Annotated in this window: 45 protein-coding genes (2 of these 45 running past the window's edge); 36 read left to right on the forward strand and 9 right to left on the reverse strand. The window is 50.5% G+C overall.

The features are described 5' to 3' along the window. The 4 genes from ppdK to HW447_RS05115 all read left to right on the forward strand — a co-directional run. Positions 1 to 455 carry the end of a pyruvate, phosphate dikinase gene (gene ppdK, locus HW447_RS05100; protein ID WP_176254243.1) on the forward strand. The gene continues 2,173 nt to the left of window position 1, outside the view, so 455 of the gene's 2,628 nt are visible here — the last part of the coding sequence; its start codon lies off the left edge, out of view; its stop codon occupies positions 453 to 455. A 267-nt stretch (positions 456 to 722) separates the two neighbouring features. Further along, positions 723 to 1,514, forward strand: coding sequence for a bifunctional hydroxymethylpyrimidine kinase/phosphomethylpyrimidine kinase (thiD, locus tag HW447_RS05105; RefSeq protein WP_176254244.1), 792 nt, complete (start codon positions 723 to 725; stop codon positions 1,512 to 1,514). Between the two features lie 164 nt (positions 1,515 to 1,678). After that, the gene (locus tag HW447_RS05110) at positions 1,679 to 2,416 is read left to right on the forward strand and encodes a peptidylprolyl isomerase (protein ID WP_176254245.1); all 738 of its coding nucleotides are present in this window, start codon (positions 1,679 to 1,681) and stop codon (positions 2,414 to 2,416) included. A gap of 219 nt (positions 2,417 to 2,635) precedes the next feature. After that, positions 2,636 to 4,057, forward strand: a complete 1,422-nt coding sequence (locus HW447_RS05115; protein ID WP_176254246.1) for a L,D-transpeptidase family protein — start codon at positions 2,636 to 2,638, stop codon at positions 4,055 to 4,057. 93 nt (positions 4,058 to 4,150) lie between these two features. On the opposite strand, the gene HW447_RS05120 is transcribed toward HW447_RS05115, so the two are convergent. Next, positions 4,151 to 5,377, reverse strand: a complete 1,227-nt coding sequence (locus tag HW447_RS05120) for an AfsR/SARP family transcriptional regulator (protein ID WP_330589037.1) — start codon at positions 5,375 to 5,377, stop codon at positions 4,151 to 4,153. 185 nt (positions 5,378 to 5,562) lie between these two features. Between HW447_RS05120 and HW447_RS05125 the strand changes: the two genes are divergently transcribed. The 5 genes from HW447_RS05125 (at position 5,563) to HW447_RS05145 (ending at position 10,176) form a co-directional block, all read left to right on the forward strand. Then, complete coding sequence (locus HW447_RS05125) at positions 5,563 to 6,441, forward strand: hypothetical protein (RefSeq protein WP_176254247.1); 879 nt, start codon at positions 5,563 to 5,565, stop codon at positions 6,439 to 6,441. Positions 6,442 to 6,477: 36 nt separating this feature from the next. After that, positions 6,478 to 7,374: a class B sortase gene (gene srtB, locus HW447_RS05130; RefSeq protein ID WP_243176215.1), complete on the forward strand. Its 897-nt coding sequence runs from the start codon at positions 6,478 to 6,480 to the stop codon at positions 7,372 to 7,374. A 304-nt stretch (positions 7,375 to 7,678) separates the two neighbouring features. Beyond that, a complete protein-coding gene (locus HW447_RS05135) occupies positions 7,679 to 8,584 on the forward strand; it encodes a transporter substrate-binding domain-containing protein (RefSeq protein WP_176254248.1) in 906 nt (301 codons plus the stop codon). Positions 8,585 to 8,632: 48 nt separating this feature from the next. Then, the gene (locus tag HW447_RS05140; protein WP_176254249.1) at positions 8,633 to 9,430 is read left to right on the forward strand and encodes an amino acid ABC transporter permease; all 798 of its coding nucleotides are present in this window, start codon (positions 8,633 to 8,635) and stop codon (positions 9,428 to 9,430) included. Further along, positions 9,430 to 10,176 carry an amino acid ABC transporter ATP-binding protein gene (locus tag HW447_RS05145; protein WP_176254250.1) on the forward strand — a complete coding sequence of 249 codons (747 nt, stop codon included), beginning with the start codon at positions 9,430 to 9,432 and terminating at the stop codon, positions 10,174 to 10,176. Before HW447_RS05140 ends, HW447_RS05145 begins: the two co-directional genes overlap by 1 nt. A 106-nt stretch (positions 10,177 to 10,282) precedes the next feature. Here HW447_RS05145 and HW447_RS05150 read toward each other — a convergent pair whose 3' ends face one another. Beyond that, positions 10,283 to 10,495, reverse strand: coding sequence for a hypothetical protein (locus tag HW447_RS05150; protein WP_176254059.1), 213 nt, complete (start codon positions 10,493 to 10,495; stop codon positions 10,283 to 10,285). Positions 10,496 to 10,753: 258 nt separating this feature from the next. After that, positions 10,754 to 12,361 (reverse strand): CTP synthase, encoded by a 1,608-nt coding sequence (locus HW447_RS05155; protein WP_176254251.1) that lies wholly within the window; start codon positions 12,359 to 12,361, stop codon positions 10,754 to 10,756. Between the two features lie 267 nt (positions 12,362 to 12,628). On the opposite strand from HW447_RS05155, the gene ftsH reads away from it, so the two are divergent. Further along, a complete protein-coding gene (gene ftsH, locus HW447_RS05160; RefSeq protein ID WP_176254252.1) occupies positions 12,629 to 14,632 on the forward strand; it encodes an ATP-dependent zinc metalloprotease FtsH in 2,004 nt (667 codons plus the stop codon). Between the two features lie 209 nt (positions 14,633 to 14,841). Further along, the gene (locus HW447_RS05165; protein ID WP_176254253.1) at positions 14,842 to 16,695 is read left to right on the forward strand and encodes a sensor domain-containing diguanylate cyclase; all 1,854 of its coding nucleotides are present in this window, start codon (positions 14,842 to 14,844) and stop codon (positions 16,693 to 16,695) included. A gap of 17 nt (positions 16,696 to 16,712) precedes the next feature. Here the strand turns inward: HW447_RS05165 and HW447_RS05170 are convergent, their stop codons facing one another. Further along, the gene (locus HW447_RS05170; protein WP_176254254.1) at positions 16,713 to 17,585 is read right to left on the reverse strand and encodes an AraC family transcriptional regulator; all 873 of its coding nucleotides are present in this window, start codon (positions 17,583 to 17,585) and stop codon (positions 16,713 to 16,715) included. 167 nt (positions 17,586 to 17,752) lie between these two features. Between HW447_RS05170 and dapF (HW447_RS05175) the strand changes: the two genes are divergently transcribed. From dapF (HW447_RS05175) to HW447_RS05215, 9 genes are all read left to right on the forward strand, one after another. Next, positions 17,753 to 18,616 (forward strand): diaminopimelate epimerase, encoded by an 864-nt coding sequence (gene dapF / locus HW447_RS05175; protein ID WP_176254255.1) that lies wholly within the window; start codon positions 17,753 to 17,755, stop codon positions 18,614 to 18,616. A 177-nt stretch (positions 18,617 to 18,793) separates the two neighbouring features. Next, positions 18,794 to 20,131 (forward strand): type I glutamate--ammonia ligase, encoded by a 1,338-nt coding sequence (gene glnA / locus HW447_RS05180; protein WP_176254337.1) that lies wholly within the window; start codon positions 18,794 to 18,796, stop codon positions 20,129 to 20,131. Positions 20,132 to 20,163: 32 nt separating this feature from the next. Then, a complete protein-coding gene (locus HW447_RS05185) occupies positions 20,164 to 20,706 on the forward strand; it encodes an ANTAR domain-containing response regulator (RefSeq protein WP_176254256.1) in 543 nt (180 codons plus the stop codon). 23 nt (positions 20,707 to 20,729) lie between these two features. Then, positions 20,730 to 21,560: a diaminopimelate epimerase gene (gene dapF / locus HW447_RS05190; protein ID WP_176254257.1), complete on the forward strand. Its 831-nt coding sequence runs from the start codon at positions 20,730 to 20,732 to the stop codon at positions 21,558 to 21,560. Between the two features lie 126 nt (positions 21,561 to 21,686). Beyond that, on the forward strand, positions 21,687 to 22,919 hold the full coding sequence (locus HW447_RS05195) for an LL-diaminopimelate aminotransferase (RefSeq protein ID WP_176254258.1): 1,233 nt from the start codon (positions 21,687 to 21,689) through the stop codon (positions 22,917 to 22,919). 2 nt (positions 22,920 to 22,921) lie between these two features. Further along, positions 22,922 to 23,362 (forward strand): Lrp/AsnC family transcriptional regulator, encoded by a 441-nt coding sequence (locus tag HW447_RS05200; protein WP_176254338.1) that lies wholly within the window; start codon positions 22,922 to 22,924, stop codon positions 23,360 to 23,362. Between the two features lie 122 nt (positions 23,363 to 23,484). Further along, positions 23,485 to 24,279: an N-acetylmuramoyl-L-alanine amidase gene (locus HW447_RS05205; protein WP_176254259.1), complete on the forward strand. Its 795-nt coding sequence runs from the start codon at positions 23,485 to 23,487 to the stop codon at positions 24,277 to 24,279. Positions 24,280 to 24,487: 208 nt separating this feature from the next. Further along, positions 24,488 to 26,305 (forward strand): beta-glucuronidase, encoded by a 1,818-nt coding sequence (uidA, locus tag HW447_RS05210; protein ID WP_176254260.1) that lies wholly within the window; start codon positions 24,488 to 24,490, stop codon positions 26,303 to 26,305. Further along, a complete protein-coding gene (locus HW447_RS05215; RefSeq protein WP_176254261.1) occupies positions 26,295 to 29,366 on the forward strand; it encodes a glycoside hydrolase family 2 TIM barrel-domain containing protein in 3,072 nt (1,023 codons plus the stop codon). The genes uidA and HW447_RS05215 overlap by 11 nt, the downstream gene beginning before the upstream one ends. Positions 29,367 to 29,450: 84 nt before the next feature. Here the strand turns inward: HW447_RS05215 and HW447_RS05220 are convergent, their stop codons facing one another. Genes HW447_RS05220 through HW447_RS05230 form a run of 3 tightly spaced genes read right to left on the reverse strand, consistent with a single transcriptional unit; the run spans position 29,451 to position 34,774 of the window. Continuing rightward, the gene (locus HW447_RS05220; RefSeq protein ID WP_176254262.1) at positions 29,451 to 31,286 is read right to left on the reverse strand and encodes a heparinase II/III domain-containing protein; all 1,836 of its coding nucleotides are present in this window, start codon (positions 31,284 to 31,286) and stop codon (positions 29,451 to 29,453) included. A gap of 15 nt (positions 31,287 to 31,301) precedes the next feature. Further along, the gene (locus HW447_RS05225; protein WP_176254263.1) at positions 31,302 to 32,918 is read right to left on the reverse strand and encodes a response regulator; all 1,617 of its coding nucleotides are present in this window, start codon (positions 32,916 to 32,918) and stop codon (positions 31,302 to 31,304) included. After that, positions 32,915 to 34,774 carry a sensor histidine kinase gene (locus HW447_RS05230; protein WP_176254264.1) on the reverse strand — a complete coding sequence of 620 codons (1,860 nt, stop codon included), beginning with the start codon at positions 34,772 to 34,774 and terminating at the stop codon, positions 32,915 to 32,917. Before HW447_RS05230 ends, HW447_RS05225 begins: the two co-directional genes overlap by 4 nt. A gap of 252 nt (positions 34,775 to 35,026) precedes the next feature. Between HW447_RS05230 and HW447_RS05235 the strand changes: the two genes are divergently transcribed. The 11 genes from HW447_RS05235 (at position 35,027) to HW447_RS05285 (ending at position 50,231) form a co-directional block, all read left to right on the forward strand. After that, positions 35,027 to 36,376, forward strand: coding sequence for an ABC transporter substrate-binding protein (locus HW447_RS05235; protein ID WP_308464080.1), 1,350 nt, complete (start codon positions 35,027 to 35,029; stop codon positions 36,374 to 36,376). A gap of 83 nt (positions 36,377 to 36,459) precedes the next feature. After that, complete coding sequence (locus HW447_RS05240) at positions 36,460 to 37,533, forward strand: carbohydrate ABC transporter permease (protein ID WP_243176216.1); 1,074 nt, start codon at positions 36,460 to 36,462, stop codon at positions 37,531 to 37,533. Positions 37,534 to 37,547: 14 nt separating this feature from the next. Then, positions 37,548 to 38,384, forward strand: coding sequence for a carbohydrate ABC transporter permease (locus HW447_RS05245; protein WP_176254265.1), 837 nt, complete (start codon positions 37,548 to 37,550; stop codon positions 38,382 to 38,384). A gap of 70 nt (positions 38,385 to 38,454) precedes the next feature. Next, positions 38,455 to 39,636, forward strand: coding sequence for a glycoside hydrolase family 88 protein (locus tag HW447_RS05250; protein WP_176254266.1), 1,182 nt, complete (start codon positions 38,455 to 38,457; stop codon positions 39,634 to 39,636). A gap of 65 nt (positions 39,637 to 39,701) precedes the next feature. After that, the gene (locus tag HW447_RS05255; RefSeq protein WP_176254267.1) at positions 39,702 to 41,717 is read left to right on the forward strand and encodes an alginate lyase family protein; all 2,016 of its coding nucleotides are present in this window, start codon (positions 39,702 to 39,704) and stop codon (positions 41,715 to 41,717) included. Positions 41,718 to 41,819: 102 nt separating this feature from the next. Next, positions 41,820 to 42,563 carry a 5-formyltetrahydrofolate cyclo-ligase gene (locus tag HW447_RS05260; RefSeq protein ID WP_176254268.1) on the forward strand — a complete coding sequence of 248 codons (744 nt, stop codon included), beginning with the start codon at positions 41,820 to 41,822 and terminating at the stop codon, positions 42,561 to 42,563. A gap of 125 nt (positions 42,564 to 42,688) precedes the next feature. Further along, positions 42,689 to 43,939 carry a peptidoglycan-binding domain-containing protein gene (locus HW447_RS05265; RefSeq protein ID WP_176254269.1) on the forward strand — a complete coding sequence of 417 codons (1,251 nt, stop codon included), beginning with the start codon at positions 42,689 to 42,691 and terminating at the stop codon, positions 43,937 to 43,939. 291 nt (positions 43,940 to 44,230) lie between these two features. Further along, a complete protein-coding gene (locus HW447_RS05270; RefSeq protein ID WP_176254270.1) occupies positions 44,231 to 44,701 on the forward strand; it encodes a PTS sugar transporter subunit IIA in 471 nt (156 codons plus the stop codon). A 280-nt stretch (positions 44,702 to 44,981) separates the two neighbouring features. Next, positions 44,982 to 46,055, forward strand: coding sequence for a carbamoyl phosphate synthase small subunit (locus tag HW447_RS05275; RefSeq protein ID WP_176254271.1), 1,074 nt, complete (start codon positions 44,982 to 44,984; stop codon positions 46,053 to 46,055). After that, the gene (gene carB / locus HW447_RS05280; protein WP_176254272.1) at positions 46,055 to 49,273 is read left to right on the forward strand and encodes a carbamoyl-phosphate synthase large subunit; all 3,219 of its coding nucleotides are present in this window, start codon (positions 46,055 to 46,057) and stop codon (positions 49,271 to 49,273) included. The genes HW447_RS05275 and carB overlap by 1 nt, the downstream gene beginning before the upstream one ends. 451 nt (positions 49,274 to 49,724) lie before the next feature. Beyond that, a complete protein-coding gene (locus HW447_RS05285; RefSeq protein ID WP_176254273.1) occupies positions 49,725 to 50,231 on the forward strand; it encodes a CarD family transcriptional regulator in 507 nt (168 codons plus the stop codon). Positions 50,232 to 50,286: 55 nt separating this feature from the next. Here HW447_RS05285 and arcC read toward each other — a convergent pair whose 3' ends face one another. Beyond that, on the reverse strand, positions 50,287 to 51,216 hold the full coding sequence (arcC, locus tag HW447_RS05290; protein WP_176254274.1) for a carbamate kinase: 930 nt from the start codon (positions 51,214 to 51,216) through the stop codon (positions 50,287 to 50,289). Between the two features lie 427 nt (positions 51,217 to 51,643). On the opposite strand from arcC, the gene HW447_RS05295 reads away from it, so the two are divergent. Together HW447_RS05295 and HW447_RS05300 are read left to right on the forward strand one after the other, a co-directional pair. Next, positions 51,644 to 52,102 (forward strand): CPBP family intramembrane glutamic endopeptidase, encoded by a 459-nt coding sequence (locus HW447_RS05295; RefSeq protein WP_176254275.1) that lies wholly within the window; start codon positions 51,644 to 51,646, stop codon positions 52,100 to 52,102. A gap of 80 nt (positions 52,103 to 52,182) precedes the next feature. Next, positions 52,183 to 53,202, forward strand: a complete 1,020-nt coding sequence (locus tag HW447_RS05300) for a glycosyltransferase family 2 protein (RefSeq protein ID WP_176254276.1) — start codon at positions 52,183 to 52,185, stop codon at positions 53,200 to 53,202. Between the two features lie 97 nt (positions 53,203 to 53,299). Here HW447_RS05300 and HW447_RS05305 read toward each other — a convergent pair whose 3' ends face one another. Further along, on the reverse strand, positions 53,300 to 53,965 hold the full coding sequence (locus HW447_RS05305; RefSeq protein ID WP_176254277.1) for a phosphatase PAP2 family protein: 666 nt from the start codon (positions 53,963 to 53,965) through the stop codon (positions 53,300 to 53,302). Between the two features lie 247 nt (positions 53,966 to 54,212). On the opposite strand from HW447_RS05305, the gene HW447_RS05310 reads away from it, so the two are divergent. From HW447_RS05310 to HW447_RS05320, 3 genes are all read left to right on the forward strand, one after another. Then, a complete protein-coding gene (locus tag HW447_RS05310; protein ID WP_176254278.1) occupies positions 54,213 to 55,070 on the forward strand; it encodes a MurR/RpiR family transcriptional regulator in 858 nt (285 codons plus the stop codon). Between the two features lie 185 nt (positions 55,071 to 55,255). Further along, positions 55,256 to 56,176 carry a 1-phosphofructokinase gene (pfkB, locus tag HW447_RS05315; protein WP_176254279.1) on the forward strand — a complete coding sequence of 307 codons (921 nt, stop codon included), beginning with the start codon at positions 55,256 to 55,258 and terminating at the stop codon, positions 56,174 to 56,176. Between the two features lie 3 nt (positions 56,177 to 56,179). Further along, positions 56,180 to 57,671: the 5' portion of a PTS fructose transporter subunit IIABC gene (locus tag HW447_RS05320; RefSeq protein ID WP_176254280.1), read on the forward strand. The gene runs 455 nt beyond the window's last position; 1,492 of the gene's 1,947 nt are visible here — the first part of the coding sequence; its start codon is at positions 56,180 to 56,182; its stop codon lies beyond the right edge, outside the window.

Raw genomic sequence — 57,671 nt, forward strand, 5'->3', positions numbered from 1 at the left:
CCGCTGACGCTGAGATCGCAGCCTCCGGTATTGACTTAAAATATGAAGTAGGCACCATGATTGAGATCCCAAGAGCTGCCCTGACTGCAGACGAGATCGCAAAAGAGGCTGAGTTTTTCTGTTTCGGTACAAATGACCTGACCCAGATGACCTACGGTTTCTCCCGTGATGATGCCGGCAAGTTCTTAAATGCTTACTATGACACAAAAATCTTTGAGAACGATCCGTTTGCAAGGCTGGATCAGACCGGCGTAGGCAAGCTGATGGAGATGGCAATCAAGTTAGGCAAGAGCACCCGTCCCGATATGCACGTTGGCATCTGCGGCGAGCACGGCGGCGATCCTACATCTGTAGAGTTCTGCCACAGAATTGGCTTAGACTATGTATCCTGCTCACCATTCCGCGTTCCCATCGCAAGACTGGCAGCAGCACAGGCCGCTTTAAGCGACAACTAATACAGACATTCAGAGACAGCATATGGCTGGATTTGATGTGATATGATGAAAGAGGGATAACTGGCAAATACCGGTTATCCCCCTTGCGTTTTCCGGCAGGAGGTTTATAATAAAGAATTGTAAAAAAGGGGAGCTCGCGTAAAGCGGGCTGAGAGTAAGCTGACAGCGCTTAGACCCGGAAACCTGATTTGGGTAATGCCAACGTAGGGAGCGGACGAAAACAGACGGTGTACCTCATCCCCGGATCACAGAGAGGAGATACAGAACATGAAAACAGCGTTAACCATAGCCGGAAGCGACAGCAGCGGAGGTGCAGGCATCCAGGCGGATCTTAAGACCATGCTGGCAAACGGAGTCTACGGTATGAGCGCCATCACGGCTCTGACGGCCCAGAACACCACGGGAGTAACAGATATTATGGAGGTGACGCCGGAGTTTCTGCAGAAACAGCTGGATGCAGTGTTTACGGATATCCGGCCGGACGCTGTGAAAACAGGGATGGTGGCATCGGGGAAACTGATCCGAATGATTGCGGATCGTCTTACCTTTTACCGGGCACAGAATATTGTGGTGGATCCTGTGATGGTGTCTACCAGCGGGGCAAAACTCATCGGAGAGGATGCCATTGAGGTGCTTAAGGCAGAGCTTTTTCCCCTTGCTGCTCTCTTGACTCCCAATATACCTGAGGCGGAGGTTCTGTCCGGCCGTCCGATCCGGTCTGAAAAAGAGATGGAAGAAGCGGCAGCGATCATTTCCGAAACGTATGACTGCGGGGTGCTTTTAAAGGGGGGGCATCGGGTGAATGATGCAAACGACCTTCTGGTAAAAGACACAGCTGTAAAATGGTTCGCTGGACGCCGGATCAGCAACCCAAATACCCACGGCACCGGCTGTACCCTTTCCAGCGCCATCGCATCTAATTTGGCAAAGGGCATGGCACTGGAACAGGCAGTAGACCATGCCAAACGCTATATTTCCGGCGCTCTTGCGGCAGGGCTTGATCTGGGAAAAGGCAGCGGCCCCATGGATCACGGCTTTGCAGTGAGAGGTGAGTATTAGTAATGTAATGGCTGCGCATATATCTTCGTACAAATTGCCCCATGGCTGATTCGTTACATTAGAATTGTGATATTTTTATAAAGTCCTTTACTTGACGGTATTTTGGATGGTACAATGGTGTGGTTGTCTCTGATGGATGATCAAGAGAAGGAAAGGAAGATATTATGAAAAAATGGATGGCAGTCTGCCTGGCGGCAGTGACAGCGGCGGCCCTTATGACCGGATGCTCAGGTACAAAAGAAACAAAGGATACAGCAGCTCAGACCACAGCATCTGCGGCTGAGACGAAGGAAACAGGAAAAACAGATACAGATACGAAAGCAGAGAGCAAAGAGAGCAGTGCACAGACAGACGCCCTGGAGAGCGGGGCGGATGCAGGGGATGGCCTGGATCTGGAAGCGGCGGCCGGAAAGCATCATGTAGAGATCAACGTAAAGGATTACGGCACGATTTCAGTGGAGTTAGACGGTGACAGCGCGCCTATTACGGTGGCCAATTTCCTTGATCTGGCAAACAGCGGTTTTTATGACGGGCTGACTTTCCACCGGATCATCAGCGGTTTTATGATACAGGGCGGCGATCCATTAGGAAATGGAATGGGCGGTTCTGACCGTGAGATTAAGGGAGAATTTTCCTCAAACGGTGTGGAGAATCCCTTATCCCACACCAGAGGCGCTATTTCCATGGCACGTTCCCAGATGAAGGACAGCGCCAGCTCCCAGTTTTTCATTGTACATGAGGACAGCCCCTTCCTGGACGGCGAGTATGCCTGCTTCGGTTATGTAACGGACGGTATGGATGTAGTGGATGCGATCTGCGAGAATACGCAGGTAGAGGATAATAATGGTACGGTTGCAAAGGAGAATCAGCCGGTGATTGACAGCGTTAAGGTCATTGACTGACAGGAAACAAAAGAGATCTGCAGACGAAGCGGGTCTCTTTTGTTCTTTACAGGGACAATGAGCGTGGCCGGTACAGGGGAATATCATTTTGCTTGAGATGTATTTCCCTCTTTACGAAATTGTAAAGATTCGTAAGATGTATTTCTGAAAAAATATGATAGAATCAAGATACAGGGTGCTAAATATTATGTGTTTTGATATTGATAGAAAGGAATTTTTATGCGCAGAAAAAAATCCGTTATTTTCCTGGCCGCTCTCTCGTTGTCGGCTCTTTTTGTATTTTCCTCCCTGGGAGCCCAGGATGACTCGGCACGGTTTGTGTCGGGTACGAAAATCAACAGCGTAGGCGTAGGCGGCCTGACGCCGGAAGAGGCAAAAGAGCGGATTCAGGGCTTTTATGCAGGCGAATATAAGCTGTCAATCCGAAAAAAGGATGGTACAGAGGATGTGATCCAGGGAAAGGACATTGATTATCTGGTATCTGTTTCAGAGGATATCCATGAGATTTTGAATGCTCAGAATGAAAGCGGAAGACAGACCGGCCCTTCCGTGGACAATTCCCACACAGTAACCCTGGCGCCCTCCTACAGTCAGGAAAAGCTGGATGGGGTAATTGGGGCGCTTTCTGTGTTAAATGACAGCGGTGTTACGGTTACAAGAGACGCTTCGATTTCTGCCTACGAGGAGGGAAAACCATTTTCCATTATTCCTGCAGTTCAGGGAAATGACGTAGACCGTGAGAAAACGATTTCCGTTATAAATGAAGCTGTGAAGGCGGGAAAGACGGAGATTGACCTGGAGGCAGAGGGCTGCTACCGGACCGTGGGCGTGTGGGAGACGGATGAGAGTCTGAAGGCTCTCTGCGACGGGATGAACAGCCGCAGGGAAAAGAGCCTGCGGTATGTGTTCGGGGAAACAGGCGAGACTTTAAGCGGCGAGACCATAGCCAGCTGGATCACCGGAGCATCCGATGGGAAAATAACCCTGGATCAGGAGAAGGCGGCTGCCTTTGTAAGGGGGCTGGCCGAAAAATACGATACCGCCGGTACCGCAAGGACGGTTAATAAGATAGCTGGAGGGCAGGCGCAGATCACCGGACCTTACGGATGGAAGATCGATCAGGCAAAGGAGACGGCGGCTCTGATTGAACTGATTCAGTCGGGTTCTCCCTGGCAGGATGGTGCAGCTGCTGCGGACAGGGAACCGATCTACAGCCAGACAGCCGCTTCCAGGACGGGAGCCGACTGGGGAAGCACCTATGTAGAAGTAGATCTGGGAAATCAGTATGTATATATGGTGAAGGATGGACAGGTTGTATGGGAGGCTCCCTGTGTCACGGGAAATGTTTCAAAGGATTATACTACTCCCGCAGGCATTTACAGCCTGACGTATAAGGAAAAAGACCGGATCCTCAGGGGAAAGAAACAGGCTGACGGTACCTACGAGTATGAGAGCCATGTGGATTACTGGATGCCGTTTAATGGAGGAATCGGCCTTCACGATGCGTCCTGGAGAGGAAAGTTCGGGGGAACTATCTATCGGACAAACGGCAGCCATGGCTGCGTCAATCTGCCTCCGGCTAAGGCGGCAGCCCTGTATGAACTGGTATATAAGGGAATCCCTGTGCTGTGTACGCCGTAATGTCTCAGAACGGATTCAGATGAAAAATATCCCGCCGGGAGAGTGTTTTGTGTCTCCAGGCGGGATATTTTTATGGAAAACAGGGGGCCGGTCTTAAAATTGCTCCGGCCGTACCCTCGGCAGCAGGGGCTGCAGGCGGAAATCCACCATCAGGTCCTTGCGGTTATAGATCTTACGGAAATTGGAAATGATCCGTTTCAAAACCATCTCGCCCATCTCGGAGGTGATGGTGGGAAGAAGGATCAAATACTGGCTGATGCTGTACCGTGTGAACACATCACTGCACCGCAGAGAACTGCGGATGGATTCTTCCAGATGATCCATGGCTTTATTTAAAATCGGAGTCTTTGGAACCTGACCGTTCAGGCCGGTTACTGTAAGCATACACAGATAGATGGAATCTCCGGTACGCTCAATAGCTCTCCGCTCCAGCTGAAACAGATCGCGGAACACCGGATATTCACAGTAAAAGGCGCCTTTTGCGCTTTCTTCGTCCAGAGAGCGCTGAATGTGTTCAAGGCTGAGGCTGATACCCTGCTCCTCGTCGCGGATCACCTTATAAAGATCCTTGAAATGCTCCGATGGGGAGATGGAAAACTCACTGTAAAAAAGATCAAGAGTATTGTTATATTCTTCCAGAGCCTGTCTTGTATGGCCGTCCCGGTACAGCGAGTAGACCAGATGGTAGCGCAGTTCCTCGTCAAAGGGCTCAATACGGATCGCAGTCTGGCAGAGTGCGGTGATCCGGGAAAAATCCTCTCTGGCTGACAGGATCTTAACGGTATGATACATCAGTTTCTGATACAGAGAGTGATAATAGGTACTGACAGGAATCACCCAGGATTCGTACTCCGCCCTGGGGAGAAAGTCGCCCTTATACAGATCGAGTCCGGCAAGACATAAAGGCAGAGCTTCCTCATCGGACAGCTTCTGGTTTAGAACTTTTGCACAGATCGCTTCAAACTCGTCGATATCCAGAATGGTGGTATATTCTTTTGTCCAGGAATAGGTACCGCGCTGTTGGACTAACAGTTTCTGGGGCGGGAGATCCAAAGGCTCTAACAGCTTGCGGGAGCGGAACATCAGAGTCTTTAAGGCGCCGGCCGGATTGACGCCGGGGTCGTCGGGCCAGATCACCTGGATGAGTTCGGCCGGGCTGATCTCTTTTTTACGGAAAACAACAAGGTATTCCAGCAGAGACCAGGGCTTTTTGGATTGGTTGCTGCTGTCATTGATCTCTTTATCTCCGGCTTTGACGGAGAATCCTCCCAGAGTATGTACATAAATCGTTGGACTTAGGTCAAATTCAGACGGCATCATTTGTAAAACTCCTTCATACTGATATAGCTCAAGTATAACCATTTATCAGAAAAATGTCTATATTCTTCTGACACAAAAGGAAAGAAAAGGAAGAAAAATCAAGCCCAATCCCGTTTTGTAACCGAATTGTAACCAGTCACTGATATACTGGAGAAAAATGACAATAACAAAGAAAGGGTGAGACGATGCTGACTACAGGACCAGGCTTACTGCCCAACGCATATCGAGTTGTCCATATTGCGGCAGATGGATTTGAAAACCGTATTTTAAGAGGAAGGATTTACCATGACAGCAGAGAAGAGGGAACCGCATTTACCGGTCTGTCGGAGATGATCCTGATCCTGGAGAAGCTGTTTGATGAAATACATTATCCAATGAAGAGCGTTGACCACAGAAATTTTACAGGAAAAAAACGCTGGGATTTCAAAGCGGAGACTAAAGAGGCAGGAAATTCTTCCCTTTCACCGGAGCACAGAGGAAAGCAGGCAGATTTTATGCTTCATGTAAAATACAGATACCATGCCACCTGGCAGGGCGTCATTGTTCAGTCCGGGACAGAAAAAAGTGCATCATTTCTCAGTCTGATGGAACTGATGGATTTTTTTGCGGAAGCTCTGGGAAGCGGGGTACGCCTTTTAGGCAGCGGCCTTGGAAAGAAGATGTGCGAGATAACGGTGCGCAGCTGCGAGGGCTGCCAGATGGGAGGCGACGTATCTCATCCGGCTCTGCCAAAGCGCCGGACCTTTATCAATGAATTTGACTTGAAAGAGGAAATATCATGGATGCTTGATCCGATGCCTGAAGGGGAGATGCAAAAACGGATTATTCTTCCCAGAAGCTTTCAGGTGGCGGTAGGAAACGGCAGTCGGGCGACCTTTGTGGTTCGGGTGCTTTTCAGGGAAAATGCTACCTGGCAGGGAACGGTCACCTGGAAGGAAAAACGGCGTCAGGTGAATTTCAGAAGCTTTATGGAGCTGCTTCTTCTGATGTACGAAGCGGTAGGACATATGGGTGAATGGCAGGAAAAAGACGGGGGAGAGGAACCGGACGCCTGTACGGCGTAACCAGCGCAGGAAACCGGCAGAAAGGAGCCATTCAGAGTGAAAGATAAGGAACATAAAAATAAAGGAAGAGTTAAAATCGGACTGCTGTGCATCCTTCTTGCGGTATTTCTGGTAAGCGGCGCCATGACGATCCGGCAGTATCTGGAAAATAAACGGACAGAAGATGAGTATAGGCAGCTGGCAGAACAGGCGGCCAGACAGACCACGGAAGCTCCCGCAGAATCCGCCCCGGAGACAGAAACGCAGCCTCAGGAAGAGCCATACGTTTCACCCGTTGATTTTGCTGCCCTTACAGCGTCAAATCCCGATACCATAGGCTGGATCCGCATTCCCGATACGAACGTGGATTATCCGATTGTCCAGGGAACGGATAATGACTTTTATTTAAAGCATGACTTTTACGGGAAAGAAAGCGCAGCCGGAACTATCTATCTGGACTTTGAGAGTGAAAAGGATTTTGAGGGACGCAATCAGATCCTTTACGGCCATAACATGAAGAACGGAAGTATGTTCAAAGACATTAACCGCTATAAGGATCCCGAGTATTTTAAAACCCATCAGTATTTCAGTATCTATACGCCCAGTCGTGAGATCCATCTGAAGGCTGTCTCCTGTTACTATGGCCCTGCAGAGCCCATTGTGCGCAAGACGGCGTTTAAGTCTCAGGAGTCCTTTGACGCCTTTGTAAAGGAGATGGCAGCTCCCTGCTCTTATAAGGAAGAAATAGCCTATCCCGCAAGAAACATTTTCACACTGGTAACCTGCAGCTATGAGATCAATGATGCAAGAACCTTCCTTTTTGCCGTAGAGGTGGATGAGGAAGGAAACCAGATTCCCATGGATGATGCGTATGGGGAGAAGATGCAGGCGCTGCTGGAGCGGAAAATGGAGGCGGCTAAAAAAACGGAGACCGCAGAGAAAAACGGAGAATAAAGGAAAAATAAACCGCCATAAGGGAAAACGGGCAAAAATGCCGGCTGAAAATGTGAAATAAGGTCTTGGAAAACAAACAGACTTATGCTATACTAGGCAGGAAAAGCTGTCGGTACAGCATAAGTCTGTATCAGCGCATAGACGTGAACGTATAAGAATTCCGCGACAATGAAGTCATACCTGCAGGGATAGGTGTGGCTTTTTTCGTGAAACGGCGGTATTCTCCCGACGGCTGTGAGCCCAGTTCAGGTCAAAAAAGCCGGGTGTGTGCGGCAGGAAAAGATGATAAAGAGGAGAGAACATTATGAAGAAGAATGTAAAGAAAGTGATGAGCCTTGCGGCGGCAGGTATTTTGGCAGCCGGAGTGCTGACCGGATGCGGCAGTGCAAATACAGCAGATACATCTAAAACAGAGGCGGCAGGAGATGGGGCAAAGGCGCAGGATGGAGCTTCCGGTGAAAAAAAGACCTTAAAGGTAGCCATGGAGTGTGCCTACGCACCTTATAACTGGACACAGCCGGATGATTCCAACGGTGCGGTTCCCATCGCTGACAGCAATGAATATGCGTATGGATATGACGTAATGATGGCTAAGAAGATCTGTGAGGAGTTAGGCTACAACCTTGAGATCGTCCGTCTGGACTGGGACTCTCTGATTCCGGCGGTTACCACCGGCCAGGTAGACTGTGTCATCGCAGGCCAGTCCATTACTCAGGACCGTCTGCAGGCAGTAGACTTTACAGAGCCTTATTATTATGCAACCATCGTTACCCTGGTAAAGAAAGGCAGCAAGTATGAGAACGCAAAGAGTGTGGCTGATCTTGCAGGAGCGACCTGCACCTCTCAGCAGAGCACTATCTGGTATAATACCTGCCTGCCTCAGATCAAGGATGCAAACATCCTGGCGGCAACGGCCAGCGCGCCTGATATGCTGATGTCCTTAAACGCAGATAAGTGTGATCTTGTGGTGACGGATCAGCCTACCGGCAAGGGCGCCCTGATCGCTTATCCTAATTTCAGGCTTCTTGAATTTGGCGGCGGTGAGAATGATTTCCAGGTAACAGATGAGGATATCAATATCGGCATCTCTTTAAAGAAGGGCAACACTGAGCTTAAGGAGGCCATCGACGGCGTTCTGTCCAAGATGACAAAAGATGATTTTTCCAGGATGATGGACGAGGCCATTTCCGCACAGCCTCTCGCAAACTAAGGATCCGGACCGGGGGCTCCCGGCGGCTATATCAGTAAGGAGAACATTATGCCAACAGATTTTTTCGGCCGTGTGATGGCCGTATTTAACCGTTATGGTGTGTCTATGCTCCAGGGTGCAGGCGTCAGCTTAAAGATAGCCCTGGTAGGTACCATCGCGGGCTGCATCATCGGCTTCGCAGTGGGTATTATTCAGACCATACCCTCCGGCCGGAGGGATAACCCCGTAAAACGGGGCGTACTGTGGGCAGTTAAGTTTATTTTAAATGCCTATGTGGAATTTTTCAGGGGTACGCCCATGATGGCTCAGGCCATGTTTATTTACTATGGACTGATGCCTCTGTTAAATATCAACAGCTCCATTATCCAGGCGGCGTATTTCATCCTGTCCATCAATACAGGCGCCTATATGGCGGAGACGGTGCGCGGCGGTATCCTTTCCATTGACAAGGGACAGACCGAGGGTGCCATGTCCATCGGCATGACCCATGTACAGACCATGCTGTATGTGATCCTGCCCCAGGCGCTGCGCAATCTGATGCCTCAGATCGGCAATAACCTGATTATCAACATAAAGGACAGCTGCGTTCTGTCAGTGATCGGCGTGGCAGAGCTGCTTTATAAGACAAAGGCAGCCGCAGGGGCACTTTATATGAACTTTGAGACCTATACCATCACCATGATCATGTACTTTATCATGACCTTTACCTGTTCAAGACTGCTGCGCCTGTGGGAAAAGAAGATGGACGGAGCGGATAATTTTGACCTGGCTACCACGGATACCCTGGCATATACCAGCGGTATGTACCGTTATCCCGACGACAAAGATAAGAAGGAGGATGCGTAATGAGCGAGAAGATACTGGAGATCCGCCATTTGAGCAAGACCTTTGGAACGAATCTGGTCTTAAAGGATATTGATTTTACGGTAAATACAGGGGATGTGACCTGCATCATCGGAGCATCCGGCTCTGGAAAGTCCACCCTGCTGCGCTGTTTAAACCTGCTGGAAACGCCTACCACCGGGGAGATCGTGTATCACGGCAATAATATTGCGGGTGCAAAGGTAAATGCCGCAAAGTACCGCTCCAAGGTAGGAATGGTATTTCAGAGCTTTAACCTTTTTAACAACATGACAGTGCTGCAGAACTGTGTTGTAGGGCAGACCAGAGTTCTTAAGAAGGAGAAAGAGGAAGCGAAAAAAAATGCTCTCTATTATCTGGAAAAAGTTGGGATGGCCCCTTATATCAATGCCAAGCCGAAGCAGCTCTCCGGCGGCCAGAAACAGAGAGTAGCCATTGCAAGGGCGCTGGCTATGGAACCGGAGCTTCTGCTGTTTGACGAGCCAACCTCCGCGCTGGATCCTCAGATGGTAGGCGAGGTACTGGAGGTTATGAGAAAGCTGGCCTCTGAGGGACTGACCATGATTATCGTTACCCATGAGATGGCTTTTGCCAGAGACGTTTCAAACCATGTTGTATTTATGGCCGGAGGCGTTATCGTGGAAGAGGGAGCGCCGGATCAGATTTTCGGCGCGCCCAGGGAGCACCAGACCAGGGAGTTTTTGGGACGGTTTATGCGTGAAAGCGTGTAGGAGACAAAAGATATTCTAAAAGCGCCGGAGGACGGAGCTGACTGACAGCATTTGCTGGAAGCAGATCCGTTTTCCGGCGCTTTTGCGCGGGGAAAACACACGGGAATCAACGGGCCTTTGTAAGATAGGGATACAAAGCTTCGTAGGCCTCACATTCTGCCTCATCCTGGGGAAGAGAGGGGATCAGTCCGGTGCAGTCCATGGAAGAACAGGCCTGGATGTCGATGTCATAGTTGTTTTTATGAGCCGGGAAGAAAAGCTCCTGTCCGGAAACGTCGGGGGAAACATCTTTATCGGGGTGGTGACTGGTGCGGTTCATAAAGCGGCCTCCTTTTTGTGAGTGAGATGTTGGATACTCCGAAAATGCTGTGTGGGAGTACGGTAGATAGTGTGGGAAAAATACGGATTTTTATGTAAAACTGCAGCTTAAAAATTATGGAAAAAATGGAGAATTGTGAAAAACTGTATGAAAAACGGAACGATGAGAGGAAAAGAAGAAATACCCGGATGGAGCCGCTAACCATATCCATGCCGGGTATTTGTTATAGAAGGCGCAGATATCTGCGGCCGGTGATTTTTATTGATCCTGTTGTTTTAAGGCGGCCCCAATAAAGCCCTGGAACAGAGGATGGGGGCGGTTTGGGCGGGATTTTAGCTCAGGATGCGCCTGGGTGCCGATGAACCAGGGGTGATCCGGCAGTTCCACCATTTCCACGATTCGGTTGTCCGGTGAGAGACCGGAGAGCAGCATTCCGTTTTCGGTGAGAAGGCGGCGGTAATCATTGTTGACTTCGTAGCGGTGTCTGTGACGCTCGTGGATGGTCTTTTCACCATAGAGGGCATAGGAACGGGAGGTCTGATCCAGGATACAGGGGTATGAGCCAAGGCGCAGGGTTCCGCCGATATCCTCGATACCGTCCTGATCGGGCATAAGATGGATCACTGGATGAGAGGTAGACGGATCCAGCTCTGCACTGTGTGCGTCCTTTAAGCCAAGGACGTTTCTGGCAAACTCTACAATAGAAAGCTGCATTCCCAGGCAGAGGCCAAGGAAGGGGATCTGGTGTTCCCTTGCATACCGGATAGCGTTGATCTTGCCTTCAATGCCGCGGTCGCCGAAACCGCCGGGAACCAGGATACCGGATACGCCGCCCAGGAGCTGAGCCGCGTTTTCGGGAGTAACGGTCTCAGAATCCACCCATTTGATATGGACCTGGGCGTGGTTGGCTACTGCACCGTGCTTTAAGGCTTCAACAACAGAGATATAGGCGTCGTGAAGCTGGATATATTTTCCAACCAATGCCACGGTTACCTCTTTTTCAGGATGCTTCCAGTTATTGATCATGGAGCGCCATTCTGTGAGATCCGGCTCAGGGCAGGGCAGATCCAGACATTCGCAGGCAACCTGGGCCAGATGTTCCTCCTCCATCACAAGGGGTACTTCATAGAGGACGTCCACATCCAGATTCTGCAGCACATGAGTAGGGGGAACGTTGCAGAACAGGGCAATCTTGTTCTTGATTGCATCATCCAGGGGATGTTCCGAGCGGCACACCAGAATGTCCGGCTGGATTCCCATGGACTGGAGATCCTTTACGCTGGCCTGGGTGGGCTTTGTCTTAAGCTCCTCGGATGCTTTCAGATAGGGGATCAGGGTCACATGGATCAGACAGGTGTTTTTGGGGCCTACATCATGCTGAAACTGGCGGATCGCTTCCAGGAAAGGCTGGCTTTCGATATCGCCTACTGTGCCTCCCACCTCGATAATGGCGATCTCTGTCTCATTATCATTGTAGTTGCGGTGGAAACGGCTCTTGATCTCATTGGTGATGTGGGGGATCACCTGGACAGTGCCTCCGCCGAAGTCTCCCCGACGTTCCTTCTGCAGGACGGTCCAGTAGACCTTTCCTGTGGTTACGTTGGAGTTTTTTGTAAGGCTTTCGTCAATGAAACGTTCATAATGACCCAGGTCAAGATCGGTCTCCGCACCGTCATCGGTGACAAAGACTTCGCCGTGCTGAACCGGATTCATGGTGCCGGGGTCAATGTTGATGTAGGGGTCGAATTTCTGCATGGTCACTTTGTAGCCTCTGGCCTTCAGCAGACGGCCAAGGGAAGCTGCCGTAATTCCTTTTCCCAGTCCGGAAACAACACCGCCCGTAACAAAAACGTATTTTACTGGCATAATGGGGAACCTCCTTTTTATGTTTCTTTTCTTATAGTGTGGGGATAAAAATAACTGATCCATTATACATCTCATTAAATGAGAAATCCAGAACCTTTTGCTAAAGTGAGAAAAAAACTAATAATATAAAGTGTGTCCGTCTTAAGGGAAATTTTATACTTCTGCGCCTTGATTTATGGCAGGACTGCCACTATAATAGAAAAGAATGAGTTTTGGCACGCTTTTTGCGTGTTAGGGTGGCTCATTCAGAGGGAGAAATAACAACGTATGGATAATAACAACAAGCAAAACCAGAATATGAACAGCAACTGGCAGACCATCGCCATGCTGGTGGTGGCCGCTCTGCTGACCTTCCTTATCGTGGGCTGGATGAACTCTGCCGTAGAGTCCCGCCAGCGTCAGGAACTCTCCTATAATGAGTTCGTGGAGATGGTGGAAGCCGGAAAGGTAGAATCCATTAAGGTAGGAAATTCTGTCATTGACGTAAAGCCAAAGCCGGAGGCCACAGAGTATTCCCAGCAGATGAAATACTATGTAGTCCGGCTGGAAGGAGATTACCAGTTTGTAGACCGTATATTGCAGAATCATGTGGTAACGAACCGGGAGAACGGCAATCCTAACGCGCTGCTGATCGCAGTGCTGAATTATGCGGTTCCCTTCCTGTTCCTCTTATTCCTTATGAACTTCACCATGAAGCGTATGGGCGGAGGCGGCATCATGGGGGTAGGCAAGAGCAACGCCAAGATGTATGTCCAGAAGGAGACGGGCATTACTTTCAAGGATGTGGCCGGCGAGGACGAGGCCAAGGAGTCTCTGACTGAGATCGTAGACTTCCTTCACAATCCCGGCAAATATACAAAGATCGGTGCTAAGCTTCCAAAGGGCGCTCTTTTAGTAGGCCCTCCGGGAACCGGTAAGACACTCCTTGCAAAGGCAGTGGCAGGCGAGGCCCATGTGCCGTTTTATTCCCTGTCCGGTTCTGACTTTGTGGAAATGTTCGTCGGCGTGGGCGCTTCACGTGTCCGTGATCTGTTTAAGAACGCTACGGAAAATGCACCCTGTATTATTTTTATCGATGAGATCGACGCTATCGGCCGCAGCCGCGACAGCCGTATGGGCGGAAACGATGAGAGGGAGCAGACCTTAAACCAGCTTCTGTCCGAGATGGATGGCTTTGATTCTACCAAGGGCCTTCTGGTATTAGGCGCTACCAACCGGCCTGAGATCCTGGATCCCGCCCTGCTTCGTCCCGGACGTTTTGACCGCCGGGTGGTAGTGGACAAGCCGGATTTGAATGGACGTATCAACATTTTAAAGGTACATTCCAAGGAAGTGCTGTTAGACGAGACAGTGGATTTTAAGGAGATTGCTCTGGCTACCTCAGGCGCTGTGGGCGCAGATCTGGCAAATATGATGAACGAGGCAGCCATCAATGCTGTTAAAAATGGAAGAAGCGCCGTTTCTCAGAAGGATCTGTTTGAGGCGGTAGAGGTGGTTCTGGTCGGTAAAGAGAAGAAGGACCGGATTATGAGCAAGGAAGAGCGCCGAATCGTATCTTACCATGAGGTGGGGCACGCTCTGGTAAGCGCTTTGCAGAAGCACTCTGAGCCTGTTCAGAAGATTACCATTGTTCCGCGAACAATGGGAGCCCTGGGGTATGTAATGAACGTGCCTGAGGAGGAGAAATTCTTAAATACCAAGAAGGAGCTGGAGGCACGCCTGGTAGAACTGATGGGCGGCCGTGCGGCAGAGGAGATTGTTTTTGAGACAGTTACCACCGGAGCGTCCAACGATATCCAGCAGGCCACTAAACTGGCAAGAGCCATGGTGACTCAGTATGGTATGTCAAAGAAATTTGGTCTGATGGCCCTGGAAAGCCAGGAGAATCAGTATCTGAGCGGCCGGAGCGTGTTAAACTGCGGAGACGCTACAGCGGCTGAGATTGATAATGAGGTCATGAAGGTATTAAAAGATGCCTATGAGGCCGCCAAGCACCTGCTGAGTGAGAATCGCGATGCCATGGATCAGATCGCCGCTTTCCTGATCGAGAAGGAAACAATCACGGGCAAGGAATTTATGAAGATCTTCCGCGAAGTGAAGGGAATCCCGGAGCCGGAGGAGAAAAAGGAAGAGGAGAACGGACTGCCGGATACGGAGCATTTGGAAGGACAGTCAGAAGCAGAAGAAGGCACCGGGGACATACAGGTCGCCGCCCAGCCGGAGGATACGGCTGAAAATGCGGTCCTGGAGGAAACGGATCTTCCAGAATAAGTACAAATGTGAAACAGGACAGGAGCCTGTGCAAACACATAAGCTGCTGCAAAATCATACGCTGGAACGGCGGAGGTTTTGTAGCGGCTTATTTTGTAACAGAAAAATCCCCGTTAAAATTTCGTTACACCATTTTCAACACGGATAAACTATGCTAGAATACCATCCGTAGACAAGGTGTAGAAAGATCCAAACATCCGGAGCGAGATATGAAAAACAACAGTGATAAAATTTGGAAACGGTGGTGCCTGTATTTTGCAGCGGCATTTTTTGCGGGGGGATGCTTTCTGACAGGAGCGTTTTTCTGGTACCATGACAGCATTTATGATCAGATACTGCAAAAGGATATGGAACAGATCGATGAAACCTCCAATTATATTGCAAACGGCGTTTATGAGGAACTGATGCAGGGGATTCATGTGCTGGAGAATATAAATGAGGGGCTGGAACTGAAGGGGAAGGCATCGCCGGAGGAGACGCAGAATTTTTTGAATGAGGTGGGAGCGAATGAGAAGTTTGATAAAATTGGTCTTGCGTATTTTGACGAGTTTTCACCCGGAGATACCTGTGACAGGATTGATAATGAAGCGTTTGGAGAAATTATAAGGAACCAGGAGTATTATATTTCAAATATTCAGATTGACGGAGAAGAGATAAACGAACGGGAGATTATTATGGCTGTGCCCTTTTACCAGGGTGAGCAGCTGGTCGGCGCTGTCTGGGGCAGGTATCCGGTGGCGGAGCTGGCGCGCGGGGTGAATATAGACAACACGACCTACCGGTATTTTCATATTATAGATACCAATGGGAACTATATTACCCATTCCTCGAATCAGTATGTACTTTCACAGGATTGTTCATTGTGGGATGAGCTGGACCAGTACGATCTGTACGGAAATACAACCGTGGAAGAGATACGCAGTAATATGGATCACTGCAAGAGTGGAAATTTCTGGTTTGAGGTAGATGGAAAAGCAAGATATGTCAATTATGCGCCTCTGGGAATCAATCACTGGTACATCTTTTCCGTTCTGGCAGAGGAGGAATTATCCGGCTATGTTCAATCCATAGAAAGAGCGTCGGCGGTGCTGATGGCCTGCCTGGGTGTGTTTATGGTGTTCGTGATCGCAGTGATCGTGGCGGCAGCCCGCCTGGTGTATCTGAATATCAGAGAAAAGAACCGGGAGCTTGAGATGAAAAACAGGATCTTTTCTGTGATCCAGATGAATATCAAAGCGCTTGTCTTTATATATGATAAGGGGAAAAATACATTTATCATCTATCATAATGATGAGGAGCACCAGGAAGAGGAGATTGAGGCGGAACTTTTTAGTCCCAAGCATATGCTGGACTTAGATATGATTAAGGAAACAGATCTGGATACATATAAGCATTTGTATGAATCGATCAAGGCAGGCAAAAAGCACGATCCGGTGGAAATTCGGATGAGACTTGGAAGAACGTGGGGATGGAAACGAATCTATCTGTGGGAGGCCTACTCTGGAGATACGATCGGATTTATTGAAGATTTTAACCAGTGGTGGGAGGAGATGGAGCACATACGCCAGAAGGCGGGCCGGGATGCCCTGACGGGGCTTTATAACCGACGGGGCTTTGAGCAGGCGGTGAATGCGCATATGCAGGACAGGAGAATCCCAGGGGCAAAGGTTGCGTTTATGTGCCTGGATCTGGATCATTTTAAGGAGGTCAACGATCAGCTGGGCCATCCGGCCGGAGACAGGGTGCTTTTTGAAGCGGCTGCAGTTATGAATACGGTGATACGCAGTGAAGATCTGGCCTGTCGGATGGGCGGAGACGAGTTTGTCCTGTTTTTTGCGGATATTAAGGATGCAGAGGCAGCCCGTACGATTGGAGAGAAGCTGACAGAGGTTTTGGAAAAGACCTATGAAAAGGACGGCGTGCGTGTAACGGTCAGCGCTTCGATTGGAATCGTTGTTACGGATAAGGGGGCCAGCCTGGAAAAATTGTACGAAACTGCGGATAAGGCTCTTTATGAGGTGAAAAAGGCGCAGAGAAACGGTTATAAGATTGTAGAGGAATAGGGCCGGCAAAAGCAGGGCTATCCTGGCCAGCCGTTTTTGGGCAGGCTTTTATAGCGGCGTTTGTAGGCCCGCAGAAAGGTGGAGTAGTTCTGAAAGCCGCACTGGTAGCAGGCGGTTGTGGCATTTACGCCCAAGGACAGAAGCTCCCTGGCCTTTGCCAGCCGCTTTTGGGTAATATAGTTACCGATTGTGAAGCCGGTGGCCTCCTTAAATACCCGCATCATATGGTAGGGACTCAGGCTGCATACGGCAGACAGGTGCGAGATCGAGAGCGGCTCATCCAGATGATCGCTGATATAGGATAAGAGGCCGGAAATCCGGTAATCCAGAGCGCCGGTGGTGAGATAGCTGGCAGCGGGAGTGAGGCAGGCACGGTTTAAACGGATAAGAAATTCCAGACAGAGCAGGCGCGACAAAAGAGAGGAGGCAAAGGCCTCCTTTTCGGTTGTTTGGGTCTGCTCCAGCTGATTGATAAGGGAGATGAGGGGAAGCCGCTCCTTTTCATGAAAACGGAGTGCCTGGGAGTGGCGGTACTGGGCGGTGCGAAAACACAGGGAGAGGTCGTTTTCCTCCCCCTTTGAAGGGGAGAGAAAAACAGGGGACAGGTAAAGCAGGATACGTTCGTAGGGAATCCGGGGATCCGGATCAGGCCGGTGGATCTGTCCCCGGTCTACCAGGACAATATCCCAGGGAGCCAGATCGTAGGAGCGCCCCTCGATGGTGTAGCGAACCTTTCCTTCTATCAGAATCATGATCTTTAAAAAGTCATGGTAATGGTATTCATAAGGGCCTTTTCCAAGATCTTTTAAGTGAAAGAGACGGAAATCCTCATGAAGATAGCCGCGAACAGGGGCTGCGCCGGGGGCTGGAGCGGTTTGGCTGGGGTTCATGGCAGTATTCCTCCTGTTGTTTCATGTATTTCTTATAATATAGCATTATTTGCAATATAATACAGCATAAATTTAATATAATTATAAAATAATGCCTGGTAAAATAGAATCAGCAAAAAACGGTAAAGGTTCGCAGGGATTGCTGCGGAGAAAGCGAGTGCAGGACAATGAGACTGACGATTGAGAAATATCACGGATTGGGAAATGATTATCTGGTATATGATCCTAACAAGAATAAGCTGAAACTGACTCCGGAGAGAGTGCAGTTTCTGTGCAACCGGAATTTTGGCGTAGGGGCAGACGGAGTGCTGGAAGGCCCGGTGCTGGAGGGGGATCGGATTTCCATGATCATCTGGAATTCAGATGGAAGCCAGACACAAAACAGCGGCAACGGCGTGCGTATTTTCGGCGCATATTTAAAGGATGCAGGCTATGTACAGAAGAAGGATTTTTCCATCCATTCTCAGGGAGGGGACATTGATATCCATTATCTCAACGAGGAGGGAACCCGTCTAAAGGCATCTATGGGAAAGGCGTCCTTCTGGAGCGATGAGGTGCCGGTGGCCGGGCCAAGAAGAGAGATCATCAACGAGACGATGGTATTTGGCCGCATCCCCTATCCTGTGACCTGTCTGTCGGTGGGGAATCCCCATCTGGTGATCCTGATGGATGAGATATCAAAGGAACTGGTATGCCGCATTGGAAAGTATTCTGAGAGCGCAAGGCAGTTCCCGGAAAAGATAAATACACAGATCATGAAGGTTCTGGATCGAACCCATATCCAGACCGAGGTTTATGAGCGGGGAGCCGGATATACCCTGGCTTCTGGAAGCGGCTGCTGTGCGGCTGCAGCTGCGGCTTACCGTCTGGGCCTGACGGATCCGAAGATGATCGTGCAGATGCCGGGAGGCACGCTGGAACTTGAGATCCGGGAGGACGCAACGGTTCTTATGACCGGAGATGTGGGCTATGTAGGCAGCATAAAACTGGGAAATCATTTTACAGAGCAGCTCAGGGCGCTTGACAAATAAAAAAACTGCGTTTATATTTTTTTATAGATACAGGCAGAGGCAGAGCGGGGTATCAGGACAGATCCCCGCTCTGATGCATTTACGGCGGCGCACCCGCCGCACAGAGCGGGTTTGCTGCATAAAAGGATCCGGCGGGTTTTATTTTGGCCGGATTGTTCAGGAGAGGACGGTTGAATGATGAGCAAATACAGCAGAGATGACATTATCCGTATAGTGGAAGAGGAGGATGTGGAGTTTATACGTCTTCAGTTTACGGATATTTTCGGGATGCTTAAAAATGTGGCGGTCACGGCCGGACAGCTGGCCAAGGCCCTGGATAACCGGTGTATGTTTGATGGTTCCGCCATTGAGGGCTTTGTGCGGATCGATGAGTCGGATATGTACCTTCATCCGGATCTGAACACCTTTGAGATCTTTCCATGGAGACCTCAGCAGGGCAGAGTGGCAAGGCTGATCTGCGACGTGTACAATCCTGACGGCACACCATTTAAGGGGGATCCCCGCTATGTGCTGAAGCGGGCTGTCAAACGGGCGGCGGATATGGGGTATGTGTTCCAGGTGGGGCCGGAGTGTGAGTTTTTCCTTTTTCACGCCGATGAAGAGGGGTGCCCTACAACAGAGACCCACGAGCGGGCCGGATATTTTGACGTATCTCCCATTGATCTGGGAGAAAATGTACGCAGGGATATTGTGCTGACCCTGGAGGAGATGGGATTTGAGGTGGAAGCCAGCCATCATGAGATCGCTCCGGGCCAGCATGAGATTGATCTGCAGTATACAGATGCCCTGAAGGCAGCGGATCACATTATGACCTTTAAGATGGCGGCCAAGACCATTGCAAAGCGCCACGGACTTCACGCCACTTTTATGCCCAAGCCCAAGGAGGGGGTCAATGGATCTGGTATGCATATCAATATGTCTCTGTGCGACGCTCTTGGAAAGAACCTGTTTGCAGATGAGAAGGATCCCCTGGGACTGAGTGGTCTGGCGTACCGTTTTATGGCGGGAATCCTGGCTCATATGAAGGAGATGACTATTTTAACTAACCCCATTGTCAATTCCTATAAGAGACTGATTCCCGGATATGACGCACCGATCTATATTGCCTGGTCTTCGACCTCCAACCGAAGCTCCCTGATACGGATCCCGTCTCCCAGAGGGCAGAGTACGCGGATAGAACTGCGCTGCCCGGATTCGGCCATGAATCCGTATCTGGCATTGGCGGCCTGTTTGCAGGCGGGACTGGACGGCATTGAAAAGAACCTCACGCTGCCTCCCTGCGTGGAGGGGAATCTCTTTGGCATGGAGCCGGAGGAGCTTAAAAACCGCGGTGTAGAGCGGATCCCGGAGACGCTGGGGGACGCCATGGAGGCTTATGCGGGCAATCTTTTTATCAAGGATGTGCTGGGCGAGCATATTTATGTGAAGTATCTGGAGGCAAAGGAGCAGGAATGGAGAGATTTCCGCTCTCAGGTCACAAACTGGGAGATAGGACAGTATCTGTATAAATATTAGTATACGGTCTAAAGGGTCAGGAGGTGCAGAGGATGGCAAACATAATCACCGCGTTTTCAAAACCGGAGGATGCGAAAAGCATTAAAGGGATCCTGGCGCGCAACGGCTATGAATCCGCCTTCATCTGCACCTCCGGCGCCCAGGTGCTGTCTGCGGCGGAGGATCTGGACAGCGGGATCGTTGTCTGCGGCTTTCGATTCGAGGACATGATCTATGAGGAACTGCGCCAGATGCTGCCCTCCGCCTTTGATATGCTTATGATTGCCTCTCCGGCAAAGTGGAGCGGTCAGAAACGGGAGGGGATCGTATATCTTCCCATGCCATTAAAAGTCCACGATCTTTTATGTACCATGGAGATGATGGTCCAGGCCCGCAGGCGGCTGCGCCGCAGGGAACGCAGCCAGCCCAGACAGCGAAGCTCAAAAGAGCAGGCCCAGATCGATCAGGCAAAGGCTCTTTTAATGGAACGAAACGGCATGACAGAGGCAGAGGCGCACCGTTATATCCAAAAATGCAGCATGGATAACGGAACCAGCCTTACAGAGACGGCGCAGATGATCATAAGCCTGATGTAGCGGGCAAAACGGGAGGTAGGAACATGGATTTTACAAAGATGCAGGGCATTGGAAATGATTATGTATACGTGGACTGCTTTAAGGAGCAGGTAAAGGAGCCGGGAGCCGTGGCCCGGTTTATCAGCGACCGGCGGTTTGGGATCGGTTCAGACGGCCTGATCCTGATCTGTCCGTCAAGGATTGCAGACTGTCGGATGGAGATGTACAACACAGACGGCTCTCAGGGAAAGATGTGCGGAAACGGGATTCGCTGTGTGGGAAAATATGTCTACGACCATGGACTTGTCCCATCTGAACGCAGAAGCCTGACCGTGGAAACCCTGGCGGGAGTAAAGGAACTGAGGCTGGAGGTTGAGGAAGGGAAGGCGGTGAGGCTGACGGTGGATATGGGAAAGCCGTCCCTGACCTCTGAAATTTCGGAATCTGTGACGATTGAGGGAAAAGAATGGAATTTTACCGGCATTGATGTGGGAAATCCTCATGCTGTGTATTTTGTGGAGGATACCGACAGCCTGGATTTAGAAAAAATGGGGCCTCATTTTGAATATCATGAGCGGTTTATGCCGGATCGGGTGAATTCTGAGTTTATCCGCGTCATCGACAGAAACCATATCCAGATGCGTGTGTGGGAGCGGGGCAGCGGAGAGACCTGGGCCTGCGGCACAGGGGCTGCGGCCAGCGCCATGGCATCTATTTTAAGCGGCTATACAGAGGACGAGGTGACGGTATCCCTGCGGGGCGGAGATTTGAAGATCCGCCTGGATCGGGAGAGCGGCCATCTGTTTATGACCGGACCGGCTGCAGAAGTATTTCACGGAAGTATTGACATTCCCGACAAAATATATTATGATTAACGGCATCAAAAAGGGATCCTTTGAAGGATAAAAAAGACACTCTCAGGCTTTCTGACCACGAAGATGTGGGCGGGAGGTTCTGGGAGCGTTTGCGTTCAGGGGATAAAAACAGGAGGCGCAGATACCATGTTTAAGATCAATGAAAATTACCAGAAGCTGCCGGGAAGCTATCTGTTTTCCACCATCGCAAAGAAGGTGGCTGCCTATCAGCAGGATCATCCCGATAAGAAGATCATTCGTCTGGGAATAGGGGATGTAACCCTTCCTCTTGTTCCGGCTGTGATTCAGGCCATCCATAAGGCGGCGGATGAGATGGGGCAGGCAGAGACGTTCCATGGCTATGCCCCGGATCTGGGCTACAGCTTTCTGCGGGAAACGATAGCAGAGAACGATTATAAGAAGCTGGGCTGTGACATTGAGGCAGACGAGATCTTTGTATCTGACGGGGCAAAGAGCGACTGCGGAAATATCCAGGAAATCTTCAGTGAGGACAGCAGGATTGCAGTCTGCGACCCTGTTTATCCCGTATATGTAGATTCCAACGTAATGGCGGGACGCACCGGGGAATACGATGCAGAATCGGGAACCTGGAGCAATGTGATCTATATGCCCTGTACGGCGGAAAACGGCTTTGTGCCGGAACTGCCGAAGGAAACGCCGGACCTGATCTATCTCTGTGTGCCCAACAATCCGACAGGAACCGCTCTCACAAGAGACCAGTTAAAGGTATGGGTGGATTATGCCAACAGGGAAGGAGCCGTGATTCTTTACGACGCGGCTTATGAAGCCTATATTTCGGATGAGGACGTGCCTCACACCATTTATGAGATAGAGGGTGCAAGAACCTGTGCCATTGAATTCAGGTCATTTTCAAAGAAGGCCGGCTTTACGGGGGTACGGCTGGGCTTTACAGTGGTGCCGAAGGATCTCAAATGCAAAGATGTGCCCCTTCACGCCCTCTGGGCCAGACGCCACGGCACCAAGTTTAACGGCGCTCCCTATATTGAACAGCGGGCCGGAGAGGCGGTGTATTCGGAGGAAGGAAACCGTCAGGTCATGGAGCAGGTGGCGTACTATAAGAGAAATGCCAGAGTGATCTATGACGGTTTAAAAGAGGCCGGTTATACAGTGTTCGGCGGTGTTAATTCTCCATATGTATGGTTAAAGACCGAGGAGATGACAAGCTGGGAGTTTTTTGATTACCTCCTGGAATATGCCAATGTAGTGGGAACTCCGGGAAGCGGCTTTGGGCCAAGCGGGGAAGGATATTTCCGGCTGACCGGCTTTGGCACCTATGAAAATACGGTGGAGGCGGTGGAGCGATTAAAAGCTCTTCGGAAAACGGGAGGCGGACGGTGAATATAGATGATATCGACCGGAAAATATTAAAGCTTCTGCAGGAAAATGCCAGAGTATCCTTAAAGACCATTGCGGAAAAGACCTTTCTGTCCTCCCCCGCAGTATCGGCCCGGATCGAAAAACTGGAGCGGGACGGCATTATCGCCGGCTACCACGCCCAGGTGAATCCGGTGAAACTGGGGTATCACATTCTGGCGTTTATCCATCTGGATGTGACGCCGGAGGATAAGCCCGGGTTTTATGCCTGGGCGGAGTCGTCTCCAAACGTACTGGAATGCAGCTGCGTGACGGGGGAGTATTCCATGGTTATGAAGGTGGCGTTTAAGAGCACCGTGGAGCTGGACAGTTTTATCGGACAGCTGCAGACGTTTGGAAAGACCAGTACCCAGATCGTGTTCTCTACCCATGTGGGGCCCAGAGGGGTCAATGCAGATCACGCATAGACGGTCTGTCCCAGAGTAAAAAAGCGAATATCAGGAGTTTGACAGGGCGGATGCGGAAAGGAAACATCCGTCCTGTTTTTACATATGGTATAGGGTAGTGATATATGTAAAGGAGCGGCTTTATGGAAAACCGTAGAAGTGTGATCTTAGATGCCGGTCACGGCGGGGCAGAGCCTGGTGCAATGTACCAGGGGCGCAGAGAAAAGGACGATACCCTCCGGCTGGCTTTGGCTGTAGGCGAAAAACTGGAAAACAGGGGTGTTGACGTGATGTATACGCGAACCACGGACGTATACGACAGTCCGCTGGAAAAGGCGCAGATTGCCAACCGGTCAGGAGCGGATCTTTTTGTCTCGCTCCATCGGAACGCCATGCCGGTGCCGGGAACGGGAAGCGGCGCTGTGACCCTGGTTTATGAGGACAGCGGAATCCCTGCTCTGCTGGCGGAAAATATTCAGCAGAACCTGGTAGAAACGGGTTTTAAGGATCTGGGGATCCAGGAGCGGCCGGGGATCATTGTGCTCAGAAGGACACAGATGCCGGCGGTACTGGTGGAGGCTGGCTTTATTGATAACCCGGAGGATAATCAGCTGTTTGATGAGAATTTTGACGCCATTGCCCAGGGGATCGCTGACGGAATCTTAGCTACCTTCTCACAGTTAAAGGCCAGGGCTGAGGCGGGAAAGAACCAGTATTATCAGGTGCAGGTGGGCGCTTACCGAAGCCGCAGGGAGGCCGAGCAGCTGCAGAGAGAGCTTGCGGCGAAAGGGTTCCCGGCTTTTCTTGTCTACGACAACGGCTGGTATAAGGTGCGGTCAGGAGCATTTTTGCAGATGGATAATGGAGTGCAGATGGAGCAGCGGCTGCGCGCCGCCGGATATCCTACCATGCTGGTGAGAGAGCCGGCAGTGTATTAGTCCCCATCCGGCCAAAATGGCTGCGGCGGCAGGAATATGCAGTATGGCACCTCATAAAGGATTGTAAAAGATTATAGATAATTCACAGAAAAATATATGTATCCCCCAATGGTATTCCTGTATAATGAAGCCATCATCTCAGTTGTGATATGGGCACGTTTCCGCACGGTGGATGAGGACTGAAATATGCAGGAAGGAGAGGGATGTTATGCTATATCCGAGAATCAATAAGGCAAGAACCGTGATGGATCTGGCCGGTCTGTGGGAATTTAAGCTGGGAGATGCGAACCCGCCAGGGGATACCTGCGGGCGGCTTACAGGAGGGGAGCGCATTGCCGTTCCCGCCTCTTATAATGATCAGAAGGAAGATCCGGCTTACAAAAACCACTATGGCTGGGCCTGGTATGAGAGAGACATCGCGGTTCCTGCCTTTTTTAAGGGACAGAGGCTGTTTCTGCGGTTTGACGCAGTAACCCATAAAGCCAGGATCTATCTCAATGGAAGGCTGGCCATGGAGCACAAAGGGGGATTTCTGCCCTTTGAACTGGAGGTTACAGAACTGGCAGAGCCGAGGGAGACTTTGCGGCTTACGGTGGCGGCGGATAACCGGATCAGCCGCAGCACTCTGCCGGTGGGAAATGAGGACGGCACTGCTTTTTTCGGCTCCGACAATCCTGGGGTTCCATCAGTGGAGGCGGCGAAGCGGTGGAGAAAGCCGGCGAATCTTCCGAATTTCGATTTCTTTAACTATGCGGGCATCAATCGGCCGGTGCGGCTCTACACGACCCCTGTTTCCTGCATCCGCGACCTGACTCTGACGCCGTCTATTGTCGGGACAGACGGCATCCTGACCTATGAGGCGCAGACAGAAGGGGAGGGAGATGTCCATGTAGAGATTCTGGACATGGAGGGAGACAGGGTGGCAGAGGCCGAGGGTGCGTCCGGCAGGATCACCATCCCTGCAGCCAGGCTCTGGTGGCCCTGGCCTGGGACGCCGTATCTGTATACGGCCCGTTTCACCTTCGGGGAGGACATCTATGAGGAAACCTTTGGAATCCGTACGGTAAAGGTGGAGGGAACCCGGTTTCTCATCAATGGAAAGCCATTTTACTTTAAGGGCTTTGGAAAGCATGAGGATTCTCCCTTCCGCGGAAGAGGGCTGGACCTGTGTCTGGATGTAAAGGACGTAAACCTGATCCACTGGCTGAACGCCAATTCCTTCCGCACCAGCCACTATCCCTATGCGGAAGAGATGTATCAGCTCTGCGACCGGGAGGGGATCGTGATCATTGACGAGGTTCCCGCCGTGGGGATTGGAGCCGGGGAGCGCTGCAATCCGTATGAGACGTTTTCCATCCGTGAGCACCATGAGCAGGTGCTGCGCGATATGATCCGGCGGGATAAGAACCATCCCTGCGTTGTCATGTGGTCTATGGGAAATGAGCCGGATACGGAGCATTTTCCAGAATCCGCCTATGAATACTGGCACAGCCTCTATGAGTACACGCACACGCTGGATCCCCAGAACCGGCCGGTTACCTTTGTCTGCTGCCAGAACAATTATGAGCGGGATCTTGTGACACGAACCATGGATGTGGTGTGTATCAACCGCTATTACGGCTGGTACAATCTGTCAGGAGACCTGGATGCGGCCTGCTATGCACTGAATATGGAGCTGGATTTCTGGGAAAAAACAGGAAAACCGGTGATGATCACGGAATACGGTGCAGACGCTGTAGCAGGAATTCATCAGTGTGTTCCTGAGATGTTCAGCGAGGAGTATCAGGCGGAGTATTACAGCCGCCAGAACCGGGAATTTGATCAGCGCCCCTTCTTTATTGGGGAGCAGGTATGGAATTTTGCGGATTTTGCGGCCTTTCAGGGCTGCATGAGAGTAGACGGCAACAAAAAGGGCCTGTTTACCAGAGAGCGGAGGCCAAAGCTGGCAGCCCACTATTTCAGAAAGCGATGGGAGAAGATCCCTAATTTTGATTATAAGGCAGGAGGAAATGAGGATGATAAGTAGCAGACCAGAGCTTTCCTGGCTGGAGGATCCAGGGGTGTACGAGGTGAACCGCAGGAAGGCACATTCAGATCATGTATTTCCATTTTTTAAGGAGGCTAAGGCCGAAGGGATTAACGTTTTGAACCTGGATGGAACCTGGAAATTTGTCTGGGATGAGAAACCGCCGGAATATGGTTTAAGAGGGATGTCAGACGAGACCGGTGAACGGTTTTTCCAGGCTGCTTTCTGGGAAAAGGACTGGAAAGAGATACAGGTTCCGGGCCATGTTCAGATTCAGGGATATGACAGCTGCCATTATGTCAACACCATGTATCCATGGGACGGACATTCCGAACTGCGTCCGCCGTCTGTTCCCTGGGAGGATAATCCGGCGGGAAGCTATATCCGGGAGTTTACCATCGGGGATGATGAGGCGTTCTTAAAGGACCGGGTTTTTGTGTCTTTTCAGGGCGTGGAGACTGCCTTTTATGTGTGGTGCAACGAGCGGTTTGTGGGTTATGGGGAGGATGGTTTTACTCCCTCGGAGTATGAGCTGACCGGGATGCTGCACCGGGGCGTCAACCGGCTGGAGGTTCGGGTATACAAAAGGAGCAGCGCCAGCTGGATTGAGGATCAGGATTTCTTCCGGTTTACGGGGATCTTCCGTTCCGTCTTTGTGTACTGTGTGCCGCCGGTCCATCTGGAGGACATCTTTGTGAAGGCAGATCTTACGGAGGGTGGCCGGGACGGGCGGCTGGAGGCAGAGCTGACAGTGGAGAGCCAAAACGGCGGCTGCTATGAGGCGGATCTGGAATTGGAAGATAATGGACAGATGGTACTTGCCCGTACAGAAAAAGGGCAGGGGGAGCGGAATGTAATTGTCTTTACAGGCCGGATACCGGAGGTTAAGCCCTGGAGCAGCGAAACACCCTTTCGCTATCTTCTGCGAATCACACTGCGGGATGAAAAGGGCCGGGAAGAAATCATTACCCAGTATATCGGTTTCCGCCGTTTTGAAATAAAAGGGGGCCTTATGTGCATAAATGGCCGTCCCATCGCCTTCCACGGCATCAACCGCCATGAATTTGACTGGCACAGAGGACGGGCCGTCACCGGGGAAGACATGGTAAGTGATATACTTTTTTTAAAGCGGCACAATATCAATGCGGTCCGCACCTGCCATTATCCCAATCAGTCTCTTTGGTATGAACTCTGCGACCGGTACGGCATTTACCTGATGGACGAGGCGAATCTGGAAAGCCATGGCTCCTGGCAGAAGATGGGGGCCTGCGAGCCCTCCTGGAATGTGCCTGGCAGTCTGCCGCAGTGGAGGGACTGTACCATAGACCGTGCCAGATCCATGATGGAGCGGGATAAAAACCATCCGTCGGTGCTGATCTGGTCCTGTGGAAATGAATCTTATGCAGGAGAAGATATCCGGGAAATGGGCCGCCTTTTTAAGAAACGGGATCCGGGCCGTCTGGTTCACTACGAAGGGGTGTTCTGGAACCGGGAATTTGAGGATATCAGCGATATGGAAAGCCAGATGTACACTCCGCCGAAAAAGGTAAGGGAATTTCTGGAGCATGGAAACGGCAAGCCATTTATCATGTGCGAATATATGCACGCCATGGGAAATTCCCTGGGAGGCATGGATCGGTATATGGAGCTGGAATACAAATATCCGGCTTACCAGGGAGGGTTTGTCTGGGATATGATTGATCAGGCTATTGCCGTAAAGAAGAGCGACGGAAAGGAGTATCCGGCTTACGGAGGCGATTTCGGAGACAGGCCCACAGACTGGCAGTTCTGCGGAAACGGGATCTTGTATGCCGACCGGCAGATCTCGCCCAAGGCGGCAGAAGTGAAGGCACAGTACGCCTTTGTAAGACCGCGGATCTGTCTGGAAGAGAGGATGGTGGAGATTGAAAACCGCCAGATATTCTCCGATCTTTCCGGCTATGAGTTTGTGTTAAAGATCCTTCGGGACGGGGAGGACTGGAGAGAGTTTTCCTTTGAGGCCGCAGCCTGTGCGGGGGAGACGGACAGGCAATCCTTTGAAACCATAGGGCTTGAAAAGGACTGGAAGCCAAAGGACGGGAAGGAATACGTTTTAAAGATCAGCGTCCGCCTGGCATCGGATACGCTGTGGGCAGAAAAGGGGTATGAAACAGCCTTTTGCGAGGCAGTTATCCCAGGACGCCCAGAGAAAAGCAAAAGCAATTTCGGGGAACCGGTCACGCTCATCCATGGAGACGTGAATCTGGGCGCCCGCACCGGACAGATGGAGCTTATGTTTTCTTATCAGGATGGAGGGATGGTGTCGCTTAAGCAGAAAGGCCGTCAGTGGCTGCTGCGTCCCCCTATGCCCGTATACTGGCGGGCGTCTACGGATAACGACAGGGGAAACGGATTCGCAGAAGAAAGCCGGATCTGGCTGTCAAAAACATGGTTCCCGGATCTTTCCAGGGGAAAGGTAAAGATCACAGAGGAGGAAGGTGAGGCAAGGTTTTCTTTTGACATGGAGGATGCCGCTGTAGGTTACTGCGTGAGACGGGATGGGCGTCTGGGCGTGAATGTGACCTTCCACGGCAAAAAGGGATATCCCGGCCTTCCAGTCTTTGGCCTTGGCTTTGAACTGCCAAAGGAGGCAGACCGTTTTTCCTGGTATGGAAGAGGTCCCTGGGAGAACTACCCGGATCGGAAGGCCGGGACGGGGCTGGGAATCTATGAGAGTACGCCCCTGGAACAGCTGTCCCGGTATTTAAAGCCTCAGGAATGTGGGATGCACATGGATACCCGGTGGCTTACACTGCAGACAGTCCAGGGAGAATGGATCCGCTTTGAGGCGGAAGAAGCACCGTTTCATTTCAGCGTACTGCCCTGCAGCATCCAGGAGCTGGAAAATGCCCGCCACAGGGAAGAACTGCCGGAAAGCTTTCGCACCTGCGTCCTCATTGCCGGAGCGGTTCGGGGCGTAGGGGGAAATGACAGCTGGGGCGCGCCGGTATACCCGGAATATGAGATACCGGGGGACCGTGATATCACGTTTTCATTTACAGTCTCTGCCGGCATAGCTTAATAAATGCAGGATAATCCGAAACCTCCCTTTAGCAGACGGTTTTTCGGATATAAGAAGGCATAAAAGAGGAGCCTACGCCCCGGATCATCGGATCCGGAGCGTAAGCTCCTTTTCGGCTTTAAATGCGATCCTTGTTCTCCACAGATCTGCCTTCCAGCTTTGTTTCAGCCGGGGATCTGTGATAGGGAGCCGTTGGATTTCTGCCCCCAGGATGGAACCGGTAATCTGGCATACGGCAAGCTTACCAATCACCAGCCGTCCGGCAGCCTCGTTTTCTGAGTGCTCAAACAGGGGCGGTTCTGCGGTGATCAGATTCAAAACCGGACGAAATCCCGGACATAAAACCCGGTCTGTAATAAGGATTTCCTGTTCCCGGATCAGCTGTACCGTCCGGCAGAAGGACCGGGCCACGCCCTCGGCAAATGCAGATCCAAGCTCCATGGAGATAGAGGCCTTTTCGTTTTCAAAATGCCAGGTTACAGCCTTGGCCCGAAACTGGGGGCCGGCCTGTTCCATATGTTCGCCCTGGTCTGCATCCATAAAGGAGAGCAGGTTGTGGTAAGCAGACTGCATGGTCCATATTTCGTACCGTTTTTTTGAGAAAGTTTTTGCCTGGTAGGTTTCCACTCCGATATCTGCAAACAGAGGTTTTCCGTCTTTATAGATGGTAAAGCTTCCCGTATCGTTGTGATTGTGGCTGTCATCGTTATCCCCTGCCTTTACGGCAAGAGAGAATCGGCTGTCTCTGGCAATAAACAGTCCGGTGCTGGGGTAAAAAATATCGTCGGCGGCAGAGGCGGACACTGGAGAAGCTTTAAGTATCTCAGGCAGCGCAAAAAGGTTCTGGATCCGGTAAAACAGGTTGTGCTCACCTGTCAGCAGCGGATCGTCAGCGGCTTTGCAGTCTGCAGCCGCCAGCTCCATCAGCGCACGCTGTCCAGTCCGTTTTCCGAAGAGATACTCTCTGGCGCTGCAGGGGCCGGCGGCTGCGGCACAGTCGGAGAAATTGAAATAGTAAGGCCCGCAGGCATGGACGTGGGAGAGATAGGCTGCAATATTGCGGATCTTTTCTTCGTGATAGAGGGAGGAAAAGGCCCCGTCGGTCATGCCGTTTAGGATCTCTATGGTATTAAAGAGACAGAGCCCGGCGTGGCGGTAATACTGGGGGCCTTCGTCGCAGCAGCCGTCTGTCCCGTACTCCGCCAGAAAGTAGTCGGCGCTTTTAGCGGCCTTTAACAGGATCTGCCGCCGGATTGTCTCATCCTCTTCCCAGAGCGCCGCGGCCATGAGTACGTTTTGAGTGGACCAGATGGTCCAGTTGTTCATATGGCTCACTCCATCGCCCATCCACCAGAAGTGACAGTTTAAATAGGGCGTAAAGATCCGCTCTTTCAGGCATTGGATGACCCGTTCCACGATCAGGGAACTGACCCTATCAAGCTCGTCTTTCAGGAGCCAGGCGGTCACGGCCAGCACGGCTCCTGTTTCCGCCGCAAAGAGATCAATTACAGGCCGGGAGGTGTCGGGAAGGGGAAGGGGAGGCGTATCCCGGATATAGGAATTGTGAGGAGGGAGCTGCCATGCCGTTTCCTCACAGATCAGATAGAGCCCGTTTATGATATCATCCAGATATGTCCCGTTATGCTCCAGGGCCTCGGCCAGAGCCAGTGTGCCAAGGAGCGTCCGTCTGGCAAACTGTTTATCCTCAAACAGCACCCGGTTTCCGGAGCGGGTATATTCCAGAAAGTCCGAGGCAAGGATCTGGGGCCATACCACAGGGCAGATTGCATCAGCATCACTTTTTGCGCGTGCAGACAGCTTATCAGGAAGGCCAGTCCAGGCCCTTCGGTCAGAGGCGGGAGAAAATGGGATAAAAGGTGTCAGTTTCAGAGCGCTGGATGCTGCGATTTCATAAAACATGGTAGAGATTCCTCCTTATGATTCCTCCGGCGTATTCATATGCGCCTGGATAAATTCCCTGGGTGAGATTCCTTCGACTTTTTTAAATACTTTGCTGAAGTAAAAAGCGCTCTCAAAGCCCAGCCGGTCCGCCGCCTCATAGATCTTCAGATCCTGCTCCAAAAGCAGCGACTTGGCGCGGGAGATCTTTCTCTGGGTGATATATTCGGAAAAGCCCATGGAGCAGGTCTTTTTAAACAGAGTGCTTAAATAATTGGGGCTCAGGCCAAAGACCGCCGCGATCTCATTGAGGGTAAGGCGTTCCTCGATATGGTTGATAATGTATTTCTGAACGTTTAGGATCACATGGTCTTTATAGGTTTTGCGCCGTGTTTTTAAGGCCTCGCAGAGGCCGTCCCGCAGCAGCTCCAGCCACTGGACGATCTGAAATACGTCCTTCATGCCGTAGATGGAGCGGTAGCCGTCAGGGCTGGCGGCAAAGATATCGCCTAAGAGCTCCTCACCCTCCGGCAGAAGGGAAAGGGCCAGATACAGGATGCTGCAGGCGCCGTCCATGGTCTGGAGCCGCCGTTGGGGATTGGCTGCAAAAAGCTGGGAGATAGCTGTCAGTGTATCATAGAGGGCATCCGTGTCAAACTCTTCAAAGGCCCGTGTCAGATCCTCCTTAAAAACAGACAGGTTGAAGGCATTCTTCATGGATCCTGCGGCTGTCTGCATAAAGGAGACAAAGGGATCCTCCTCGCTGCACAGATTAAAGGCCTGCCTGGCTTCCTGGTAGGAAAGACTGATGCAAAGCGGATCATCCACAACATCTCCTAACCCGGCAGTCAGCTGTACGTTAAAATAATTCCGAACCATGGCTTCGGCGTTGTCCAGCGCCGCCGTAACAGTCTGCACGCCGGAAACGTCATTTTCCTGAAAATTAAAGATCAGGGCAAAACGTGTCTTATCCAGGGATATAACATGGCAGCCTCCGTACCGGATCAGGATTTCCCGCATCATCTGCAGGCTGCTGGAATAAAGATTCATTTGTCCTGATGCATCCAGCAGGCTGGGCGAGCGGCTGATAAATTCTCCATGGCAGGCCAGATACCGGCTGTCGGAAAAAGCAAGTCCGAGATCCTTCGCCTGGATGGAAAACTGCTCCCGGTTTTCAAAGAGGTTGTGAAGCAGACGCATGAAAAATTTGTCATGGTAGCTTAAAAGAGTGGGCTGGCCCGGAGCCTGACGGAAGGATTCTCTGGCTTTCAGCTCTTCTAACCGTTCCATGGCTTTTTCGACGGAGGTTTTCAGAGAGGGGGGATCCAGCTCCAGCTTGACCAGGTAGTCAACTGCCTGGCAGCTCATAGCCTCTTTGATGAGAGAAAATTCCTCATAGCTTGTGAGGATGATAAAGAGGGGAATGGGGCCAAATTCCTCTCTGCAGGTCTTTGTCAGCTCCAACCCGTTCATTACCGGCATTTTAATATCGGTGATTACGATCTGGGGCTGATACTGCCGGATCATTTCCAGGGCAGCCTTTCCGTTCATGGCAGTCCCGCAGATCTCAATGCCAAGCTCCTCCCATTGAAGCATGGATTTGATTCCGATCTGAACCAGTGGTTCATCGTCAACGATCAGTAATTTTGTCATAATATCTCCCCCTGTGCCGTTTCATACGGCAGTGTAATAGTCATACAGGTATATTCTCCCGGAACGCTCTTTATGGAAATGCCGTATTCCGGGCCGCAGTCGTAGCGGATCCGCTGGTTTACATTGCTGATCCCGACCTGGCGGAAAAAGTCGGCGGAAGGCTTTTCATTCCCGGCAAGAACCTTCTTTATGGTGTCCTTATCCATTCCCACGCCGTTATCGCGCACCTGTACCAGAAGGAGTCCTCTTCCCGACGGATCCGTTTCAGAACGGGCCGTAATCTCGATTTTTCCCACACAGCCCTTTGGCTCAATGCCGTGGAATAAGGCGTTTTCCACCAGAGGCTGCAGGGTAAAGCGATGGATCAGGCACTGGTACAGTGATTCATCCGCCACACATGAAAGGGTGATGCTGCCGCCGTAGCGGTACTGCTGGATGAGAAAATAATCCTTTACAAGAGCCAGCTCTTCCCTCAGGGTGATCCGTGTATGAGCGCCCTTTGAGATACTTTTCAAAAGACGTGCCAGGGCGGTTGTCATTTCGCTGATGCCGGACGCGCCCTGAATGGAGGCCATCCACTTGATGGAGTTCAGGGTATTGTAGAGGAAATGAGGGTTAATCTGGCTTTGGAGGATCCGGTATTCCAGATCTCTGCGCTCTTTTTCATCCTGGATCCGCTTTCCGATCAGGGCGGACAGGTCGGCGGACATCCGGTTGATTCCCCTTCCGATATCGCCAAATTCATTTTCCCACTGGATGGAGGGATCCGGAGAAAAATCACCGCCTGCTACCGCCTGGATGCGTTCTTTCAGAAGGTGAACCGGGCAGCCGATGGAGCGGTTGAGCAGAAATAAAAGAAACAAACCTACTAAAAGGATAAAGACCGCGATCCCCAGAAGGATCAGGATATAGAGGGCGCTCTGGGCTTCCATGAAAGACTGGGACAGCAAAAGGGACACACTCCAGCCGTAGTCTCCGATGGGGCATGAGATCAGGGTACGTTCCCTGCCGCCCTGAAGGGGCCGCACGGTGGAGACGGTGGTTTTGCTGTGAAAGGCATGGTCTTTTAAGGTGTCTGTGACCTCAAAAGAGGGGGTAAAGGGATGCAGGGAATCATCCTCATAGAGCCAGGTTTGTCCGGCGATGGTCAGATAAAGAGCAGAGTCCTTTTCCATGGGAAAGGATTTCAGATAGTCCAGAATGAGCCGGTCTGATATGGACATATAGATCCATCCGGCCTGACTGGAACGGTAGCGTCCTGATACGGGGGCGGCAGCCGGGAGGATCAGCGAGCCGTTTCCAGGCAGGAAGGGATCTTCCATCAAAGCTGATCGATCCAGGTTCCCGTCCCCGAAGATCTCCTGGAACCACGTTTCCTTTGTAAGCTCCTGCACGGAAATGCCGGTGACTGTGGAGGTGGTATCGCAGATCTGCATATAGCTGCAGCTGTTTAAGGGAGAAAGAAGGATGCGGCTGATGTATTCGGAGGAATGTGTGTTGTAATATTCCTCTTTTAAGCGTTCATAGGTGTGCAGAGCCACGCTTCTGAGGCCGGAATTTTTCTCGGAGATACCGGGCATACGGGTCTGGTCCTGAAAGGCATCCAGATAGGCGGCAATATCCGTGTTAAAAGAGCACCATCTGTAAAAAGAAAGAATATTTTCCAGATCTCCGGCCGTATTGTCACAGATGATGCGCAGGCTGTATTCGGCAGACTGGATCTGATTTCTCTTTAACAGAGACTGAAAGACAAAAGAGCAGACAGCTACTGTAAAAATCGCGATAGAGCAGGTGACTGCTGTAGTATACAGGATGATCTTGCCGCGTATGGTCTTTGGGAGAACCGGTCTGAGCATAAAATGCGCCCCCTCTCGTTTGCTTTTCCATAAATTACTATAATATTAAAGGGATTTTTTGTCAAATGAATACAATTGTAAGAAAAGATGGACTATCGTAAAAAAATACAGGTTTTTTAGAAAAATTGCATGAACGAAATAAAATCCAGAAAAAAAGGCATTTTTTTGGTGCATTTTACATTCATTCCCAGAGATCCAGCCTGTATAATAAAGCCATAACAAAGAGAGGAACAAGTTTAAGGAGGAGATAAGATGATGAAAAAACGTTTTGTAAGTATGGCACTGGCAGTTTCTATGGCAGGAAGCCTGACTGCCTGCGGAGGGGGAGCGGCAAAGACAGAGAGCGCGGCCGCATCAGCAGGCGAGACATCTGCAGAGGCAGCAGGGACAGAGCAGGCGGCAGCTGACGGAAAGACCCATTTAAAATGGGCCATGTGGGATAAGGACCTGACCGTATATTACAAGGCTCTGGTAGAGGCATATGAAAAAGCGCATCCTGACGTGACCGTTGAACTGGTAGATTTGGGAAGCTCCGACTACAGCACCGTCCTTACTACGCAGCTGACCGGAAACGGTGCGGATTTTGACGTGGTATCCATTAAGGATGTGCCCGGATATATGGCTCTGGTCAATAAGGGCGTTCTGGAACCTCTGGATTCCTATATCGAAAAGGACAGCGTGGACTTAAGCGGCTATAAAGGTCTGACTGATCAGGTAAAGGTAGACGGCAAGATGTATGAGCTGCCATTTAAGAGCGACTTTTGGGTTGTATATTACAATAAGGATGTATTTGACAAGGCTGGTGTGGATTATCCTACCAATGATATGACCTTTGAGGAGTATGATGAGATCGCAAAGAAACTGACCAGCACAGAACCAGGACAGGAAGTATACGGTGCTCACTACCATGTATGGAGAAGTACGGTGCAGATGTTTGGCATGATCGACGGAAAGCACACCATTCTGGACGGAAACTATGACTATCTGAAGCCGTACTATGACATTGTATTAGACGAGCAGGAAAATGGCGTATGCCAGGATTACGCAACCTTAAAGACCTCGAACCTCCATTACTCCGGCGCTTTCTCTCAGGGCAACGTAGGTATGATGAATATGGGTACCTGGTTTATTTCCACTCTGATCGATAAGGTAAAATCCGGTGAATACGCAGACTGCGCCAACTGGGGCATTGTAAAATATCCTCACCCTGAAGGAACCCAGGCAGGTTCTACCGCAGCTCAGATCACTTCCTTAAGTATTCCTACCAGCGCGCCCAACAAGGAGGCTGCATGGGAGTTCATGAAGTTCGTATGCGGAGCAGAGGGCGCAGAGGTCTTAGCCTCCACCGGTAACTTCCCGGCTATCATGACCGCAGAGACGATGGATACCATTGCTTCCACCGAAGGTTTCCCGGAGGATGAAAACAGCAAGGCGGCCCTTGAGACGGCAAATCTGTATCTGGAAATGCCGGTAGACGTAAAGAGCCCTGAGGTAGAGACTGTATTAAATGAGGCTCACGACAGCATCATGGCAGGAAATATGACCGTAGAAGAGGGAATTGCCGATATGAATGAGAGAGTAGCGGCCATTCTGGGTCAATAGGCATGAGACTGAAAACAGAAGGGTAAAAGACGAGGCAGACGGGATCAACCGCCTGCCTCATTTAAAGAAAGAGGTAGATGAATATGGGAAAGACAAAAGCCGTTGATCCGGCAAAGGTCAGAGAAAAACTGAATATTCTGAAGCCCCGGCTGGCCGAGCTTTTAAAACAGGCCGATGAAGAGACGGATCCGAAAAGAAGGATAAGGCTTGGAAAGAAGGCAGACCAGGTTCGTGACAGGATCCGCCAGGCAAAGACGGGAGAGAGATTCAGCCGCCAGACCAGGAGAGATCTGATCGCCTATTCCTTTATTGCTCCAAACTTTATCGGCTTTGCCGTGTTCACTCTGGGGCCGGTGCTTTTTGCCTTTATACTGGCATTTTTTAAATGGGACGGCAACAATCCCATGGATTTTGTGGGATTGGATAATTTTATGCAGATGGTGGGAAATCAGCGTTTCCTGGCCTCCCTTAAAAATACCGTTGTGTACTGTGTGGCTACGGTTCCCATCACGCTTTTTGTGGCCCTGGGGCTGGCGGTTCTCTTAAACCAAAAGGTCAGAGGACGCAATTTCTTCCGCACGGTCAGCTTCTTCCCCTATGTTGCCTCTCTGGTAGCTGTAGCGGCTGTGTGGAATATGCTGTTTTCCCCTGCAAAAAGCGGGCCGGTGAACATGATCCTGTATCAGCTGGGCGTGGCGGCCAAGGCGCTTCCAAAGTGGTCTGCTGACAAGGACTGGGTGATGTTTACAGTGGTTATGTTCTCGGTCTGGAAGAATATGGGATACTATATGGTCATCTATCTGGCAGGCTTACAGGGCATCAACAGTGAGCTTTATGAGGCCTGCAGCCTGGACGGAGCCAATGCGTGGCAGAGATTTCGCTATATTACCTGGCCTCAGCTGCAGCCTACAACATTTTTTGTCACCATTATCCTTACCATCAACTGTTTTAAAGTATATGACATCGTATATATGCTGGCAGGGGGAAGCACAGGCGTGTTAAATGAATCTGCCATTGTTTTAGTATACCATATTTACGAAGAAGCCTTCCGAAACTGGAATCTTGGTTACGCAAGCGCGGTAGCGATGGTGCTGTTTGTCATTGTTCTGGCCATTACCTTGGTACAGTTCCGTGGGGAAAAGAAATATGCCAATTAAGGAGGAGCCCCAAAATGAAGATAAAAAATACGAAAACAAGAGCCATGAGGGTGTTCCTCTATATGGTGCTGGTTTTTTTGGCCTTTGTGATGCTGGTGCCATTTGCGTGGATGCTTTCTGCTTCTTTTAAGCTGGATAAGGATGTATTTATTTTCCCCATTCAGTGGATTCCCGAACATCCAAGATGGCAGAATTATGTGGATATCTGGACCAGGATTCCGCTTCTTAGGTTTGTTATCAATACGGTGAAGCTGACATTGATCGTCACCTCTTTACAGCTTTTGACCAGCAGCTTTGCAGCATACGCTTTTTCAAAACTCAGTTTCAAGGGCAAAAACACCCTGTTTTTAGCCTACATTGCAACCATAGCCGTTCCCTGGCAGGTATACATGGTGCCGCAGTTTATGATGATGCGTTCTATGGGACTGGCGGATACCCATCTTGCAATCATCTGCCTTCAGGCTTTTTCCGCCTTCGGTGTGTTTATGATGAAGCAGTTTTATGAGGGAATCCCCACAGAACTGTGTGAGGCGGCCAGGATCGACGGCATGAGCGAGTACCAGATCTGGTATCGGGTGATGCTGCCTCTTGCAAAGCCGGCGCTGTCTACTCTGACGATATTCACCTTTGTAAACACTTGGAATGACTTCCTTGGGCCATTGATTTACTTGACTACGGAGTCAAAGAAAACGCTGCAGCTGGGGCTGCGTATGTTTATCAGCCAGTTTGGATCAGAGTACGGGCTGATCATGGCCGCCTCAGTGCTGAGTCTGATTCCGGTACTGATTGTGTTCCTGTCTCTGCAGAAATACTTTGTGGAGGGCGTGGCGGCTTCCGGCGTAAAGGGATGACCGGCTGCGGCTTCGGAACAGGGCACTGACGGGCTGCGGAGAATGAGATTTTGAGGGAAAGGAAACAGATATGAGCTGGATCGGAAAAGACGCTCTGGAGAAAAAACCGGAGCTTACAAAAGAAGAGGCGGGCCGTGCGCTGGATAGGGCCTGCAGACAGATTTTAAAGAACCTTCCTGTGTTTACAAACCATTTTCAGAAAGCATACAGCGAGAATGGGTTTTATGCCCCTGCGGAAAATGAGGACTGGACTCCGGGCTTTTGGACCGGGGAGATATGGCTGGCTTATGAGCACACGGGAAATGAGGCGTTTAAGCGTGCGGGAGAGCTCCAGATGGAAAGCTTTCTAAAGAGGATCAATGAAAAAAGGGATGTAGAAACGCATGATCTGGGATTTATGTATTCCCCCTCCTGCGTGGCAGGCTATAAGCTGACGAAAAGTGCGGTGGGACGGGAGGCGGCCATCAAGGCGGCAGAGGAGCTGATTACCCGTTTTCACGAAAAAGGCCAGTTTATCCAAGCATGGGGGCCGTTGGATGCCCCGGATAACTATCGTCTGATCATCGACTGCCTGTTAAATCTGCCCCTTCTTTACTGGGCTTCTCAGGAGACGGGAGATCCCAAATTTAAGGATATCGCAGAGCGTCATATCCATACGGCACTTGTAAATGTGATACGGCCCGACTTTTCCACCTGGCATACCTTTTTCTTTAACCGTGAGACAGGCGCACCGGATCATGGTGCCACCTGCCAGGGATACCGGGACGGCTCCGCCTGGGCCAGAGGACAGGCCTGGGGGATCTACGGAACGGCCATCGGGTATAAATATACGAAACGGGAAAGCTATATCCCCATTTTTGAAGGGGTTACGGATTATTACCTGAATCATCTGCCGGAAGATCTGATTCCCTTCTGGGATCTGGAATTTGGCGACGGGGATGATCAGCCAAGGGATTCCTCCTCCGCCTCTATTGCAGCCTGCGGGCTTCTTGAAATGGCAAAGTATCTGGATCCTGATAAGGCGTCGGCCTGCCGGTCTCTGGCAGCCCGGTTTATGAAGGCTCTGGCAGACGGGTATGCGGTGAAGGATGAGACAAAGTCAAACGGACTGGTGCTCCACAGTACCTACTCAAATCATTCTCCGTATAATACCTGCAATCACTATGGGGTGGATGAGTGCAATCTGTGGGGAGATTATTTTTATATGGAAGCCCTGACACGGATATATAAAGACTGGAATGTGTACTGGTAGAGCAGTGGTCAGTGTGTATAAACCTGGGGGCGGCAGAGGGATGCCGCTAGAGAGAGGAAACGAGAATGACAGCAAAGGAACTTTTTAAACGGGGAAATGAATTTTTTTTCTTTGATGATCCGGCAGAGACTGCGGCGCTGTGCCGGAAAAAATACCCGGAGGACTGTGCTCATATCATAAGAGTGGCAGACGAGGTGTGCCGAAATTACTTTCTCTTTGATCTGGAGCATGATCTGGAGCGTACCTGGGAGCCGGTAATATTCCCGGAGGACGCCCCCATTGACTGGGAATATCGTCCGGGAAACGATCCGGAATTTACCTTTCAGTTTAACCGGCACCGTTTTTTGATCTGTCTGGGGCAGGCGTACTGGCTTACGGGAAACAGCGCCTATGAGACGCATTTTTTCCGCCTGCTCATGGATTTTATTGACCATATACGGCGTACGCCAAAAACGGAGCAGACGACCTGGCGGATTCTGGAGGCAGGGATTCGGGGAGAAAACTGGGTGAAGGCACTGCGGTATTTTAAGGACAGCCCCTTAATGACGGACGAGCGGGCGGAAAAGATCTGGAAATGCCTGCGGGAGCATGGGGAATATATTATAGAAATGGATTCCCCCTACCGATACATCAGTAACTGGGGAGTCATGGAAAATCATGGCCTTTTTGAAATCGGTATTCAGATGCCGGATCTTGAAACCAGGGAGCGGTTTACCTCCATCGCTCTGGAGCGTCTGGCGCGGGAGGCACGTATGCAGATCTTTGATGACGGCGTACAGTGGGAGCAGTCCCCCATGTATCACAATGAGGTGTTTCACTGCTTTGAGGATGTACTTCTTCTGGCCGGAAGAAACGGGATCAAGGCGCCGGATGAGCTTTGGGAAGCAATGAGAAAAATGGCCTGCGCCAACCTGGCCTGGATCAGGCCGGATCATCGGCAGATTATCATGGGTGACAGCGACGATATGGATCTGCGGGATTATATGAGCATAGCTGCTTACCTGTTAAAGGATCCGGTGCTGAAATCTGGAGGATTCTCAGAACTGGATTTTGAGAGCCTGTGGGATATTGGCGTGAAGGGGGCCAGGGAATATGCTTTACTGGAAAGCCGAAGGCCGGATTTTATATCTGCAGCCTTAAATGACAGCGGGAATTATTACATCCGGAGTTCCTGGGAGGAGGATGCAGACCTGCTCCATTTCCACTGTGGAACCATGGGGGCGGGCCACGGTCATTCCGATAAGCTTCATGTGGATCTGATTCTGGCGGGAGAGGATGTGCTGACGGATTCTGGCCGATATACGTATGTGGTGGATCGAGGGAGATTTGAGTTTAAAAACCCGGACGCCCATAATACAGTGACCGTGGATGGGGAATTTTTTACGCAGTGTAAGGATGCCTGGGAATGCTCCAAATTAACCCAGCCGGTCAAGCAGCTGTTTAAGGAAAAGGACGGATACGCCTTTATCCAGGGCGGAAATCTGGGGTATATGCACAAAGGCGTCTTTGTAAATCGGCAAATCGTATCCTTGGGGGACGGTCTTTATGTGATTGCCGATGAACTCTATGGGGCCGGGGATCACGAGATGGAACAGTATTGGAATTTCAGCGAGAGGGGAAGGGCTGCCTATGAAAACGGCAGAGCCGTCTTTACCGGAGAACGGGTAAAGGCAGAGCTCTTATTTGTAAGTCCTGGATGTCAGGCGGTGTTAGGAGAAGGAAAAATCTCCAGACACTACAACCGGTATGAAACCAGGACGCGCCTTGGAGTAAAACGGGCAGGAAAAGGCTTCCAGTCCATGATTACCGTGATAGGAGGAGGAAAAAAAGAGGAGGAACGCAGGATACGGGCATCTCTGATTCCCGTAAGGTCAGCTCTGAAGGGCATCACCTACCCGGCATCCATGGCAGAAGCGGTAAAGGTGGAAACGGCAAAGCAGGAATATGTGGTGATCCTCTGCCACCAGGAGGTAAATTCACCCACAGATCTTACGGAAGCCGACGGCTGTATGGGATATGGAAATGTGATTGTTTTTGATAAAAGGAAAAGCTGTACAGGCGGAACGGTGCTTTGCTATTGATAAGGTCTGAAGAAAAAAACTTCATTCCGGTATCGGTATGGCTTTTTAAGGAAATGGGCGTTATAATGGGAGAAACAATGAGGAATTGACGGTGGGAGAAAAATGGGGCAGCATAAGGCAGAGAAGGCCGGAGGATATGAGGCGGATATTGTGGAGCCTATAACAGAAAAACAGGGCGTGGCCGTAAAACACAGCAAGGCGGATGATTGCCGGGGAAGGCAGGAGGGTGTTTCCTGTTACATCTCAGATGATCCTGCGGCAGCAAAAAAAACTCTCCGGCGCAGGATCAGGGATCAGATCAGCTGTCTGGATCCTTCTTACTGCCGACAGGCGGATCAGAGGATCATCGGGCGGATTGTAAGCTGGGAGTGCTTTAGGCAGGCGGACACAGTATTTTGCTTCGTCGGAACGGATCGGGAGATCCATACAAAGCCTCTGATACAGGCTGCCCTTGATCTGGGAAAGAAAATAGCTGTCCCTAAGTGCGTTTCAAAAGGGATTATGGAGGCACGTCAGATAAGCTCTTTAAATGATCTGGCGCCGGGCAGCTATGGGATCGAGGAGCCGCTGGACACCTGCAGGATCATGCCCCCGGAGTCTGTCTCTCTGGCGCTCATTCCCTGTCTGACCTGTTCCAGGGATGGACGCCGATTGGGTTATGGGGGAGGATTTTACGACCGGTATCTGGAATCAGTGCCGGGTATCCGGGCTGTGCTCTGCAGGGGGAGTTTGATGGAGGAGCAGATTCCCTGTGAATCCCATGATTGTCTCATGGACGCTGTGATCTGGGAGGAGGGGATTCTGGATCTGCGTTTTCCGCGTTATACGGCAGGATCTGACGGGTAAGCGGCTGCCGATTTCATATCATATGTGAAATAAAGACCGCATACTGAAAAAATATTCTGCAAACAGTCATAATCATGGCAGAGCTGCTTATATTGTAAGTAAACACGGACTGTTTGAGGTTTCATATGGTAAAAGCTCAGGAAGCAAGTTCCAGAGGTTTCTTACAGATCAACGTAGTCAATATCCAGAACAATTTTCCCATTCAGAATGCAACCGTAAGCATACGCACCAAGGGAGAGCCTGACCGGGTGCTGGAGGAGGTAAAAACCAATTCCTCCGGCCAGACGGAACAGCTCTCCCTTCCTGCACCTCCGGTGGAATACAGCTTAAGTCCGGGGATCATTCAGCCATATTCCGAATACGACCTTATCATCCGGGCAGAAGGCTTTGATCCCCTTGCCATTTCCGGCACCGAGATCCTGGCAGATTCCAATGCCATCCAGCCGGCGGCCATGACGCCTGTGGGGCGGCAGCAGCCTCCTGAGGATCCGGTGGTGATCCCGGATCACACCCTTTACGGAAATTATCCTCCAAAGATTGCAGAGGATGAGATAAAACCGGTCAATGAAAGCGGTGAGATTGTTTTAAGCCGTGTGGTGGTTCCGCAGACAGTTGTAGTTCATGACGGAGTTCCAAGCGATTCCACAGCCAGAAATTACTATGTTCCCTATCGGGATTATATTAAGAACGTGGCCTCCAGTGAGATCTATTCCACCTGGCCTGAAAGCTCCATTACCGCCAACGTGCTGGCCATCATGTCATTTACCTTAAATCGGGTGTATACAGAATGGTACAGGAACCAGGGGTATGATTTTACCATCACATCTTCTACCGCCTTTGACCATAAGTGGATTTACGGCAGAAACATTTTCCAGAGTATCTCCCAGGTGGTGGATGAAATCTTTGACGCCTACCTTTCCCGCCCCGGCGTCCGCCAGCCCATCCTTACTCAATACTGCGACGGGAGGCAGGTTCAGTGTCCGGACTGGATGACACAATGGGGTTCCTGCGATCTTGGAGAGCGCGGCTACAGCCCTATTGAGATACTCCGATACTTTTACGGCGACTCCATCTACATCAACACCGCAGAGCAGATTTCCGGCATTCCTGCATCATGGCCTGGTTCCAACCTCACTCAGGGAAGTTCTGGCCCAAAGGTACGCCAGTTACAGGAACAGTTAGACGCTATCGCCGCTGTTTATACAGCCATTCCGCGTGTCACCCCTGACGGTATTTACGGCCCCCGCACCGCCGAAGCTGTGCGGGAGTTCCAGAGCATATTCGGGCTGCCCCAGACAGGTGTAGTGGATTTTGCTACCTGGTACCGGATTTCCCATATCTATGTGGGGATATCGCGGATTGCAGAACTGGTGTAACAGGAAAAATTTCTTTCACAATCCCATTTAAGAGAAATTTTACTATCCAATATCCCTAAAATGAGTTATACTGATAAAAGAACGCCGTGTGAGATGCGGCGCTTTGAGGCCGGAGCGGCGTTTCTTCCAAATTTATAGGGAAAGGAACTGCCGCCAGATGCAGGCAAGGTATGGTTTGGCCATACACGCCAGAGTCCATCCGTATTCCGGCACGCCAAGATGAATAAAGGGAATGATCACCTATATCCGGTTTTTACTGGCCGGACACAGGAGATCAGGAAAGGGAGAAATATGGGATTTTTATTTGGAAAAAAGAAACCGGATTTTATATCGCCAGCAGGAGGAACACTGATAGACATTACAGCGGTTGCGGATCCTGCTTTTTCCTCTAAGATGATGGGAGACGGCTTTGCCATTGACCTGGCAGAGGGAGAGGTGGTTGCTCCCTTTGATGCGGAGGTAACGGCAGCTTTTCCCACTGGTCATGCATATGGTCTCAGAAGAAAAGACGGGGTGGAATGTCTGATCCACATCGGTATGGACACCGTAGAGTTAAACGGAGAGGGCTTTGACGTAAAGGTAGAGCAGGGAGCCAAAGTAAAGCAGGGCCAGACTCTGGTAGTGGTAGATTTAGAGGCAGTACGGGCAAAAGGCAAATCACTGGTAACCCCCGTGATCTTCCCAAGTGGAGCCGCCTTTACCATGAACAAAAAAGAGGGAACGGTAGCAAAGGGCGAAGAAAATATTCTCAAATTTTCCTAATGGATATAACCGGGCAGAAGGCGTAAGACAGCACCTTCTGCCCGGTTTTTTGTTGTCATGTCACCGAAATATCGGGGATTTTTTCGGCAGACAGGTTTAATGCCAAAAAAGATTAGATCACAACAAAAAAATTTAGCCGTTGAATCCATTGAAAAATAAATTGAAATAAAGTATAATCTTTACAATTTGGGCTGACGCAGAAAGCTGGCCCTGGAAGGGTTTCAGATACGCCTTCCAATCCCCAAACAAACACACATAAGAAAGGACAGGTACCCCCCATATGAAAGCATACCTTATATTGGAAGACGGCACTGTATTCACCGGCACCAGCATTGGAGCGGAACGTGAAGTGATCAGTGAGATCGTATTCAACACCTCTATGACCGGCTATCTGGAAGTGCTGACAGACCCGTCTTACGCCGGCCAGGCAGTAGTTATGACCTATCCGCTTATTGGCAATTACGGAATCTGCCGTGAGGACATGGAATCAAAGAGAGCATGGCCGGACGCATACATTGTCCGCGAATTATCCAGGATCCCAAGCAATTTCCGCAGCGAGGACACCATTCAGAATTTTTTAAAAGAGTACGATATTCCCGGAATCAGCGGAATTGATACAAGAGCCCTGACCAAGCTTTTAAGAGAGAAGGGCACTATGAACGGGATGATCACTACCAAAGAGTACACAGATCACTCTGAAGTTCTTAACCGGATCAAGGCTTATTCCGTAGAAGGCGTTGTTTTAAAAACTACTACAAAGGAAAAATACGTTCTTCCCGGAAATGGAAAAAAGGTAGCCCTTATGGATTTTGGTGCAAAGCGCAATATTGCCCGTTCCTTAAATGAGAGAGGCTGCGAGGTTACAGTTTATCCCGCGGACACACCGGCAGAGGAAGTGCTGGCCGCAGCTCCTGACGGCATTATGCTTTCCAACGGCCCTGGCGATCCTAAGGAAAATACTGCTATAATTAAGGAAGTAAAAAAACTTTACGACTCCAATGTTCCTATTTTTGCAATCTGTCTGGGACACCAGCTGATGGCTCTTGCAAACGGTATGGACACTTATAAGTTAAAATACGGCCACAGAGGCGGCAACCATCCGGTAAAGGATCTGGAGACGGGACGTGTTTACATTTCCTCTCAGAACCACGGCTATGCGGTAGACGCAAAGACCATCTCGCCAGAGATCGCCGAGCCCGCATTTATCAATGTCAACGATGGTACCAACGAAGGCTTAAAATACACAGGAAAGAACATTTTCACCGTGCAGTACCACCCGGAGGCCTGCCCAGGCCCCTTAGATTCCGGATACCTGTTCGACCGTTTCCTTAAAATGATGGAGGTAAATGACTGATGCCAAAGAATCCTGAAATCAAAAAAGTTCTGGTACTGGGCTCCGGCCCCATCGTGATCGGCCAGGCGGCTGAATTTGACTATGCAGGCACACAGGCCTGCCGCTCCTTAAAAGAAGAGGGGATTGAAGTTGTGCTCTTAAACTCCAACCCTGCTACCATTATGACAGATAAGGATATTGCGGACCGGGTATACATCGAGCCGCTGACGGTAGAGGTAGTTGAGCAGTTAATCTTAAAGGAAAAGCCTGACAGTATTCTTCCGACCCTGGGCGGCCAGGCAGGACTGAATCTTGCCATGGAGCTTGAGGATGCAGGTTTCCTTGAAAAACATAATGTGCGCCTGATCGGAACTACAGCCCTGACCATCAAAAAGGCTGAGGACCGTGAGATGTTTAAGGAAACCATGGAAAAAATCGGCGAGCCGGTGGCTCCATCTGACATCGTAGAGGACGTAAAGACAGGACTTGAGATCGCTGCAAGGATCGGTTATCCGGTGGTGCTCCGTCCTGCCTACACCCTGGGCGGCTCTGGCGGCGGTATTGCCCACAACCCGGAGCAGTGCGCCGAGATCCTTGAAAATGGCCTTCGCCTTTCCCGCGTGGGACAGGTTCTGGTAGAGCGCTGCATCGCAGGCTGGAAGGAGATCGAGTACGAGGTAATGCGCGACGGCGCAGGCAACGTGATTACGGTCTGCAATATGGAAAATATTGATCCTGTAGGCGTACACACCGGTGACAGCATCGTTGTAGCTCCTTCTCAGACACTGGGAGATAAGGAGTACCAGATGCTCAGAACCTCCGCTTTAAACATCATCAGTGAGCTGGGAATTACCGGCGGCTGCAATGTGCAGTATGCGTTAAATCCTGACAGCTTTGAATACTGCGTTATCGAGGTAAATCCCCGTGTAAGCCGTTCCTCCGCTCTGGCTTCCAAGGCTACGGGCTATCCCATTGCAAAGGTAGCGGCAAAAATTGCTCTGGGCTACACGCTGGATGAGATCAAAAATGCCGTTACAAAGAAAACGTATGCGAGCTTCGAGCCTATGCTGGATTACTGCGTGGTAAAGATGCCGAGACTTCCATTCGATAAATTCATAAGCGCCAAGCGTGCGCTGGGAACCCAGATGAAGGCTACGGGTGAGGTGATGAGCATCTGCACCAACTTTGAGGGCGCTCTGATGAAGGCAATCCGCTCTTTAGAGCAGCACGTGGACTGCCTTCTGTCCTATGATTTTACAGAGCTTTCCTATACAGAACTTGTAAATGAGCTCTACAAAGTGGATGATATGCGCATCTGGCGAATTGCCGAGGCCCTGCGCCGCGGTTTCCCCTACGGCCTGATCCATGAGATCACCCGCATTGATTTCTGGTTCATCGACAAGCTGGCTGTGCTGGTAGAGATGGAGAAGGAGCTGAAAGAGGTAGGAGAAGGAAAGAAAGAGCTGACTCTGGAGCTGTTAGCAGAAGCAAAGCGCATTGAGTATCCTGACAATGTGATTGCAAGACTGACCGGAATGGAACAGAGTGCCGTCAAAAAGCTGCGCTATGACAACAACATTCGGGCCGCCTATAAGATGGTAGATACCTGTGCCGCTGAGTTTGCCGCTGAGACGCCATATTACTATTCCTGTTTCGGCAGCTTTAACGAAGCGGAAAAGACAGAGGGAAGAAAAAAGGTTCTGGTTCTTGGCTCCGGCCCCATCCGCATCGGCCAGGGAATCGAATTTGATTTCTGTTCCGTACACAGCACCTGGGCTTTCAGCAAAGAGGGATATGAGACCATTATCATCAACAATAACCCTGAGACCGTAAGTACGGACTTTGACATTGCGGATAAACTGTATTTCGAGCCTCTGACGCCAGAGGATGTGGAGAGTATCGTTGACGTTGAAAAGCCGGACGGCGCTGTGGTTCAGTTCGGCGGTCAGACAGCCATCAAGCTTACCGAGGCACTTATGAAAATGGGCGTCCCGATTCTGGGAACCGCGGCTGAGGACGTAGATGCAGCCGAGGACAGAGAGCGCTTTGACGCTATTCTGGAAGAGTGCGGTATTCCAAGACCGGCAGGCCATACCGTATTTACCGCCGAGGAGGCAAAGGAAGCGGCCAATAAGCTGGGCTATCCCGTTCTTGTGCGTCCTTCCTATGTACTGGGCGGTCAGGGTATGCAGATTGCCATCAATGATGAGGATATTGATGAATTTATCGGAATCATTAACCAGATTGCCCAGGAACACCCGATCCTGGTAGATAAATATATCATGGGCAAGGAGATTGAGGTAGACGCTATCTGTGACGGCACCGATATCCTGATCCCCGGCATTATGCAGCACATTGAGCGTACCGGTATTCATTCCGGCGACAGTATCTCTGTTTACCCTGCTCAGGACATTACAGAGAAAAATGTGGAAACCATCGTGGATTACACTGCCAAGCTGGCTAGGGCCCTTCATGTTAAAGGAATGATCAACATCCAGTTTATTGTGGACGGAGATGACGTATATATCATCGAGGTAAATCCGCGTTCCTCCCGTACCGTGCCTTATATCAGCAAGGTGACCGGAATCCCCATCGTTCCTCTGGCTACCCAGATCATCTGCGGCCATACCATTAAGGAACTGGGCTATACACCTGGTTTACAGCCTGCCGCTGACTATATTGCCATCAAGATGCCTGTATTCTCCTTTGAGAAGATCCGGGGCGCAGACATCAGTCTGGGGCCTGAGATGAAGTCCACGGGCGAGTGCCTTGGTATTGCAAAGACCTTCAACGAAGCCCTTTACAAGGCCTTCGAGGGCGCCGGAATCCGGCTGCCGAAGTATAAGAAAATGATTATGACGATCCGTGAAAGCGAGCAGGAGGAGGCCGTGGAGATCGCCCGCCGCTTTACAGAGGTGGGTTACCAGATCTTTGCCACCAGAGGCACCGCCCGCACCTTAAATGCACACGGAGTAAAGGCATATGAGATTCGCAAGCTGGAGCAGGAGTCTCCTAATATTCTGGATCTTGTGCTGGGCCATCAGATCGATCTGATCATCGATATCCCGGCCCAGGGCGCAGAGCGCAGCCATGACGGTTTTATCATCCGCCGCAATGCCATCGAGACAGGCGTCAACGTCCTCACTGCTCTGGATACCGCAAGGGCGCTGGTGACCAGTCTGGAAAACCGTGCCAAAGATATGACACTGATCGATATTGCTATGGTAAAGAACGCTTAAAACGCTCTTATGGGATTCCCGTTTTTGAATAATAAAATTTAAAAAGTAATACAAATCAGCGCTGATTTCAAGAGATAGATGCTTTTGAGATCAGCGCTTTTTGAGTTGGCTCCTTCTTTTTTGTGTGCAAAACGCCTGAAAATGTGTGTGTAAATATGGTAAAAAACTTACAAAAATGGAAAATCATGCAACAAAACGCTGATATTTTCGGGAAAAACGTGTTAAAATAAGAATATATGACGTAACAATTCAGCCACGGGCAATTTGTGGCGAAATATGTGCTGCAATCGGGCCTATACAAGCATATTTCTGTACAAATTTATATTTTAGCTGAATTGTTACTATAGGACAGGTTCTGCAGCGTTTTGCTGCAATAAAATAGCCAGGGGATAGATTGAGAGCATGGATCATTCGTTCTCCGACAGAATGTATCACAGAAAGCAGGCGAATTATGTATCAGAAAGGACAGTATATTGTATATGGAATAAGAGGAGTATGTGAGATCTCGGATATTATCACCATGGAGCCGCCGGACAGTCGTCAGAGGCGGCTGTATTACGAGCTCCATCCTTATTATCAGAAGGGCAGCCGTATCGTGGTTCCGGTGGATTCCGGGAAAACCGTGATTCGTCCCCTGGTCACAAGGGAAGAGGCGGTTCGCCTGATTGATGAGATTCCTCAGATCCGTGAGATGAATGTGGAAACGGACAAGCAGAGGGAGGCACGATACAAGGCAGCCTTAAATACCTGTGACTGCCGTGTGTGGATCAGCATGATTAAGGCGCTGTATGTAAGAAAGCAGGATCGTCTGCGCCAGGGAAAGAAAATGACGGACTTAGACCAGCGGTATTTCCGCACTGCCGGGGAAAATCTTCACTCGGAGCTGGCGCTGGCTCTGGGAGTTTCCAGAGAAGAGATGGCAGAATGTATCCGCAGCCGGGTAAAGGGAGAAAAATAGTACACAAAAAAGGGGCATTTTCATGCCCCGTAAAAATCTGCCTTTGAAAAGCAGACTATTCAATGGTTGTTCCGGCTTCTCCCTTTAATGCCTCCTCCGCCTTATCCAGAGAGGTGATAATCGCTTTGCGTCCCTTGCCGCACGCGAGGAAATCTATGGATGCGGAGATCTTGGGGAGCATGGAGGCAAACTCAAACTGTCCCTGGTTCATATAGTCCGTTGCCTGGGCAATGGTCATGTGTTTAATGGGCTGCTCCTGGTCAGTGCCGTAGTTTAAGGTAACATTGTCAACGCTGGTGAGGATCATCATTACATCCGCGTCTGTTTCCTTGGCTAAGAGCCCGGTTGCCAGATCCTTTTCGATGATAGCGCTGGCGCCCCGCAGATTATAGCCCTGCTCCATAACGGGAATACCGCCGCCTCCGCAGGCAATGACGATCTGGTCTGCAGCTAAGAGAGCCTTGATTGCATCGATTTCCACAATAGCTACAGGATGAGGAGAAGCGACGATTCTGCGGTAGCCGCCCTCGGTCTCCTGAACATGGTTACCTTTTGCTTCCTCTTCATCAGCCTCTTCCCGGCTCATAATACGGCCTATTGTCTTAACAGGGGTATAAAATGCCTCGTCATAAGGATCTACGGTCACCTGGGTCAGTACGGTGCTGACGGGCTTGTAGATGCCGCGTTTGATCAGCTCAGCCCGGATGCCATTCTGAAGATCATAGCCAATGTAGCCCTGGCTCATGGCAGAGCAGACTGACATAGGGGCGGAACTGTAGCCGTCATGCTGGCGGCCGAATTCATTCATAGCCGTGTGGATCATGCCTACCTGGGGGGCGTTGCTGTGTACAATAGCTACCTGCCAGCCCTCCTGAATAAAGTCAGCGATGACCTTTGCGGTGCGCTTTACGGCTTCCTTCTGTTCGGGAAGATTGGTTCCCATATCCTTGTGGCCCACGGCCAGTACGATTCTTTTTTTTGCCATAATTAAAATCCCTCTCTTTATATGCTGTAGGTTTCCGGACGGAGTGATTTTTGCCGGCCAGAGCCATCGGATCTGCTTTAAAAGCCCCATATCTCCGCCTGAAATGGTTACATCTGTTTTAAGATGCCGGGCCCGGGAGGCGTATTTTGCCTTTGATACCGGACTGCGCCGCATTCTGCGTCCTCAAAGTCCTTAAAAATATTCATGATCCGCCGGCTTTTTCGGGGAAAATGTCCCCTGCCCCGGTTGTCTGGCCCTGATATCATTTTAAGTTATTATGGAAAAAATTGCAACGGAAAAGAGAACACTGCCCGAAAAAAGATACTGGAAAAAGAAAGACACCCGTGATATACTGACTACATATAGTCTTGGGGGCAGGCAGCCGTTTGTCCTATGATGGCTTAAGTACATATAAAGGAATGAAATGATGACAGAAACGTCCCGCTTTCTCCCGCCTGGCTGGCCCCTGCGGGTTTCTGCCGCTGTTTTGGCGGCCCTTGTGGGAAATCTGGCGGTCCATCTGATCCCATGGCCTCAAAGCCTTATGGTTTCCCTGAATCAGGCCCAGGGAGCAGTTTTCATGAACCGTTCAGAGCTTTTTTACAGGCTGGCTCTTACGCTGTTCAGCGCTCCCCTGGCAGAAGAGGCTGTATTTCGCTGGGGGATCTACGGACTTTTAAGAAAGAAGCTTTTGCCGGTTTTGCCGGCCCTTATATCGGCCCTGGCTTTTGGGCTTTACCATGAAAATATCATTCAGGGGCTTTATGCCTTTGGCTTGGGGCTGGTTTTGGCCTGGGGGTACGAGGACAGTCCCTGGGGGAAATACAGGATGGCAGTGCTTATGCACGCTGCTGCCAACGCAGCGGCACTTCTGGTCTTTGGATGACTGTATATATCTGAAAAATAAAAGGGCGGACACAGGGAACAATCCCATGCTGCACATCAGGACAAGGAGGAACAGACAACGTGAAATTACTTTCGGTAGCAATACCCTGTTATAACTCAGAGGCTTATATGGAACACTGCATCCGGTCTCTTCTGACAGGAGGAGATGAGGTGGAGATCCTGATCGTAGACGATGGTTCCGCCAGGGACCGCACTCCAGAGATCGCAGATGAGTATGAGAGGCGCTATCCCGGAATCTGCCGCGCCATCCACCAGGAAAATGGAGGACACGGCGAGGCGGTAAACGCAGGTCTCAGGAACGCCACCGGCGTATTCTTTAAGGTGGTGGACAGTGATGACTGGGTCAATGAGGAAGCGTATCAGAAGGTGCTTGAAACGCTGCGCCGCTTTGTGTATCGCGGCGAGTCTCTGGATATGCTGGTGACTAATTTCGTATATGAGAAGGAAGGCGTCAGACGGAAAAAGGTCATGAAGTATCATACCGCCTTCCCAAAGGACTGCGTTTTTAGCTGGAAGGATGTAAAGTTTTTCATGATCGGCCAGTACATACTGATGCATTCCGTGATTTACCGCACCCAGCTGTTGAGAGAATGCGGACTGGAATTGCCTAAGCACACCTTTTATGTGGACAACATTTTCGTGTACCAGCCCCTTCCCCATGTGAAAAATATGTATTATCTGGATGTGAATTTCTACCGATATTTCATAGGCCGGAATGATCAGTCGGTCAATGAGTCTGTGATGATCGGCCGGATCGACCAGCAGCTGAGAGTGACCCGGCTGATGCTTGGGTACTATGATGCCACTAAGATCCCAAATCAGAAATTGCGCCATTATATGATCCAGTATCTGGAAATTATGATGACCGTATGCTCGGTGCTTGCCATTAAGTCGGGAACACCGGAGAATCTGGAAAAGAAAAAAGAACTGTGGAACACACTGAAGAAGCAGAATTTCCCCCTGTGGCTGCGTCTGCGCTGGGGCTTCTTGGGACAGGGCTGCAATCTGCCGGGAAAGGGCGGAAGAGAGCTTTTGATCCTGGGCTATAAGATCACCCAGAAATTCTACGGTTTTAATTAGCAAAATGCCGGAGCATTTACAGGCGCTCCGATCCAAGATGATAAAAACCGCTGCAGGCATATGAAAACGCCTGACAGCGGTTTTTTGCGGATCATGGTTATTCTAAGATTTTTTCGGCAACCTTTTTGCCTTGTCCTGCCGGGCTGTAGGCATATACCAGATGGTACATCATACAGGCCATGATGCCTGCTCCGGCTACATCGATTACAGAGTGCTGCTTTAAAAATACAGTAGAAAGGCAGATTGCTGCAGTCATGATGCCTGCTCCGGTCTTTATAAGCTTTCTGTTCTTAAAAAGAGAGCTTTTGCAGACTGCGATCAAAGTACCGATGGAATTATATACATGGATACTGGGGAATACGTTGGTGCAGGTATCGGTCTGGTAGAGAGCAGCTACGGCGGCAGAAAAAATATTTTTCTCCGGGTCAATCACCGGGCGAAGATCCGTACCATTTTTAAAAAAAGTACAGATGATCAAGCTGATGGTCATTCCGGAAAAGAGGAAGGCGCACATCCGGTAGTAATCTTCTCTGCTTCGGAACATGAAAAATAAAAGCGCACCTGCCACAAAGACAAACCAGGCAATATAGGGAATGATAAAATATTCATTAAAAGGGATCAGATCATCCAGAGGGGCGTGCATGATGTGATAGTCATGGGTAACGGTCCGCTCCAGATAACAGAACCAGGGCAGATAGATAAAGCCATAGGATAAAAGCCACATATGGCGGTATTTATAAAAAAAGGCCCGAATACGTTCCATAGATTACTTACCTTTCTGGGGGTGTGGATCAATATAAAGGAATTGTTAAAACTGATAGATGTGGAAGATTATAGCACGGCAAAAAGGGAAAAACAAGGGTCGGAGTGAAATCTTAATAAACTTTCGAGAGCTTTAAGAAATACTGGTTTTCTTTAAGAAATCCTTCGGTTGTACCCTTTTCATTTTACGTTTCCTGTGTTATATTGATGATATGAAATAAATTTACATATAAATGAAGGAATATGGTATGAATGAAACACGAAGTGTATTGGGAGTGATCTGCTCTGCCTATGACAGTTTTTTTGAAGCGGAAAAAAAGATTGCGGATTATATGATGGAACATAAGGCTCAGGCGGTGGATATGACGGTGGGAGAACTGGCAAAAGCCAGCGGCACCAGTGACGCTACGGTATCCCGATTCTGCCGCCGGTGCGGATTCAAGGGATTTCAGAATCTGAAGCTTGCTCTTGCCAGGGAGGTGCTGGAGGAAGAGCAGTCTAACCAGGAAGTGACCAATGATATTGACAGAGGGGATCTGTCTCAGTCATTGAAAAATATTCTTGCCAATAAGGTGGCGGAACTGACGGAGACAGTGAAGATGATGGATCCGCAAAGCCTGGAAGAAATTCTTAAGAAGCTGGAGCAGGCACGTATGGTACAGCTGGCGGCGGTGGGAAATACCATTCCGGTGGCGCTGGACGGCGCTTTTAAATTTAACCAGCTGGGAATTCCGGCAGTGGCGGGTGATATCTGGGAAACCCAGGCGGCCTATGCCTTTAACCTGGGGCCGGAGGATGTGGTGCTGATCATCTCCAACTCCGGTTATTCCAGACGGCTGAAAACACTGGCAGAGGGAGCCAGGGAAAACGGGAGTACCCTGGTGCTGATCACTAATAACCCGGATTCCAGCCTGGCCGAGGTCTGCGATTACAGGATCATAACAGCTACAAGAGAAAAACTCCTGACCGAGGAGTTCTGGTTCTCCAGGGTGACGGCTACAGCGGTAATCGAGATATTATATCTGCTTCTCAGAGCCGGAAAGAAGGATGCGATCGAGCATATCCGTCGGCATGAGGAAGCTATTTCACCGGATAAAACAGAATAGAATATAGTAAAAATGGACAAAAATAAGACGGCATCTGTGGAAATGAGGCTGTCTTTTTGTGTTAAATCACAAAAAGAATAAAGAAATATAATTTCACACAAAACAGTATTGACGAAAATGAAATATCGTATTATAGTATAAATAGATATGAAATAAAATTTCTTATAGATAAGGAGATGTGATACATGATTTACACAGTAACCTTTAATCCGGCTCTGGACTATGTGATCGCTGTGGATCATTTCACCCTGGGAAAGGTCAACCGCACCGTCCGAGAAAACATCTTCTGCGGAGGAAAGGGGATCAATGTATCCGCGCTGCTGGCGAATCTCGGATATGCGAGTACGGCTCTGGGCTTTGTGGCAGGATTCACGGGGACAGAGATTGAACGCGGCGTAAAGGAGCTTGGCTTCTCATCTGATTTTATCCAGGTGAAAAAGGGTATGTCCCGGATCAATGTGAAACTGAAATCAGATGAGGAGAGCGAGATCAACGGTATGGGGCCTGATATCCAGCCGGAGGATACAGAGGCGCTTTTTGGAAAGCTGGATCGGTTGAAGCAGGGCGACGTGCTGGTGCTTTCCGGCAGTATTCCGGCCGCTGTGGGAAGCGATATCTATGAGCGGATCATGGAGCGGTTAAGAGGCCGCGGCGTGAGAATCGTAGTGGATGCAGAAAAGGAGCTGCTGTCAGCAGTGCTTCATCTGAATCCCTTCCTTATTAAGCCAAACAATCATGAACTGGGGCAGATGTTCGGAAAAGAGCTTAAGACGGAAGATGAGATCATAGCACACGCCCGTATCCTTAAGGAGCGGGGGGCGGCAAACGTGCTGGTATCCATGGCTGGGGACGGCGCTGTCCTGGTGGACGAAAATGGGGAGATCCACAGGCAGGGCGTATGCCGCGGAAAGGTGCGCAATTCCGTAGGCGCAGGCGATTCCATGGTAGCCGGTTTCCTGGCAGGATATCTTAAGACCGGAGATTACGGCTACGCCTTAAAACTGGGAACGGCCAGCGGCGGCGCCACGGCATTTTCAGACGGGATCGGAACAAGGGAGCGGATTATGGAGCTGCTTGGACAGCTGGAAGAAAATGGAGGGAACTAGACTATGCGGATCACGGAACTTTTAAAGAAAGAGAGCATTGAGCTGGGCGTGACGGTATCTACCAAAGAGGAGGCCATTGACCGGCTGATCTCCCTGATGGATGCAGGAGGGAGACTGAAGGATAAGGCAGGTTATAAGGAAGGGATTCTTGCCAGAGAGCAGCTGGGGAGTACTGCTATTGGTGAAGGAATCGCTATTCCCCATGCCAAGGTCGAGGCTGTAAGGGAGCCTGGACTTGCGGCAATGGTAGTGCCGGAGGGCGTAGACTACGAGGCCTTTGACGGTTCTCTGGCCAACCTGATCTTTATGATCGCGGCACCGGCAGAAGGAGCAGACGTGCATCTGGAGGCTTTGTCCCGGCTGTCTACGCTGTTAATGAACCCTGGATTTAAAGAGGGGCTTCTTGGAGCAAAGACAAAGGAAGAGTTTCTGACAGTGATCGATGAGGCCGAATCAGACCGCTTTGGAGAGGAAAAGAAGGAAGAAAATTTTCAGGAAGAGAAAGCGGCGGCTCCTGTTTCTGAAACGCCTGCTGTGAATGCGGGCAGTTACCGGGTTCTGGCAGTTACCGCTTGTCCTACGGGAATTGCTCACACCTATATGGCGGCTGAAAATCTGGAGAATACAGGAAAAAAACTGGGGATTGCCCTGAAAGCCGAGACCGACGGTTCCGGCGGAGCTCAGAATGTGCTGACCCAGGAAGAGATTGCGGCTGCCGAGGCCATCATTGTGGCGGCGGACAAAAATGTGGAGATGTCCCGTTTTGACGGAAAGCCTGTGATCATGGTTCCGGTAGCGGACGGCATCCACAAGGCGGAAGAACTGATTAACCGTGCAGTCAGCGGTACAGTGCCTGTATACCGCTATGAAGGGGCGGCACAGTCTGTGACAGAAGGGGAGAATGACGGCATCGGCAGAACCATTTACAAGCACCTGATGAACGGCGTGTCCCATATGCTGCCTTTTGTCATCGGCGGCGGTATCCTGATCGCACTTGCCTTCCTTTTTGATGATTATTCCATTGACCCGTCGAATTTCGGTAAGAATACGCCCTTGGCTGCCTATTTAAAGACCATCGGCGAGCAGGCCTTCGGCATGATGCTTCCGATCCTTGCCGGTTTTATCGCTATGAGTATTGCGGATCGTCCCGGACTGGCTGTGGGTATGGTAGCCGGTATGGTGGCAAAGATGGGCTGCACCTTTGCCAATCCCGCCGGCGGTGATGTAAACGCCGGTTTCCTGGGCGCACTGTTCGCCGGTTTTGCAGGAGGTTATCTGGTGCTTGGACTTAAGAAGGTATTTTCAAGGCTTCCTAAGTCTCTGGAAGGGATCAAACCGGTGCTTTTATATCCGGTGCTTGGTATTTTCCTGGCAGCGGCAGTGACTACCTTTATCAATCCATATATGGGTATGATCAACGATGGGCTGACCCATCTGTTAAACGGAATGAACGGCGCCAGCCGGGTTGCTCTTGGTATGGTGCTGGGGGCAATGA

Source organism: Enterocloster alcoholdehydrogenati (assembly GCF_013282095.1).
Lineage (GTDB): Bacteria > Bacillota > Clostridia > Lachnospirales > Lachnospiraceae > Enterocloster > Enterocloster alcoholdehydrogenati.

What these genes read in the sequence shown, in the direction of transcription:
- thiD (WP_176254244.1), top strand. Translation starts at nt 723, where the DNA reads ATGAAAACAGCGTTAACCATAGCCGGAAGCGACAGCAGCGGAGGTGCA.
- HW447_RS05110 (WP_176254245.1), top strand. Translation starts at nt 1,679, where the DNA reads ATGAAAAAATGGATGGCAGTCTGCCTGGCGGCAGTGACAGCGGCGGCC.
- HW447_RS05115 (WP_176254246.1), top strand. Translation starts at nt 2,636, where the DNA reads ATGCGCAGAAAAAAATCCGTTATTTTCCTGGCCGCTCTCTCGTTGTCG.
- HW447_RS05120 (WP_330589037.1), bottom strand. Translation starts at nt 5,377, where the DNA reads ATGATGCCGTCTGAATTTGACCTAAGTCCAACGATTTATGTACATACT.
- HW447_RS05125 (WP_176254247.1), top strand. Translation starts at nt 5,563, where the DNA reads ATGCTGACTACAGGACCAGGCTTACTGCCCAACGCATATCGAGTTGTC.
- HW447_RS05135 (WP_176254248.1), top strand. Translation starts at nt 7,679, where the DNA reads ATGAAGAAGAATGTAAAGAAAGTGATGAGCCTTGCGGCGGCAGGTATT.
- HW447_RS05140 (WP_176254249.1), top strand. Translation starts at nt 8,633, where the DNA reads ATGCCAACAGATTTTTTCGGCCGTGTGATGGCCGTATTTAACCGTTAT.
- HW447_RS05145 (WP_176254250.1), top strand. Translation starts at nt 9,430, where the DNA reads ATGAGCGAGAAGATACTGGAGATCCGCCATTTGAGCAAGACCTTTGGA.
- HW447_RS05150 (WP_176254059.1), bottom strand. Translation starts at nt 10,495, where the DNA reads ATGAACCGCACCAGTCACCACCCCGATAAAGATGTTTCCCCCGACGTT.
- HW447_RS05155 (WP_176254251.1), bottom strand. Translation starts at nt 12,361, where the DNA reads ATGCCAGTAAAATACGTTTTTGTTACGGGCGGTGTTGTTTCCGGACTG.
- ftsH (WP_176254252.1), top strand. Translation starts at nt 12,629, where the DNA reads ATGGATAATAACAACAAGCAAAACCAGAATATGAACAGCAACTGGCAG.
- HW447_RS05165 (WP_176254253.1), top strand. Translation starts at nt 14,842, where the DNA reads ATGAAAAACAACAGTGATAAAATTTGGAAACGGTGGTGCCTGTATTTT.
- HW447_RS05170 (WP_176254254.1), bottom strand. Translation starts at nt 17,585, where the DNA reads ATGAACCCCAGCCAAACCGCTCCAGCCCCCGGCGCAGCCCCTGTTCGC.
- dapF (WP_176254255.1), top strand. Translation starts at nt 17,753, where the DNA reads ATGAGACTGACGATTGAGAAATATCACGGATTGGGAAATGATTATCTG.
- glnA (WP_176254337.1), top strand. Translation starts at nt 18,794, where the DNA reads ATGAGCAAATACAGCAGAGATGACATTATCCGTATAGTGGAAGAGGAG.
- HW447_RS05185 (WP_176254256.1), top strand. Translation starts at nt 20,164, where the DNA reads ATGGCAAACATAATCACCGCGTTTTCAAAACCGGAGGATGCGAAAAGC.
- dapF (WP_176254257.1), top strand. Translation starts at nt 20,730, where the DNA reads ATGGATTTTACAAAGATGCAGGGCATTGGAAATGATTATGTATACGTG.
- HW447_RS05195 (WP_176254258.1), top strand. Translation starts at nt 21,687, where the DNA reads ATGTTTAAGATCAATGAAAATTACCAGAAGCTGCCGGGAAGCTATCTG.
- HW447_RS05205 (WP_176254259.1), top strand. Translation starts at nt 23,485, where the DNA reads ATGGAAAACCGTAGAAGTGTGATCTTAGATGCCGGTCACGGCGGGGCA.
- uidA (WP_176254260.1), top strand. Translation starts at nt 24,488, where the DNA reads ATGCTATATCCGAGAATCAATAAGGCAAGAACCGTGATGGATCTGGCC.
- HW447_RS05215 (WP_176254261.1), top strand. Translation starts at nt 26,295, where the DNA reads ATGATAAGTAGCAGACCAGAGCTTTCCTGGCTGGAGGATCCAGGGGTG.
- HW447_RS05220 (WP_176254262.1), bottom strand. Translation starts at nt 31,286, where the DNA reads ATGTTTTATGAAATCGCAGCATCCAGCGCTCTGAAACTGACACCTTTT.
- HW447_RS05225 (WP_176254263.1), bottom strand. Translation starts at nt 32,918, where the DNA reads ATGACAAAATTACTGATCGTTGACGATGAACCACTGGTTCAGATCGGA.
- HW447_RS05230 (WP_176254264.1), bottom strand. Translation starts at nt 34,774, where the DNA reads ATGCTCAGACCGGTTCTCCCAAAGACCATACGCGGCAAGATCATCCTG.
- HW447_RS05235 (WP_308464080.1), top strand. Translation starts at nt 35,027, where the DNA reads ATGATGAAAAAACGTTTTGTAAGTATGGCACTGGCAGTTTCTATGGCA.
- HW447_RS05240 (WP_243176216.1), top strand. Translation starts at nt 36,460, where the DNA reads ATGGGAAAGACAAAAGCCGTTGATCCGGCAAAGGTCAGAGAAAAACTG.
- HW447_RS05245 (WP_176254265.1), top strand. Translation starts at nt 37,548, where the DNA reads ATGAAGATAAAAAATACGAAAACAAGAGCCATGAGGGTGTTCCTCTAT.
- HW447_RS05250 (WP_176254266.1), top strand. Translation starts at nt 38,455, where the DNA reads ATGAGCTGGATCGGAAAAGACGCTCTGGAGAAAAAACCGGAGCTTACA.
- HW447_RS05255 (WP_176254267.1), top strand. Translation starts at nt 39,702, where the DNA reads ATGACAGCAAAGGAACTTTTTAAACGGGGAAATGAATTTTTTTTCTTT.
- HW447_RS05260 (WP_176254268.1), top strand. Translation starts at nt 41,820, where the DNA reads ATGGGGCAGCATAAGGCAGAGAAGGCCGGAGGATATGAGGCGGATATT.
- HW447_RS05265 (WP_176254269.1), top strand. Translation starts at nt 42,689, where the DNA reads ATGGTAAAAGCTCAGGAAGCAAGTTCCAGAGGTTTCTTACAGATCAAC.
- HW447_RS05270 (WP_176254270.1), top strand. Translation starts at nt 44,231, where the DNA reads ATGGGATTTTTATTTGGAAAAAAGAAACCGGATTTTATATCGCCAGCA.
- HW447_RS05275 (WP_176254271.1), top strand. Translation starts at nt 44,982, where the DNA reads ATGAAAGCATACCTTATATTGGAAGACGGCACTGTATTCACCGGCACC.
- carB (WP_176254272.1), top strand. Translation starts at nt 46,055, where the DNA reads ATGCCAAAGAATCCTGAAATCAAAAAAGTTCTGGTACTGGGCTCCGGC.
- HW447_RS05285 (WP_176254273.1), top strand. Translation starts at nt 49,725, where the DNA reads ATGTATCAGAAAGGACAGTATATTGTATATGGAATAAGAGGAGTATGT.
- arcC (WP_176254274.1), bottom strand. Translation starts at nt 51,216, where the DNA reads ATGGCAAAAAAAAGAATCGTACTGGCCGTGGGCCACAAGGATATGGGA.
- HW447_RS05295 (WP_176254275.1), top strand. Translation starts at nt 51,644, where the DNA reads ATGACAGAAACGTCCCGCTTTCTCCCGCCTGGCTGGCCCCTGCGGGTT.
- HW447_RS05305 (WP_176254277.1), bottom strand. Translation starts at nt 53,965, where the DNA reads ATGGAACGTATTCGGGCCTTTTTTTATAAATACCGCCATATGTGGCTT.
- HW447_RS05310 (WP_176254278.1), top strand. Translation starts at nt 54,213, where the DNA reads ATGAATGAAACACGAAGTGTATTGGGAGTGATCTGCTCTGCCTATGAC.
- pfkB (WP_176254279.1), top strand. Translation starts at nt 55,256, where the DNA reads ATGATTTACACAGTAACCTTTAATCCGGCTCTGGACTATGTGATCGCT.